The following is a 56932-nucleotide window of genomic DNA, read 5'->3' as shown; positions in this document are numbered from 1 at the left end:
AGCTGTCCGGCGGACAGAAGCAGCGGGTCGGGATCGCCCGGGCGCTGGCGGCGCGGCCGCGCTATCTACTCTGTGACGAAGCCACCAGCGCGCTTGACCCGGAAACCACGGAGTCGGTGCTGTCTCTGCTGGCGGATATCAATCGCCGGCTCGGATTAACCATCATTCTGATTACCCACGAGCTGGCGGTGGTCAAGGCCATCTGCGATCACGCCGCCTTGCTGGAGGCGGGGCGGGTGATGGAAAGCGGTTCGCTGCGATCGCTGCTCTCCGACCCCGATTCGCGGCTGCGCAAGGCTTTGCTGCCGGATTACGCCGCCGAACGGGCCTTTTTACAGCGTCACGGCGTGGAGGATATCCGGTTATGCAAAGTCGCCTGAGCTGGGAGGCGTTTTACGCCCTGATGCTGAACGCCACGCTGGAAACGCTCTATATGGTGGGGCTGGCCGCGTTATTCACGGTGCTGATCGGTTTGCCGCTGGGCGTTGTGCTGTTTATCAGCCGCAGCGCCGGGGTCTTGCCGCTGCCGTGGCTCAACCGCGCGCTGGGCGCCATCATTAACGTCGGGCGTTCGCTGCCGTTCGTAGTGCTGCTGATTGCGCTGATCCCGCTGACGCGCCTGATCGTGGGAACCACGCTAGGCAGCACGGCGGCGGTGGTGCCGATTACCATCGGCGCCTTTCCCTTTTTCGCCCGCGTGGTGGAAACCGCCCTCGATGAGGTCGATCGCGGACGGGTGGAGGCCATTCTTGCCATGGGGGGAAGCGCCTGGCATGTGGTCAGCAAAGTGCTGTTGCCGGAGGCGCTGCCCGCCATTCTGGCCGGCATTACCCTGACGGTGGTGATGCTGATCGGCTTCTCTTCCATGGCCGGGGTGATCGGCGGCGGCGGATTGGGCGATCTGGCTATCCGCTATGGCTACCAGCGCTTTAACGACCAGGTCATGGCGGGGACGGTTATCGTGTTGGTGGCGCTGGTGCAGCTGGTGCAATCTTTTGGCGACCGCATCGTGCGCTCTCTGGCCTATCGCCGCTGATCCGGGCGGTTGTCAGATAACGTCGCCGGGAGTATCTTGTGCCCATCGGGCATTTCCCGGGGGGCGGACGGCATCCCCTAAGGCGCGCGGCCAGGCCGGGGCGCGGCGACCCGCTATCGATGAGGTAAACAGACCGCGCATGATTGATGAAAACCGGCTTATCCAGTCCGTTGAACGAGCAATGACCGTGCTGGAGGCGATCGCGGCCGCCGGGGGCGAGGCGCGGCTGGTCGATCTGACGGCGCGCCTGGGGGTGAACAAAAGCACGCTGCACGGCCTGCTGAATACCCTGTCCGCCATGGGCTATGTGAGCCGCCGCGATACCCGCTACGCGCTGGGGCTGCGCCTGAGGGAGATCGCTCAGCCGCTCGCCGACGCCGACGCCGCGTTGCGCGCCGCTTTTTCCGGCGTGCTGCGCGCGCTGGCGGCGCGCAGCGGCGAGACCTGCTATCTGGCCGTCCCCTGCGGCACGCGCGAATACCTCTATATCGACGCGCTGGAAGGCAGCGGGGCGCTGTGCGTTCCCAGCCCGCGCGGGCGGCGCGAAGGGCTAACCACGTCGGCGATCGGCAAAATCTTTCTGGCCTATGATCCCGAGCTGGCGCGCAGTCTGCGTCGGGCCGGGCTGGTGCCCTCCGCGTTGGAAAAAGAGCTGAAAACGATTCAGACGCAGGGATACGCGCTGGATCTGGAGGAGGCCGAGCCCGGACTGAATTGTTTGGCGCTGCCTTTGCGCCAGCAGGGGCGCGTGGCGGCGGCCGTCGGCGTCGCCGGACCCTCCTGGAAACTTCGCTCGCCCCTGTTGCGCCGCCTTGCGGCTAGCGTAATGTATTAAATGTTCGGCATTATCGAACTTTAACCGCCAGTTGCTGCGATTCTATTCCCATCAGAGCTTCCTTGTCGGCATTATCGAACGCGTTTATTTCTTTATCAGGAGTTTCCGTATGTTTGAGTCTCTTTCCCGACAGGTTATCGAGCGCGCCCGGTCGCTGGCGCGCGCGCAGGGATTTGCCGTTTGCATCAGCGTGGTGGACGATAGCGGCCTGCTGCGCGCGTTTCTGCGTATGGATGACGCCGTTCCCGGCGCAATCGATGTGTCGCTGAAGAAAGCGCGCACCGCGGCGCTGTTTCGTACCGACAGCGGTGAGATCGGCGCCGCCGCACAGCCGGGCGGCGCCATTTATACCTTGGAGTCCACCAACGGCGGACTGATAAGTTTCGGCGGCGGCATCGTTCTGCGCGATGCGCAGGGCAAGGCGGTGGGCGCGGTAGGCGTTGCCGGCGCCACGGTGGAGGACGATCAGGCCATCGCGCTGAAAGCTGCGGGGCGCGTATGAGCCGCATAAACCGGGTACACCCCGGTATCTGGGCGCTCGCCGTTACCGCCTTCGCCATCGGCGTGGCGGAATTTATCGTCGTCGGCGTATTGCCGTCCATCGCCCAGGATTTCGCCGTCCCGCTGTCAACAGCGGGCGGGTTGGTCGGGATATATGCGCTGGCGCTGGCGCTGGGGACCCCCGTTATCGTGCTGGCGCTGGCGCGTTTGCCGCGCAAGCCGGTGATGCTTGGGCTGATAGCTCTGTTTCTCGCCGGCAATGTACTGTCGGCGTTAGCCGCCAGCTACCCGATGCTGCTGGCCGGACGCATTCTGACCGCGGTTGCGCACGGCAGCTTTTTCGCCATCGGGGCGACGGTGGCGGCGCGGCTGGCGCCGACGGGGCAGGCGAGCCGCGCCATCGCGCTGATGTTCGCCGGGCTGACCCTGGCGATGGTGATCGGCGTGCCGCTGGGCAGTTTGCTTGGCAACGGTATGGGCTGGCGATTGCCGTTCTACGCGGTGGCGCTATTGGCCGCCGTCGCCTGGCTGGCGACCCTGTACCGGGTGCCGGCGCTGGCGGCGAAACCCGCCGGCTCCGTCTCCGCGCAGTTGGCGGCGTTGGGCCAGCCGGCGATTCTGCTGATGATGAGCGTTACCATCCTGGGGTTCGGCGCCAGCTTCTCCGCCTTTACCTTTGTGACGCCGATTCTGACCGGGATTACCGGCTTTTCATCTGCCGGCGCCAGCCTGTTGCTGGTGGTATTCGGCGTCGCCACGCTGATCGGCAATCTGGCGGGCGGGCGCTTGGCCTCCACGCTCGGCTGGCAGCGCGCGCTGAGGCGCATGCTGGCGTTACTGCTGTTAACGCTGATCGCGCTGGCGTTTCTGATGCCTTACGCCCTGCCGATGGCGGCGCTGTTATTTGTCTGGGGCGCGCTGGCTTTCGGTTTATCGCCGGGTTTTCAGGCGGGGATGCTGGAGACGGCCGAACGCTATACGCCGCAGGCGGTGGACTTTGCCTCGGCGTTGAACATCTCGGCGTTTAATTTGGGGATTACGCTGGGCGAGACCGTCGGCAGCCTGATGGTCGCCCGCGACGGCATGGCGCTGACGCCCTGGGCGGGCGTGGCGCTGACGGCGCTGGCGCAGCTTCCTCTGGGCTGGTTGGCGTTGAAAAGCCGGAGATGTGCGGCGGATTAGGGCGCGGTGATGACGATGGCGACGCGGCGGTTTTCCGCACGGCCTTGCGCAGTGCTATTGCTGGCGACGGGGTACTTTTCACCCAGCCCGCGCGTCGTCAGATTGTTGCGCGGCAGGTTGATGCTTTGCGCATAGGCATCCGCAACGGTATTGGCGCGTTTCAACGACAGCGACTGATTATACTGGCTTTCGCCATAGTTATCCGTATGGCCATCCATTCTTGCGTGGCGCAGGCCGACGGAAGAGAGCGCAGAGGCGATTTTTTTTATCGCATCGACGCTGCGCGGGCTGAGCGATGACTGGTTATTGTCAAATAAGATCTTTTCTGACAGCCCCAGCGTCCAGCCGTCCGGCGTGCTTTTGAATCCTTGCGACTGCAGTGCGGAAATTTGTTCCGGGGTAAAGGTTTGTCGTGGCGACTGGCATCCGCTAATGCCCAATACCGCGGTTAATATCAGCCCTGCCAGAAAGCCGGTTTTCATAGAATCTCCCGTGTTATTCATGATCAATTATTGCGATGGCGCTGTTTTTCCAGATACATATTTTTATCCGCCTCTTCCATCAAGGATTTCAATGTCGAATAATTATCCGCAATGGCGACGCCGATACTTAACGTCATTCCGATAGTCGTGCCGTCGGATAAATAGATAGGTTCGCTCATTGTCTCCTCGATTTTCCCTATCGTGGCGTCAATAAGATCCCTATCCGCGGTTTTGGAAAAGATAAACAGGGCGAACTCATCGCCGCCCAGGCGCGCCGGCAGCGACGCTTTACCCACGCACTGTAATAAGCGATTGGCGATGGTGACGAGAACGTCGTCGCCTGCGGCATGTCCATAGGTATCGTTAACCTGCTTGAAATCGTTGCAATCGATAAACAGCAGCGCTATCTGAGACTTGCTTTTCTTATCTCTGAGCAAATTTTCCAAGGTACCGCAGAATGCCGCGCGGTTGGCTAATCCGGTCAACGAGTCGCGGCGCGAACGTTTTAGCAGCGAGTCGTTCTCTTTCAACATCTGGTTTTGCCAATGTTCGATCTCCTCAATTAAGCTGTTGAAATCTTTACTTAGGGTATCGATCTCCACTATTTTCCCCGCCGGCGCCCGGCGGGTGAAATTGCGGTTTTCCCTGATATCGTGCACCACATCGGTAATATTTTGCAGGTCGAAAATCAGCCCGTTATGCAGACGGCGGGAGATAAAAATAGCCAGAACCGACGCTAAAATAATGCACAGGGTTAGCGCGATTAAAGAGAAATAAACGAACTGTTTAATCGTCGCGTCCGCGCCGGAGATCTCAATGTCGCCTACCCGTTCCCCGCGATGATAAATAGGCTGAATAACCGAGTGCGGAAATAGCCAGCGGATAATCGCCTTATCCTGATATTCCGTAGAATAGCTATTATCCGCCCGCCATTCGGTCAATTTTCTCCCCTGAACGTCGGTTACCGTCGCCACGCTGAACTGCCCCTGCCGGCCGAGGTTTTCTAATATTTCTTTGGTGGCTAAGCTGTCCTGAAATACCACCGCGGCTTCTACGCTCTGGCTTAACGTGTAAGCCAGAACTTGCAGGCTCTTTTCCGTATATTGCTTGAGCGAAATCAGCGAAGCGGTGGTAATCAGCATCCATGAAAGCGTCATCGTAATAACGATGCTTATCGCGCTGATGCGGGTCAGGGCAGACCTGAAGGTTATTTTCCTTGCCGGATGGGAAGTAAAAATGCCTTTATTATTCATGATCTTCATTCTGTGACCGCGCGAGAATTAACACTTCAGGGCTCACCCTGATACCGGTACGGGACAACGCATCCAAATTAACGGAAAAGCTGACGGTTTTATTGGAAAACGCCAGGCAAAACGCGCTGCCTCTGGTGCATTCCTGATTCTGTTCTGCAATCGTCAAGAGCGGATAATCCGGAAGCTGCTCCGTTATTTTTAGCTGTTCCGCCTCCGACTCTCGTCCGAAATAGACGGCGTCGCATCGTGATGGCGGAATATCGCGGCTATTTTCCAGTATGACGGCATTAAAAATCGGCGTCTTCGGCGTTGAAACCGGCGCGGTTAATGAGGAGAGAAAATAGGCGGATGAAAATATGCACAGCGTGGGGATTTTATTCGGCACCGGCCAGTGTGAATAACTGATAATCCCCGCCACGGTTTGATAAACCTTGTCCGCCGGTACCTGCGACATCTCATGCTCTATACTGGATACCGCCGCCCTGGCGGAAGCGATGGCGATAAGCAGTAAAAAAGGGAGGAATACAGGCCACTTTTTCATCATACCTTAATTCAACCCTGTTAAATGAACGCTTATTGGAATAGGGTGCAATATATTTAATCCCCGCTATTCTAGCCAGCGCTTTTTTTTATGACGGACCTTTCCCCGTCGCTTCCGGAGCGCCGCCGGCGCTATGGGTTAAACGCCGTTGCGCGCGATATTCCGGCTCTACTTTCGCATTTACATCTCCAGACTTCCTGATACAGTCGAAAAAAGCGGGCCGTCGGTCACGGTATAGCTTTTCATCCATAGTTATGCCCCGAAGAATAAGTCGAACTGCGGGACAAAAACGCCAAACGCGTTTTGAACAGCGCCAGGGGCCGCCGGGCCCTTGCGGTTCGAGGGGGGAGATATGCAGGGAGATGTTTGATTTGGATATATTAGCGGTTAAATTAATCGTCACGCCGGCGTTGATGCTTGTCGTCTCTTTGGCGGTGAGAAAATGGGGCAGCTTCGTCGGTGGTTTACTCTCCGGCATGCCGCTGACGTCCGGTCCGGTCGCGCTGTTTCTCGCCATCGAGCAGGGGCCGCAATTTGCGGTTCAAGCCGTGTCAGGCTCGCTGTCGGGGCTGGCGGCGGTGCTGCTGACTTATCTTTTTTACCTGGTCATCGCCCGCTCGCTGGCCGTTCCGGCGGCCTGCGGCGCCGCGCTGGTCTTTTTTGTCGCCATCTCCCTGCTGCTGCTGGTTGCCGCTTCGCCGGCGGTCGCGATTATTATCAGCCTGGCGGCGGTCGCGATGATCATTCGCCTAACCGGGAAGTTGGAGCGGCGCGTCAGCCCATCGCCGGCGCCGTTCTGGGACATTCCCTTGCGCATGCTGACATCAACCGCGATGCTTTTCGCCATTACCGGTTCGGCGCACATTATCGGCCCGCATGTCAGCGGCATTCTTTCGCCGATTCCCGTGATTGCCTGGCCGCTGACGGTCTTTGCCCATGTGCAGGGCGGTCGGGGAGAGATGGCGGCGGTGGTGCGCGGCAATGCGGTAAGCGCGTTGGGCGTTATCGTTTTCTATGTGACGATCGGAGAACTGCTGCTCAAGACGGGAATATTGACGGCGTTTGTCGCGGCCTTAGGGGCTTCCGTACTGGTGACGATGCTGCTGGCCGAAGCCATGCGGCGTTCGGTCAGCACGGCCTCCTAAACGCTATCACCTCAGCTGTTTTTCAATCGGCGATACGCCTTCGGCGCGTCGCCATAACGCGTCCTCGCTAGCGGATAGCGCGATTCATTTCACCAAGAATAATCACCATAAGAAAGTTAAATTTGAATTCGCGCCTCTCATTAGCGTCCAATGTAGACAACGTAACGAGCAGCCCGCGCAGATAGCCCGATTGGGGGCTTGGGGTAGCGAAGATTACGGCAATCTTAGCTTAATAAATGCGTGTTATGAATGGGTTCCGTTAAAGCCCGCTTGCTAATAGTTAGGGACGTACGCTATATGCCGAATACCCGGGAAAATCTTTTACACTACGCCCACCCGCGGCACTGGATGCTGTGGCTCGGATTGGGCGTGCTGTTCTTTCTGGTTCAACTGCCTTATCCCGCGCTGGTTAGATTGGGAGGCTGGCTAGGGCACCAGTCGATGCGCTTTTTAAAAAGGCGTCTGGCGATCGCCACGCGTAATATGGAACTCTGCTTTCCCGACGAGAACGCGCGGCAAATCAAGGCCAGAGTCACCGATAATTTCGCCTCCCTCGGCATAGGGCTGATGGAAACGGGTATGGCGTGGTTTTGGTCCGACAAACGAATAAAAAAGTGGGTTGAAGTCGTCGGGCTGGAAAATTTGCAGCAGGCGGAAAACAAGCGGCAAGGGGTGATCGTGATCGGCGTACATTTTATGACGCTGGAGCTCCATTTCCGCATGCTGGGGCACTGTCAGCCGATGACCGTTATGTATCGGCCTCATAACAGCAAAATCATGGAGCTGGTGCAGAGGAAGGGGCGCTCAAGATCGGGCAACGAACTGGTTAGCCGCAAAAAACTGGTTAGCATGGTGCATAGATTGAAACGCGGCGGCGTCGTCTGGTTCGCTCCCGATCAGGACTATGGTCCCAAAGGCAGCGTATTCGTGCCGTTTTTCGGCGTGGAGCGGGCGGCGACCACCAACGGCACGTTCATTATCTCTAAGTTGGCCAAGCCGGAATTGGTGACCGCCGTCGTTATTCGTAAGCCTGGCTCGCAAGGGTATCAATTGACGATCTCCGCCAAATTGGAAAATTACCCTTATGATGACGATTTGGCCGCCGCCAACTATATAAATCGGGCTATTGAGCAGGAGATCATGAAGGCTCCCGAACAGTATCTTTGGCTGCATCGGCGTTTCAAAACCCGCCCGGCGGGCGAGCGGTCGCTGTATGTTTGATGTGCGGGGAGAATCCTCCCGAAAAAGAGAAATGTGGATAAATAGAATTTTCTTGTCTGAAATATCAGTATTCGTTGCGCTTGTCAGATGTTTTCGATTAGTGAATGCTGTTGGCGCGATGATCCGAAACCTAATGAGAAAAATCAGCAAATTGCGAACTGGGTATGATAGATCGCCAGCGAAAATTCGGTTTCAATACGCAGTGACAACAGAATATCACTCATGATGAGTTGTTTAGCCGGGCGTTTTAAAGGGGATGGTTACGGCTCCGCCTCAGATACACGCCGTAGGTGTTTGAGGCGGTGCGTGCAATTTTAGAATAAAATTACGACTTAAGGAGCGCGTTCAGCATTGCGCCGTTGCGCATCAAAATTGATATTCGCTATATTCTCCGGCTGTTTATTTTGTGCAAGTTTACTATGGTAATACACGAAATACTTTTTCAGCGCGGCGGCATGCAGCGTGCCTGCTTCCCCCAGACGCTGGTTAGCCAGCTCCGCAATAGCGGTCACTTGCGCGGGATCCATCAATGCCGGATCGGCATTAGCCTCCAATATCTTCAGTAGCTCCGGCGCAATGGTGACGGGCTTGGGCATCTGGGCTGCCTTCTGTGCCGCCAGCTCAGCGTTTACGCCATTCCATATCAGCATTTGAACGCCGGTCACTGCGCATAGCAGTGCTACGGAAAGTCCTATGTGTATTAAAGACTTCTTAAGGCTACCCTTCCGGAATATGAGCCAATAAAAAAACGTCAACATTGCAATTATAAAATAGATGGCAAGGACGCTAGCAATGACAGTAATTACGTTATCCACAAAAAGTACCACTCCTTATGCTAAAAAGTCTATTTTAATATCATGTTTACGTTACAACTGTAAAGTTGCATTCTTTTATCCTCGGAAGTCACCCAATACCCGGGAGCGCTGTATTCATAACTGGGATTTAATGCTCTTGGGTGGAATCTTTGGTTGCAATAAAAGCGCCCTGCTTGAGGTCTTTTTCTGCGATTCATCCCTGACTCTATAAACCAAAGAACAGCCTGTGAGGCGTTTTCTCAAGGATTCAGCAAATTGGAGTATATATAGGCTGCGCTGCAGACAATTCCACTCTTTCAGTTTTGGGCGTCGTTGAATCAATCGAACTTTCAGCGACAAACAGAATCAGATCACTCTCTTCCCAGACAGTACATGGCGAACCGTGGCAAAGCAGAAGTTTAAAATTATCAACTGGAAAACCTATAACCACGCGCTTCGTCAACGGGGTTCGCTAATCGTCTGGATCGGCGATGACGCCACCGCCGCATGGTACGACACCGCTGAACCCGCCCTGCGTTACGCCGATACGGCGATCGTCACCGCCCTGATGCTTAAAAGCGTCTTCAACCTTACGCTGCGGGCGTTACAGGGATTTATCGATTCGGTTTTCCATCTGATGAATGAAAGTGGATTACCACCGGAGTCGCTGGCGGAAATGGCAATGTCGCGGATGAAGATGATGTTCGGAGAACGGTTGTCGCTGCGTGATTCGATAGCGGATAATAAGACGCAGCGCTTAATGAAAAATATCGGATGAATTAAAGACGATGTCGGTAGCAATTCGACGTTATAAACGCGTGCGTAAATATTTATCGCGCGGATTATTAATTTGGTTAATACCCGGCATTAAAAATAATGGATTGACGCATTGGGGGAAGAAAGCGATAAAAATTAATCGATATATATTTTTATCGGCGAATATTCGTTGCCGAATATAACAACGTACTGGCTGAGGAAGCGAAAATGTTGCAAGTGAATGGCGAGCGTCTGTGGAATAGTCTGATGGATATGGCGAAAGTCGGCGCGACGCCCGCGGGAGGAAATACGCGTCTGGCATTAACGCAGGAGGATAAACAGGGGCGCGAACTCTTTATGCAGTGGTGCCGGGACGCCGGGATGCGCACTTATTTTGATGCCATTGGCAATTTGTTCGCCCGCCGCGAAGGTAAAAATCCGCAGGCCGATCCGATAGTCATCGGCAGCCACCTCGATACGCAACCGAAGGGCGGCCGATTTGACGGCATCTACGGCGTATTGGCTGGGCTGGAGGCGATCCGCACCCTGAACGATAAGCATATTATCACCGAGCAACCTCTGGAAATCGCCGTCTGGACCAATGAAGAGGGGGCGCGATTCACGCCGGCGATGCTGGGTTCCGCCGTATTTACCGGGATGCTGGAACTGGACGAGGCGCTCGCCATCGCCGATCGCGACGGCGTCAGCGTCCGCCGCTCGCTCGCCGACGTCGGCCATGCCGGGAGCGCGCCTTTGGCCCGGGCCTTCGACGCCTACTATGAGGCGCACATAGAACAGGGTCCGGTGCTGGAGGATGAGGGCGTCACGATCGGCGTCGTGACCGGCGGGCAGGGGATCTGCTGGCTGAACGTCGATGTCGTCGGCGTTTCCGCCCATGCCGGTACGACGCCGATGAAATCCCGGCTCGATCCGTTATTCGGCGTGGGCGAAATGCTGGCCTCCCTGGAGCGTTCGCTGGGCGGCGCATTTCCTGACGGGCTGTTTACCATCGGCCAGATGGCCATTCCGGGATCGTCGCGCAATACCATTCCCAGCCGGGTAGCGTTTACCGTGGATTTACGCCACCCCGAAGATAAGAGTCTGGCGGCGATGGAAAGCCACGTGCGCCGGCAGCTAAGCGATATCGCCGCGGCGCGCGGATTAACGCTGCAAATCGAGCGGCATTGGCTGAGTCCCGCCACGCATTTTGACGAAGAGTGCGTCGCTAACGTGCGCGGCGCGGCGCAGGCGCTGGGCCACTCCTGGCGGGATATCATCAGCGGCGCGGGGCATGACGCCATCAACGTGGCGAAACATTGTCCGACGGCAATGGTCTTTATCCCTTGCGCCGGCGGCATCAGCCACAATGAGAGCGAAGCGATATCGCCGCAGGACGCCGCCAAAGGCGGCGACGTGCTGCTGAACGCGCTGCTGTTGCGTGCGGCGCGGGCTAAGGCGCTATCCGCTTAATACCGCTGCGTAACGCTTGCTGGCGGAACGGCGCCGTTACGGCCCCGCCGCCGGCCCTCTGCGCAGAGACGGCGCGTGGCTTCGCTGCGTCGCCGCGTTATTCGGCCTGATGGCCTCACCCCTTCGGGGCCAGCGCAAGCGCCGTTCAACATCGTCCCTTATCGCCGCTCACCGGACTTTGTCGGCAAACTCAAACGCTTTGGCGTTTTTGTCCTGCAATGCGAATTATTTAGGGTATATGTAATATTTCCCATCGTATTTTCCCGACGCGCATTAATACGCTATTTCGAATGGCGTATTATTTTTATCGGCAATTGATTATTCTTCCTTGTTATTTTTATTTGATGGTATTACTGCGTTTTATATTGTTTTGTGACTTATTGGTGCAAGGGCTGCACTCTATTGGTGTTTTTATTAAATAATTGCACCGTAATGGTGTAAAATAATATAAATCAAGATTATATGCCGCATTAAATATATAAAATTGACGCTGCGTTGTTATTGTATGAAGAATAAGGGGTGGAAGAGATTTATTTATATTGGCTGTGATGTTTTTCAGCGGAAATATTAAATTATCCGTTTTGTCGCACCGGAAGATTGTCAGTATTTTCATCGCCGCCCATAGGTTAACGATGAAATAAGCAGTTTGCGTTCGTCACACGGGAGCGCGTCGGCGTTTTTATTTGTGGCGTATGAAAAAGATCATTTAACACTTTGGAGCAAATGATGAAGAACCCCTCTCAACCTTCCCGTAATGGCGGCCAAATCTTACTGGAGCAGCTGCGCGAGCAAGGCGCCAGACGGATATTCCTGGTGCCGGGCGAGAGTTTTCTTCCCTGCATTGACGCGTTCAACGAGCATACCGACCAAATTCAGTCGGTGGTATGCCGCCAGGAAGGCGGCGCGGCCTATATGGCGGAAGCCTACGGCAAAATGACCGGCGAGCCGGGCATCTGTATGGTGACGCGCGGGCCGGGCGCGACCAACGCCTCGATCGGGGTGCATACCGCCTATCAGGACTCCACGCCGATGATTCTGTTTGTGGGACAGGTGGGGAACGATTTCATCGAACGCGAAGCGTTTCAGGAGATCGACTACCGCCGCATGTTCGGCCAGATGGCGAAATGGGTGGCGCAAATCGATCGCACCGATCGCATCCCGGAGTTCGTGGCGCGCGCCTACGCGGTGGCCACCAGCGGCCGGCCCGGCCCCGTGGTGCTGGCGCTGCCGGAAGATGTTCTGTGGGGCGAATCGGATGTCTCCGTCGTCGCGGCCCGTCCGCGTCTGGATGCCTATCCCGGCGCGGAACAGATGGCCGAGCTGGAAACGCGCCTGAAGCAGGCGCAGCGTCCTTTCCTGCTGGTGGGCGGCAGCGGCTGGAGCGAGCAGGCCCAGCGGCAGCTACGGCAGTTCGCCCGCCGTTTTGATTTACCGGTCGGCGTCGCCTGGCGCCGCCTGGAGTGCTACGATCAGCGCGACGAGCAGTTCGTCGGCCATGTCGGTTTCGCCATGCATGACGCGCTGCGCCGGCAATTGCGGGACAGCGATCTGATCATCGCCGTCGGCACGCGTATCGGCGAAGCCACCAGCGAAGGCTATAGCTGGATCGCCGCGCCAATCCCGCAGCAAACGCTGATTCATATCTATCCCGATCCCGAAGAATTGGGACACGTTTACCGCCCCACGCTGGCGATCAATGCCAGCGTTAACGCCTTTGCCGCCGCGTTGCAAGCACTGTCGCCGGAGAGCGAACCGGTTTGGCGGCCGCTGCGCGCCCAGGCCCGCGACGCCTACCTGGCGACCCTCAGGCCGCTGTCCTCTCCCGGCGCGCTGAGCCTCGATCGGGTGGCGCAAATTGTCGGCGAGGTATTGGACGGCCGCGGCTGCATCACCGTCGGCGCCGGCAACTATGCGCTCTATCCGCACCGTTACGTTCCCTTCTCCGGACTGGGCAGTTCCCTGGCGCCGACGGTGGGAGCGATGGGCTACGGGCTGCCGGCCGCCATCTCCTACAAGCTGGAGCACCGCGACCGCCCGGCGGTCTGTTTCGCCGGCGACGGCTGTTTTCAGATGAACATGCAGGAGCTGGGCGTCGCGCTGCAATACCAGGTCGGCGTGGTGGTTCTGGTATTCAACAACGGCATGTGGGGCACTATTCGGGCGCATCAGGAGCACCACTTCCCCGAGCGGGAAATCGCGCTGCGTTTTAGCAACCCGGAGTTTGCCCGTCTGGCGGATGCCTATGAAGGGTGGGGCGTGGTGGTGGACGATACCGGCAAGTTCGAGGCGGCGTTCCGTCAGGCGCTGCGTTTTGCCGAAGAAAAACGGCGTCCGGCTATCGTGGAGCTGCGCTACGACGGCGACGGCATCGCGCCCGGCGTGCTGCTCAGCGAGATTCGGCGGCAGGCGAAAGTAAAACAGGAGGAAGAGGTATGAGCGACTATTCTCTGGCGTACTGGCGACAGGCCGCGGCGCAGCTGAAATTCGAGGGTCGGGCCTGGATCGGCGCCGGCTATAGCGATGCGGAAAGCGGCGCGGTTTTGCCCAGCTTCAACCCGGCGACGGGCGATAAGCTGGCGGATATCGCCGACTGCGGCGCAGCGGACGTCGAACGCGCGGTGCGCCATGCCCGTCAGGCGTTCGACAGCGGCGTGTGGTCGCGCCGCGCGCCCGCCGAGCGCCGTAAAACGCTGGAGCGGCTGGCGCAGCTGATGGAGGAGCACAGCGAAACGCTGGCCCTGCTGGAAACCCTGGATATGGGGAAACCCATCGGCGACAGCATGGCGTTTGATATTCCCGAATCCATTCGCTGCCTGCGCTTTTATGCCGGCGCGATCGAAACCGCCACCGACGAAGTGCTGCCCACGCCGCAAGATGTTTTGGCCACGGTGGTGCGGGAACCGGTCGGCGTGGTGGCGGCGGTGGTGCCCTGGAACTTCCCGCTGATGATCGGCTGCTGGAAACTGGCGCCGGCGCTGGCTGTCGGCAACAGCGTGATCGTCAAACCGGCGGAGCAGTCCAGCCTCAGCATGTTGAAACTGGCCGAACTGGCCCGGCAGGCCGGGATCCCCGACGGGGTATTCCAGGTGGTCACCGGCCGCGGGGCGGTCGCCGGACGCGCGCTCGGCCTGCATAACGAGGTGGATTGCCTGGCCTTCACCGGCTCCACCGCCACGGGCAGACATTTTATGCGCTACGCGGCCGACTCCAATCTCAAGCGCGTCTGGCTGGAGTGCGGCGGCAAGTCGCCGCACCTGGTGTTCGCCGGCTGTCGGCGGCTGGAACAGGCGGCGGCGACGGCGGCGGCGGCGATCTTCATCAATCAGGGCGAGGTGTGCATCGCCGGTTCGCGGCTGTACGTGGAAGACGCCATTTATGAGCGTTTCATCGAGCTGCTGCTGCGGGAAGCGCAGAACTATCTGCCGGGCGATCCGCTGGATCCGCAAACGCGGGTGGGGGCGATGGTCGATAGCGCCCAGCATCAGCGGGTGATTGACGGCATTGACGCCGCGCTGCAGGCCGGCGCGCGCCTTCTGACGCCGATGCCGGCGCAGGCCGGCGGGCTGTATCTGAATCCGACCATTCTGGCCTGCGACAACGGCAACGTCGCCATGCGCCGCGAAATTTTCGGCCCGGTGCTGGGCGTGTGCCGGTTCAGCGGCGAAGAAGAGGCTCTGGCGCTGGCCAACGACACCGACTACGGTTTAGGCGCCGGGATCTGGACCGACGATCTCAGCCAGGCGCACCGCGTTTCCCGCCGCCTGAACAGCGGTATGGTCTGGGTTAATTGCTATGCCGACGGCGCGATAACCATGCCGTTCGGCGGCCGTAAGCAGTCGGGATTCGGCCGGGACAAGTCCGTTCACGCGCTGGATAAATATACCGACCCGAAATCAACCTGGATCCAACTTGCCCGCTGAGCCGCTACCGACGAAGGAGAACAGCAATGCCGTTACATCATGATGAGTTGAGCACGCTGATTGAGCAGCTATTGCAGGTGGAAACGGCCACGCTGGGCCACCTGCTCGAACAGGGCTTTATGCGCCCTGAGCTGCAGTGCGCGCTGCCGGACAGCGTGCGCCGCTGCGGTCCGGCGCTGACCGCGTCGCTGCCGGAGGATGACGGCTACAGCCTGCCGCTGGCGCTGGCGGCCGCGCGTCCGGGGGACATATTGGTGATTGAGCGCGTCAATGACGATCGCCATGCCTGCTGGGGCGCGGTAATGACGGCCGCCGCGCGGCAGGCCGGGATCGCCGCGGTGATCCTGGACGGCTACGTCACCGATCTGTCCGCTATCCGCGCCGATAATTTTCCCATCTGGTGCAAAGGGCGATCGCCGCTGACCACCAAACGGGGAAAGCACGGCGGCACGGTTAACCAGCCGGTGGTCTGCGGCGGAACGCCGGTCTGTCCCGGCGATATCGTTCTGGCCGATGAAAACGGCGTTGTCGCATTGCCCGCGGCGAAAATGGCGCAGTACGTGGAAGAAGCGCTCCGCATTCAGCGCCAGGAGCCGCTGATTGTCGAGAAGCTACGGCAGGGATTGAGTCTGGCCGAGATTTACCGTTATCAACACTGACATTTTACTAACTCTTTATGGGGATCGCTGATATGACGCTGAAAAAATCGCTGCTGGCTTCACTGCTTGGTACCACGCTGGCTTTCGCCGCGCTGCACAGCGCGCCTGTTCTGGCCGGAAAGGCCGACGATACGCTGAACGTGGCGTTTTCCGATGAGCCTGAACCGCTGGACTCTTACAAAATCGCCGGACGGCAAGGGTTGATCATCGCTCGTCACATTTATGACGGCCTGTTGTATAAGGATTTGAGCAGCGGGGAGATCAAACCGGCGCTGGCGCAGTCCTGGAAATTCACCGACGACAAAACCATAGAATTCGCGCTGCGTAAAGGGGTTAAATTTCATAACGGCGCGGACTTTAACGCCGATGACGTCATCACTACGCTGAATACCGTCATCAAGCCGGCCTATGGCACCCGCTTCCAAATTTCGGTGGATTGGATCGCCAGCGTGGAAAAGGTGGATGACTATACCGTGCGTATCCATATGGCCAAGCCGTTCGCCGGCGCGGTAGAAATGCTGGCCGACGCGCTGCCGATCTATCCGCACGCCTACTTCGCCGAGAAGGGGTCGGCGGGCATGGCGGAGCATCCGGTTGGCACCGGGCCGTATAAGCTGGTCGAGCAGACGCCGGGGGTGCGCTATGTCCTGGAGCGTTTCGACCAGCACTATGCCGGGAGTCCGAAAGGGAAGCCGGCGATTAAACGCATCGTGATCCGCACCATTCCGGAGATGAACACGCAATACGCCGAATTGATGTCCGGCAAGCTGGACTGGATCTGGCGCGTTCCCCCCGATCAGGCCAAAAGGCTGGCGGGACGGGTGAATATGATCAATGCGCCGATCATGCGCATCGCCTATGTCAGCCTGGCCACCGGGAACGCGACGGACACGCCGATCGCCAATCCGCTGGTGCGTAAGGCCATGCTGTATGCGGTAAACCGCCAGCAGATCGCCAAGGTTTTCGGCGGGGCGTCCTCTCAGGTGCTGAATTCCGCCTGTAACCCGTTGCAGTTCGGCTGTGAGCAGGATGTCGCCGCCTACGGCTACGATCCGCAAAAAGCGAAAGCGCTGCTGAAAGAAGCTGGCTATCCGAACGGTTTTGATCTGGAAATGGTGTTTTCCGCCATTCCGCGGCCGGTGGCTGAAGCGGTCTCCTCCGATCTCGCCAAGGTGGGCGTTCGCGTCAGATTGAATGAAAACCAGTTCGCGGCGGCGGTACAGAAGTGGCGCGCCGGCACGCTGCCCGCGCTGATGTCCAACTGGGGCAGCTACGGTATCGGCGACGTGGCCTTTATTCTGTCCAACTACTTCGGCGGCGGCGATGACGATATGGTCAAAGACGCCCAGCTGGCGGCCTGGCTAAAGGTGGCGGACGCTTCGCCGGATAATGAAGTGCGCAAGCAAAACTATAGCCTGGCGCTGAAGAAGATCGCCGATCAGGCCTATTGGATACCGCTGTATAACTACAATATCAACTACGGCCTGTCGAAAGATTTGAACTTCACGCCCCAGCCGGATGAGTTCGCCCGCTGGTGGTTATCAAGCTGGAAATGAGCCTTGTCGCCCGCCGCGGCGGGCATGCTTTAATTTTTATACTGTAATGAGCGTACCGACATGCTGATATTCGCATTAAAAAGATTGACGGTCGCCGCGCTGGTCGCGCTGGCGGTTTCGGCAATCAGTTTTGCGCTGGCTTACCTGGCCGGAGATCCGGCCATCGCCATCGCCGGCTCCGGCGCCAGCGCCCAGGATGCCGAACTGGTGCGCCACCTTTACGGTTTCGATCGCCCGTTGCCGGAACAGTACCTGCGTTGGATAGCCGGGGTGCTGCAAGGCAATTTGGGGAACAGTTACTACTTCAATATGCCGGTCGGTCAGATTATCGGCGAACGTATTCCGGTCACGCTGATGCTCGGCGTCAGCGCGTTTCTGCTGGCGCTGGTTGTCGCCATTCCTTTGGGCGTTCTGGGGGCGCTGAAACCGGGCGGCGTTATCGACCGGCTGGCGCTGCTGGTGGCGGTGACGGGGCAGGCCATTCCCAGCTTCTGGCTCGGTTTGATTCTGATCGTGGTCTTCGGCGTCTGGCTGGGCGTGGTGCCCATTTCCGGCGCCGACAGCTGGCAAGGGTATCTGCTGCCGGTGATTGTGCTGAGCTACTACGCGACGCCCGCGCTGATGCGGCTGATGCGGGCCAGCATGATCGACGTGCTGCAGGCCGATTATATCCGCACGGCGCGCTCCAAAGGGATCGGCATGCCGGCCGTCATCATACATCACGCCATGCGCAACGCGATTCTGGCGCTGGTTTCCGTGGCGGCGGTGCAGCTCGGCATCCTGCTGTCCGGCTCTATCGTTATTGAAAGCGTGTTTGCCCTCAACGGCCTGGGGCGCCTGGCCTGGGAGTCGCTGCTGCGCAGCGATCTGCCGGTGGTGCAGGGCATCATTCTGATCCTATCGCTGATTTACGTCGTGCTGACTACGCTGGCCGACCTGATTAATGCCTGGCTCGATCCGCGGATTAGGGAGTCCTGATAATGTCATCGTTAGATTCTTCGCCGGCGCTGCCGGAAAACAAGCCGGTCCGTCGCAGCCTGAAACGCTTTCGCAAAACCGGGGTGCTGCTGGGCGGCGGCATTCTGCTGCTGATGATCGCCATCGCGCTGCTGGCGCCGTGGCTGGCGCCATACGACCCCATCGCCCAGGATCTCGACCATCGGCTGATCGCGCCGTTCTGGCAAGCGGCCGAGAGCACCGGCCACTGGCTCGGCACCGACCAGCTCGGGCGAGATTATTTGTCGCGTTTGATTTACGGCACCCGCATCTCGCTGGGCATCGGCATCGGCGTGGTGATCGTCGCCGGGATTATCGGCACTTCGCTGGGCGTGCTGGCGGGCTATTTCGGCGGCCGCGTCGATATGCTGATCAGCTTTTTGATCACCACGCGTCTGTCGCTGCCCATCGTGCTGGTCGCCCTGGCGGCGGTGGCGTTGAAAGGGGCGTCCATCATGACGCTGGTGACGATACTGGGCCTGCTGGTGTGGGATCAGTTCGCCATCGTCACCCGCGCCCGAACCCAGTCGCTGCGTAACGAGGCGTTTGTGCGTTCGGCGCGCGCCGTCGGCGCCTCGCACCTGTTTATCATGCTGCGGGAGATCCTGCCGAATCTGCGCAATACCATTATTGTTATCGCCACGCTGGAGGTCGCCAACGTGATTCTACTGGAGTCGGCGCTCTCCTTTCTCGGACTGGGCGTCAGGCCGCCGACGCCCTCCTGGGGCCTGATGATCGCCGAAGGGCGCGATAACATTCTATTTGAATCATGGCTGATTGCCTTGCCGGGCGGCGCGCTCTGCCTGCTGGTGCTGGCGGTCAACCTGTTTGGCGACGGCCTGCGCGACGTCATCGGGGCGGAGGTGAAACGATGAGTAATGAGCCGATACTGACAGTACGCGATCTGCAGATCGCGATTCCTACCGCGCAGGGGACGTTCCATGTGGTGCGCGGCGTGGACTTCGACCTGCGCGCCGGGGAGACGCTGTGCCTGGTGGGCGAATCCGGCTGCGGCAAATCGATTACCGCGCTGTCGCTGCTCGGCCTGCAAACCAGTAAAGCGAAAATCAGCGCGCGGCAGATGCTGTTTCGGGGACAATCGCTGGATAAGCTGTCGCAGCGGCAGATGAATAAGCTGCGCGGGCGTGATATCTCGATCATTTTTCAGGATCCCATGACCACCCTGAATCCGACGCTCTCCATCGAAAGACAGATGATCGAAGGCGTGATGCGGCATGAGTCGATTAGCCGCGAACAGGCGCACCAGCGGGCGATACAGCTGCTGGAGCAGGTGGGCGTTCCCCAGCCGGCGGAGCGTATTCGCCAGTACCCGCACCAGTTCTCGGGCGGCCAGCGCCAGCGCATCATTATTGCCATGGCGCTGATGGGAAAACCGTCGCTGTTGATCGCCGATGAACCGACCACGGCGCTGGACGTTACCATCCAGGCGCAGATTTTGACGCTGATTCGCGAGCTGGCGCAAAAGCTAAACTTCGCCCTCTTGCTGATTACCCACGATTTCGGCGTGGTGGCGGCGATGGCGGATAAAGTCAGCGTGATGTACGCCGGGCGCATCGTCGAATCCGCGCCCGTCGGCGAGTTGCTGGAACATGCGCAGCACCCCTATACCCGCGGGCTGATCGCCAGTATTCCCATTCCGGGAAAAACGCCGCCCGGCTCCGATCTGCCGGTTATCGACGGCCGGGTGCCGGAGCTGTTGGGCGAAATGGAAGGGTGCGCGTTCCGCTGGCGCTGTGCCTGGCGCCAGCCTGTCTGTCAGCAGGCGTTGCCGCTGCGGCAAAACGGAACGGAGCACCGCTATGAGTGCGTGCGCACCTGGGAGGAACAGTGATGAATCGTGATACGGAAAAGGTGCCGCTGCTCGCGGTGAACGGGGTCAGCCACTCTTTCCGGCTTGGCGGCGGTCTGATGAAGCCCGCCAAACGGATACAGGCGCTGAGCGACGTATCGCTGACGCTGCGGGCGGGCGAAACGCTCGGGCTGGTGGGCGAGTCCGGCTGTGGTAAAAGCACGCTGGCGAATATTATTCTGGGGCTGAACCGGCCGGAAAGCGGCGAGGTGCTGCTCTCCGGCCAGCCTATCCGCGGCATGGAGCGCTTAGCGCGCGCCAGCCTGCTGCAGCCGGTATTTCAGGATCCCTACTCCTCGCTGAACCCCTCCTATACCATTTATGAAACGGTGTTGCAGCCGCTGAAAATTCACTGGCGCGGCGGCGAGTGGCGGCGCGAGGTGCTGGAGATGCTGGATCGAGTGGGGTTTCCCCGCCGGCTGGCGCACGCCTATCCGGGCGAGCTGTCCGGCGGGCAGCGGCAGCGGGTGGCGATCGCCCGGGCGCTGATTCTCAATCCGGCGGCGCTGATTTGCGACGAGCCGACCAGCGCGCTGGACGTTTCGGTTCAGGCGCAGATCATCAACCTGCTGCTGGCGCTAAAGCGCGAGTTTAATCTGGCGATGGTGTTTATCAGCCACAATCTGGCGGTGGTGGAGCATCTGTCGGATCGGGTTTGCGTGATGTATCAGGGAAAGGTGGTGGAGCAGGGGGACTGCGCCTCGACGTTCGCCAATCCCCGCCATGACTACACCCGGAAGCTGCTGGCGGCCACGCTGCTGCCGCAGAGCAATACCCGCCTGGCGGCGTCGGTCGAGCGTCAGTAGCCCGCCAGATGCAGCGCCTCCCGCAGGCGCTGGAAGAAGGCTTCTTCGGCCTGATTGTATTTAGGCTCCTGATTCCACATCAGATGGAGCGTGATGCGCGCGATGCCGTCATAGGGGGGCAGCTTCCACAGATGCCCCGCCTCCGCCTCCATTTTCACCACGTGTTCGGGCAGCGCGCCGATCCCCAGACCGGCGCGGATCATCCGTCTGACCTCGTCGAGGCTGGCGCTGGTGCCGATAATCCGTCCCTCCAGCGTCTGCTGCGCCCGAAACAGCGCCAGCGGCGCCAGTACGCCGTCCAGCTGTTCGCTGGCGAAAGAAACGAAGTCTTCATTATACAGGTCGCTAATCTTTAGATGCTGGTGTCCGAACAGCGGGTGACGTTTTCCGCAGTAGAGAAAGTATTTTTGATGCAGTAACGGCGTATCGCAGAGCCCCGGCACGGTTTTATGTTTCAAACAGATGCCCATCCCCGCCTGGTAATGGCGCAGGGCTTCCTGGACATCGGCGCTTGAACCGGTGGCAATCTCGAAATTGACGCGCGGATGGTTTTGATGAAAGTCGCATATCGCATTATCCAGGATGTCGCTGTTGACCCCGGAAACCAGCGCCAGACGGACGACGCCGGTAAGGTCGTGGGAGGTGTTCTGCACCGCCATCGACAGCCGGGCGATACTGCCGTAAATGGTTAGGGCTTCGCGATAAACCAACTCGCCGGCCGACGTCAGATTGAAGTTGGCGCCGTTGCGGGAGATCAGATTTTCATCCAGCCGATCCTCCAGTCTTTTCAGCGCCAGGCTGACCGCCGGCTGCGTCAGGTGTAACCGGGCCGCCGCGCGGCTGATGCTCCCTTCCTGCACAATCGCCAGGAAAGTACGCAACAGATTCCAGTCAAGCCGGTCGTGAATATGGGACATGAACATTTTCCTCTGACGCTTTGGCGCCGCTATCGATGCGATTTACCCCGCGCTGCCCGCGTGAAAGATAACATAAACCGGGTCGGCCGCCTTTTGGCAAACGCCGCGCTTCACCATGAGATGTTGCCGTGGCCATGGGGCTTGCGCTCCGGCGGCGATGCCGCTGGCCCAGGTTATGCGACGTTCCGCGGGCGTAGCCGGCCAGACGCGATATCCATTCGTGGTTAAGCGGTCCCGACATCGATCGGCGAGACCGCTTAACGTGCTGGCGTTACTTTACTGACCAATCGGCATATATCCTTGAAATTCAGGAATAAACGCTTTGCCGCCGGGGTTTTTCGCCAGATGCAGGTAGCTATCGCCCACTTTTTCCAGCAGCAGGCAATCATCGACATCCTTTAGGTTGTCTTTATGCTGTTTGCCGCACCCTTTAAGCAGTGAATTCAGCGCTTTACTTTTAGCTTCCGCCGCATTTTTAGCGACAAACAGGTCAAACTCATGCAGTTCCGCCAGATTGTCCGGGCGGTAACCGCCGACATTGACGAAAAACAGCCGCTCGCTTCCCGTGTAGGGTTCTGTCGATAACCTAATATCATAACCGTCGGCCCAGTCGATTTTAGCGTAGCCATCGAGGTGAATTTTATCCTTATCGCCAAACCAGGCTTCGCGCAGCAGCGGCCAGGCGTCCCGCGGTTTGTTTACCGCGGCGAACTGAATATCATGCACCTCGATATTGGATTTACCCGCGTTGCCGCCGACATAAAACATATACAAATCCATATTATTACCTATTCGCTTACCCGTTTCTTTATATAAATTATCATATAACGCCAGATGTCATGGACGGCTCTGCCAGATAAATGGGTCATGGGATAGCGCATGGCCGTCCTGTGCCGTATCCGGATGCTTGGACGCGGGTTAACCGGCGTTTACTCTGTTTCGCTGGTAGACGGCCAGGCGCGTGTAAGCCGCATTCAGTAACGGAGTATGCAGCCGGTGACTTGCCGCCAGGCTCACCAGATGGCCGATGATCTGGTCGGCTTCGACCGGAAGCCCCGCCATCATATCCCGGTACATCGACGACGTTTGCCGCGAGTTTTCGTCCGTCAGCGCGCGGATGATGCCGTCGACCGTCTCCCTGCGCTCGACATAGCCCGACGCCTTCATGGTAGCGGCGACTTCGTGAATCAGCGCGGTGGCGAATGCCTTTCCGCCTTCGGCGGCGGCGACCTGGCCGATATTGCCGCGCATTAGACAGGCAATGGCGCCCAGGCTGGATAAGAACAGCCATTTTTCCCACATATCGCGCATGATATCGTCAGAAAGTTTGGCGGCTACGCCGATATTCTGGAACAGGGCGTCAATTTGCTGAATTCGAGGCGTTTTTTTACCGGAGATTTCGCCATAAACGATCTGCTGAATGGCGGAGAGCTGGCGAATGTAGCCGTTTTCGTCCAGCGTGGCATCGACCCGGCACAGGGCGCCGATCGGCGCTTCAGCGCCGAACCGTTCGCGGATGACGCCAAGATGCCGCATTCCGTTCAATATCGGCATAATGGCGGTGCCGGCGCCAATCGCCGGCGCGATATCCTCCAGCGCGGCAGCCAGCGCGTAGCTTTTTACCGTCAACAGTATCAGGTCGAACGTCGGGTTAAGATCTTTCGCCAGTATGACGTTGGGCTGAAATGAAAAATCGCCATGCGGACTAATGAGCTGTAAGCCGGTTTTTCGCACCTCGTCCGCGCGTTTCTCCCGCAGCAGAAATGTTACATCCCGTCCCGCCTGAGCCAATCTGGCGCCAAAAAAACCGCCGGTCGCGCCGGCGCCTACCACTAACACCCGCATCTTGCTGTCCTTTTAATAGCCCATAATGGAGAAGAATACGGCAAATATTAGATTGCTGACAAATCCGTCAATCGGCTCGAGATACGCGGGGCGATCGCCGGGGGGAGGCGTCGTAAGGGGGAGCCTCCCTCGCGTTCCCCTACAAAAGCGCGTGCGTTTTTGAACGCCGCTTGCGGCGGCCGCCGGCAGAAAGGCCTGGCGCGCGCCCTGAGCCAGAGCGTTGCGCAGCGATTCGCCGGCCGGTTCGGAAAGTCCGCTATGGGTTAATGCCACCAGAACGGCCAGACCGATGGCGTTGCCGATATTGAGCGTTGTGGACGCCATACCGGATGCGATGCCCTGTTCGTGATGCGCCACGCCCGAAGCCGCGGCAATCCACATTGCGCTCCAGACGATGCCCTGACCGATACCGGAGATGATGACGCCCGGCGCGATAAGCCCATAAAATGCGCCGGTCAAAAAAACGCCTAGCAGCGATCCCAGCGTTAAACCGCTGGCGCCCGCACCGCCCCATATCGCCAGCGCGCGGTTGCGTGGCGCGCCTTCGGTAAATCAAACGGTTGATCAGTGACAGCGTGGAGGGGAACAGCAGCGCGCCGCCGATCCCTTGCAGCGCGCGCGTAACGCTCTCCTTAACGGCCGATGGAATAAATCGCATAATTCGGACCGATTTATCTGCAAATAGTATATTATCTGTCAAATCCGTTTATATCCCGCGCCCTGGACGGCGCGGGATATAAAGCTTTTTACCCACTTAGAAAGACAGGTCTATGAGCGACAAATATCGTGTATTTATTGACGGCCAGGCGGGCACCACCGGGTTGCAGATACAGCAACGCCTGGTCAACCACCCTCATATCGAACTCCTCAGCATAGCAGAGGAGAAACGTAAAGAGGCTGAAGCCCGCCAGGAGATGATGTCAAACGCCGATATCACTATTTTATGCCTGCCGGATGCCGCCGCGCGCGAGGCGGTGACGCTTGCCGATGCCGTCGGCGCGCGCGTATTGGACGCCAGCTCGGCGCACCGCACCGCGGCGGGCTGGGTTTACGGCATGCCGGAGCTGGCCGACGATCAGCGCGAGAAAATCCGTCAGGCGGGGCATGTCTCCAACCCCGGCTGCTATGCGACGGGCGTGATTACGCTACTGGCGCCGCTGGTCGGCAAGGGGATCATCGACGCCGATACGCCGCTGTCGATTAACGCGATTTCCGGCTATAGCGGCGGCGGCAAAGCGATGATTGAACGCTATCAGCACGATGCCTCCGGCTACGCCGCTTACGGTCTGGGGTTCGATCATAAACACCTGAAAGAAATGCAGAAATGGAGCGGTCTCTCCGCCCGGCCGATATTTCAGCCGGCGGTGGGCGACTACGCCCAGGGGATGCTGGTGTTTATTCCGCTCAACGGGGATGTCGACGGCAACCGCGTCTACCGCGCGCTGCATGAATTTTACGACGGCGAGCAGTTTATCAAGGTGAAAAGCGTTAACGCCGTGCCGAAAGAGAGCGCGCCATACCTGATGCCGGAGGCGCTTAACAACAGCAATATGCTGGAGCTGTTTGTTTTTTATCACCCTGAATATAAACAAACCATACTGGTATCGCGGCTGGACAACTTAGGTAAGGGCGCGTCGGGCGCGGCGGTTCAGAACCTGAACGTGATGCTGGACCTGCCGGAAGATATCTGCGTTAATCTGCCTGCGTGATAATTCCCGCCGAAACGCAGGGTTCGGGAGTGGTTCTCCATTCCCGACCTTGTGCACAAAACCACACCGGATAGTCCCCCTCTGACAGTGCGTCGCCGTCAGGATTTGCGTAACAGGGTTTCGACCAGCGACGTCCAGACTTCGACGCCCGGCTTAATCAGCGCGTCGTTAAAATTATAATAAGCATTGTGCAGCGGTTTTGATGGCGTCGCCCCGTCGGAGCCGAGCCAGAAATAGGCGCCGGGACAGACTTCCAGCATGCAGGCGAAATCCTCGGACGCCATCGATGGGTTGATCTGCCAGTGGACTTTGGATTCGCCTAATACGCCGCTGACGGCCCTGCGAACGTTCAGCGCTTCCTGTTCGTGATTCTGGGTTACCGGGTAGCCCGGGTAGTAAGATATTTCGCCGGTGACGCCGAAAATGCGCGGGAGTTCGTTGACGAATTCGTTAATCAGAGACTTGACCTTGGCGCGCACGTCGCTCTGCAAACATCGCAGGGTGCCGCGCAGCGTCACCTTCTCCGGAATCACGTTAATCGCTTCGCCGCCGGAGATTTGGGTAATGCTGACGACGGCGGAGGATTGAGGGGACAAGCGGCGGGCGGGAATGGTTTGCAAAGAGAGTATCAGCTGCGAGGCGGCGACGATGGGGTCGGCGCCGTTTTCCGGCATCGCGGCGTGACAGCTTTTCCCGGTGAGAACGATTTCGAACGAGTCCAGCGAAGCCATCATCACGCCGCTGCTTAAGGCGACGTGGCCGACCGGCAGTCCGGGCCAGTTATGCAGGGCGTAAATCCCGTCCATCGGGAAACGCTCGAATAGCCCGTCGGCGACCATTTTGTAAGCGCCGCCCAGGTTCTCTTCGGCGGGCTGAAAGACAAAATGCACCGTGCCGCTGAAGTTGCGCGTTTCGCTCAGATACCTGGCGGCGGCAAGCAGAATCGCCGAGTGGCCGTCATGCCCGCAGGCGTGCATGACGCCTTTATTGTGCGACCTATAGCTAATATCGCCAAGCTCGGTGATGGGCAACGCGTCCATATCCGCCCGCAGCCCAATCGTGGGGCCCTGGCCCTGTTCCAGCGTCGCCACGATGCCGGTTCCCCCCAGGCCGCTATGGACCTGAAGACCGAATGAGGCGAGTAATTCCGCCACGCGTTTAGACGTGGCGTGTTCTTTATACCCCAATTCGGGATTGGCATGGAACTCATGACGCCATGCGGTGGCTTCAGCGATTAAATGTTGTGAAATGGGCATCGGGTTTTTCCTCTCCTGCGCCATAGATCAAGCCAAACAGCGGGTTCTCTGCGGTTTTGGTCCAGAGACGCGTGACTTCGCTGTCGGCACGTAGAACGTCCATACCCTCGCCGGTGGGCGATGCGGACGGCACCGGTCCGGTCGCTGAGCGGCATGGCGACGGCTGATTGCTTCATGGGCATGGTGTATTGTGCGACTCCCCGCGTGCAGGCTGGGGCGATGTCACCACCGCAGACATCGGGTGCGAAAATCGTATCGCCGTGCGCTTTCGCCTCATCCGTCCGCGCGGTTTCCCGCACGTTACGGATAGGCGGACAGTGTTTGGATATGTCGATCGGTCCGGCCTCGGTTGTTTTATCTTCCGGATTGGCAACACGAATTTTGGCCGAAGCCGCGGTTAAATCGGAAATGAATTTTTCGTATATCGTATTCCTAACCGGCAGGTACGAACCCGGTATAGGGCGTTGACTCTCGTCGGCAACAGCGGATTTTCCCGCCTCCGGCGGGCCGATCCTGGCCGAAAAGGAGCGCGCCGGTGAGCGCGTTTCGGATGCCGAACGGGATACGATCATGCGTGGATCCATTCCGTCGTTGGGCGAAATAGCGATGCCGCCGGCGGGGACAAGAGGCTAAATACTATTTGCTATCCGTGCGGCAAATTGAATATTTTTAAAATCAGTCTCTTTGGGCACGCTGCAATCGGCGCCTAACAGCAGTCCCGCTTTGCCGTTTTTGGCAATAATCTCTTTCGTTTGCTTTTCAATTTCGCCGAGCAAACCTTGATATAACGCGCCATGAGTCCGGTTATCGAAACCGCCGAGAAGGGCTTTGCCGGGAAATATTCGTTTGCCCTCTTCCAGAGAAATATTTTCGACGCAGGTCGCCCAGTTGACGGCTTTAACAGGGTAGTGGGCGAAATGCCGCAAATCATTTACCCTTCCTTCAAAGCCGCAAATGTGCAGTACATTATAATCGCTTAACTGATTGGCTGAATTTAATACCCGCAATTGGCTGGGCTCAATGTATTTGTGGTAATTTTCTTCACTGAATGTGGGACTTTGCACGCTTTGCACGCACAGATAGATGCCATCGATATGCGCCTCATTGATTAGCTTTTCTACTAATAGAGTAATGTCATCGGCTATTCTACCCAAGGCTAATGAAAATAAGTAGGGATCTTCCTCAACAAGGCGCGGGAACTTATTCCTATCATTATCAACCATGTCGAACTTTAATCTAAAGTAATATGCGGGAGCAAAAATATTATATATGGATGCGATCTCTCCGTGGTAAGAAGAGACGATCGCTTTTATCGCCTCGACTTGTTTTATTATCCACTCATTATCTCCACCGATAGATTTTATTTTTTTAAAATCCTGAACGCTGTTAATCTCCGTATTGAGTACGGATGGATGAAGAAGAAAGGCATCGCTCATTATCTTGGTAAAGTCTGGCCGGTTTTTGTGATAAAACTGCTGCTGCGCAATAATATTTTTTTTTATCACCGCGTCATTTTTATAGCCATAGACCTGTTCATCACTATTCAAGAAATGATGCCAAATGCTGGCTAAGACCGTTTCATTCTTGTTGTCAAGTGAGTCAAAAAAAACCTGCCGTTTATTCGTCGCCATTGCGGTTCGTCCCGTGGTGGAAGAGTCAGTGAAATATTATTAATATAATATTCGTCATTCTCTTATGATATCAATAGGTTAATATATGACCTTATATTATTTTGTCGGATATATATATTCTCTAATATTATATGATAATAATGATCGCCATGTTAGTATCAAAATGAAGGTTGCATTTGTATCATTTTTAATGACCGGGATATAGCCGCTATACTGCAAGTTGCATGCGCGCCGGCTCTGCTGTCCGGCCCATCCATGAGAACGTCGGTCGGGGGCGCCCTTTTGCAGCTTGAATTTATTTGCGCATAGAGCATCGAAGAAACGTTTTGTTCACACCATAACAAAGATATTGTTACCTATAAATCAAGACGTCATAAGTAACATAGGAAATATTAATGATCAGGCTAGAAAATATTCATAAGCGTTTTGACGATGAAGAGGTTTTGAAAGGGGCGTCAATTGAGATCGAAAAGGGTCAGGTAGTCTGCCTTATTGGCCCGAGCGGTTCAGGAAAAACAACATTATTAAGATGTATTAATTTTTTGGAAAAGGCTGATAAAGGGCGCATCACCATCGACACGGTTTCCGTGGACTGCGAAAAAGCGAGTAAAAAAGACATTCAAAATATTCGTGCAAAAACCGCGATGGTATTCCAGTCGTACAACCTGTTTAATAACAAAACCGCATTGGAAAATGTTATGGAAGGGTTGGTTTACGCCAAAGGAATGGCTAAAAATGAAGCAAAGTCGATCGCTGAAAATTTGCTCCGTAAGGTTGGTTTGGCGCACAAGCAGGATACCTACCCCAGTAAACTTTCCGGAGGACAAAAACAGCGTGTCGGTATTGCCAGAGCGTTGGCGATGAATCCTGAAGTTTTGCTTCTGGATGAGCCGACGTCGGCTTTGGATCCGGAGATCGTGGGGGAAATATTAAAGCTGATTAAGGAAATCGCCCAGGAAGGGCAGACGATGATTATCGTTACCCATGAGATGAGTTTCGCCAATGAGGTCGCCTCAAACGTCATTTTTATGGAAAAGGGCTTAATCGTTGAAGAGAACGTTCCGCGTGAAATATTCAGCAACCCGAAAGAGGCGCGAACGAAAGAATTTTTGGAACGTATCAACTTCACGATATAAATCAGTCCTGAACGGGTTAAAAAGAGATTGTCATAATGGAAAGTAGATTTATTAATATATCTGAAATTATTGATATTTTCCCCAAACTGTTAGAGAACCTGCCGGTAACCTTGTATATCTCGATAACGTCGCTTGTCTTTGGCCTGTTGCTCGGCCTGTTGTTGACCGTAATGCAGGGGAGCAAGAGGCTAGTAATAAGGTCGGCGGCGCTGATTTATATCGATGTTATGCGCAGCACGCCGCTGCTGCTGTTAATCTTTTTGGTTTTTTTTGGTTCAAAAGTTCTTCTGTCGCAGCTGGGAGCCAGCCACCGGTTATTCAGCGATAGCTTTCTTGCGATCCTGGCGATTACGTTGGGCATGAGCGCCTATTTTTCGGAAATGATGCGTTCGGCCTATAGCGCTGTGGATAAGGGGCAGCTTGAGGCGATAAACAGCCTGGCCATTCCTGTTTGGGGCGGTTTTTTCCGCATTATTTTGCCCCAGGCCACCATTATCGCCATCCCTAACCTGGGTAATTTAATGATTAATATTGTTAAACTTACCTCGTTAGTCAGTTTGATCGGTATTGTCGATGTCTTTGGGCGCGCTAAAAAAATCTCGAATAGTAATTATGGAGTAAACCAGCTGGAGGCTTTTATTTCAGTAATTATTATTTATTGGATAATCAATGTGTTAATTGATGTTATCATGAAGTTCTTAGAAAAGAAATATCGGTATCTATTAGATTAGAAGGTATATATTGTGTTCAACTTAGATTTCTTTATTGTTAACTTTCCAGCTGTTTTACAAGCTGTTCCGTTAACATTAGGTATTGCTTTGGCATCAATTATATTATCTACGCTGCTGGGATTTATCTTCGCGGTTATAAAAATAAAACGCATACCGGTGCTGTATCCCATCGTGGCTGTTTTTATGTCGTTCAGCCGTTCTGTGCCTAATTTGGCCGTTCTTTATTTTCTCTATTTTGCGTTCCCCTATTTCGTCGGCGCATTAAAAGGCGATTATTCCATTGCCCTGGGAGCCAACAAACTCAACCCTACTCTGGTGGCGATAATCACCTTCACCATTACGTTTAGCGTTTATTTCGCTGAAGTTTTTCGTTCGGCATATAACTCTGTCGATAAGGGGCAGCTTGAGGCGGCATGGTCGATTGGCCTGCCGAGACGCACCTACTTGCCGCGGATTATTTTCCCCCAGGCGACGACCCAGGCTTTGCCTAACTATACCAGCGTGGTGATTGATTTAATCAAAGATACCTCTTTGGTTTATACCATCTCCGTTATGGATATTATGGGAAAGGCGACTTTTGTGGCGGCCAGAGGATTTCACTATATTGATGCTTATCTAATCGCGTTTGTTATCTATTTGATTATCTGTTTTACCATTTCAAAATCATTACGTTGTTTGGAAGTTAGACTGAGTTGTTACAAGTAATCGGTTGTAAAATTCAGGGTGCTAATTTATCACAGGAGTTGATTAATAATATGAGTAAAAAATATTTATATGCAGTCGTCGCCGCGCTAGCCTTGGGCATCGCGGGATGCGATAACGCGTCGAATTCCGACCAGGGCGCCGCAGGCAACGGCGCTGCGCCGGCAGGCGGCCAGGTGAAAGAGGTCGAAGTGGTCATTAATGAAAATTCTTTTCCTTTTTCTTTCGTTGACGATGCCGGTAAGTTTTCCGGTTACGATGGCGAACTGCTGGGCATTATTGATGAAAAATTGCCGCAATACTCATTTCACTTTAACGCGGTATCCCGCGATGCGATGTTAGTCGGATTATCTACGGGAACCTATAACTTGGCGGCGAATCACTTCTATATTAATAAGGAACGCGCCGAAAAATACGACTATTCAAAAGAGCCGACGGGTTTAAGCGATTTGCGCTTGATCGTAAGAAAAGACGATAACGCAATAAACTCCCTGGCGGATTTTGCCAAGTCGGGAAAACGTCTGGTTCCTATCCATGTCAGCGACGCGCGTTATCAGGTTATTTCCGACTACAATGCGGCGAATCCCGATAATCAGATTGTGTTAAAGGCAACGGGCGAGGAAACGGCGGCCGATATTTTCAAATCGGTGGCTTCCGGCGAGTATGATGCCGCTATTTATCCCATCGGCGCATTTCTGGCCGTGACTAAAAAAATCGATTTAAATCTGAAAGTGTCCAACTCCGTGGGGATTTTCCCGAACGTATTCCTGTATAGCAAAACGCCGCAGTCGGCTGAATTATTAAAAGCAATTGATAAAGTATTAGTCGATCTGAAAAATGACGGGACATTGGCGAAATTGTCCGTGAAGTGGCTTGGCGAAGATGTTTATGCTTTAGATGGCGCTAAAGATATAACGGTTCCAAGCAAATTTTAGGTCGTGATGAAATAGGAATGCATGGTTTTAAATATGAAATCATGCATCCTGGTTTCAAGGCTCGACTATTTTTTTGATTAAGATTTCCATCTGGGGATAATAAATAAAGAGGTTGTGATGATGAGTGGTAAATTACTGAATGAAATAAAGAAAAATAATACGCCATCAATAAATGATGAGGTAACGTTGGCCTTAAGAGGCGTAACGGAAAAAAGAGCGTCTACCATTGCCAATATGATTGATGAAGCGAAAAGTAAAGGTCTGGATGACGGCTTCGCCCGCGCCGCTATTTATAACTATGGCGCCGCCAATGGCCGGGATATGGCGCAGTCGATGAAAAATCCTAATGATATCGTTGAGTTTTCAAAAACATTCACCTCCGGTTTAGAGCCTAATGTTTATGAGATGGAGTTAATCAAGGCGACAGAAGAAGAGTTTCAGGTTCACTTTCATTACTGTCCGTATGTTAATAAGTGGCTGCAGCAAAATAGAAGCACGGATGAACTGGCGAACTTATGCGATATCTGCATGGAGGGAGACAGCGCGCTGGCGACGGCATTTGCCAATTTGGAGTTTGAATTGGGAAACACCATTGCGAAAGGCGGCCAGGTATGTGAAATTCATTATAGAAGGTCGTCTGTTTCCTGATATCGCCTGGCGGGCGATGATTGCGACGTGGGATAGACCCGCGAAAATCTTATCGCCGGCGTTCCCCTTTGATAAGCGCGCCGTCTTTGGCGGTATATCGAAGGACGTTCCGGCGATAAGATGAGAATGGATATTCGATGCTGTTTAAAGCCGACCGACGTCAGCTATTGGAGTGGGTTATTGTTTGCGCTGTCGGAATCTGTTCCTGTTGTTCAGGTTTTTTATTATTTTAACTAATGTTTTCTGGAATAATTATTTTTTTCATCGAAATAACAAAATAGTCATCTTTTTTAAATATTTTCCCGCCTCTGTCCGCACTCATCATAGCAAGTTTGAAAAAATCATCGCTTCCGATATCAAACGCTAATTTTATCTTTCTGGCAATTCCGGCTTGAATCAGCTCTTCAGCTTCGGAATATGTGGATGCCTGCACTAACGACATAATGACTCCTTCAACGAGGTGTTGGTAATAATCCTTATATTTCAAATATGCTCCATTTTGGTTTCATTAAAATGAAGGTTTATTTACGTTTTAATGAAATGACGAGGGCGTCCGTAAACCTGTTTTTATGGTCTGACATGCGCTTGACACAGAAACGCGCTATGGTTGCGCCGTTATGTGCCTATCTCGACAGACGCATTGTTCTTTGGGCCAGCGCTTGTTCCTTGCACCCGCAGGAGGATGTATGAGCTATGTCAATAATATCATCATAGTACATGGATTCTTGTCGACGCCGCGACATCATTGGTTTCAATGGCTACGCCAACAGTGCGAAGACGCCGATATCAAGGTTTTTATTCCTAAAATGCCGATGCCGCGCGCGCCTAAGCCTGATAAATGGCTGGCGCAGTTGCGCCATACGATTGATATGCCCAATGAAAAAACCTGGTTTATCGGACACAGTTTAGGCTGCGTCACCGTTTTGCGCTATTTGTCCTCTTTGCATCAGCGGTTAAAGGTCGGGGGCGTTATTCTGGTGTCTGGATTTGCGGAACGGATCGAAACGCATCCCGAACTTAACGATTTCACCGCGGCGCAAATTGACTTCGACCTATTGCGTAAAACGATAAAACATCGGATCACCATCCTGTCTTCGGACGATACCGTTGTTGCACCGCATCACACGATAAAACTGCGCGAGCAGCTGGATGCCGAACTCTATAGCTTTACCGGATGCGGACACTTCCTCGACTGCGATGGTTTCCATCAATTCCCGGCATTGAATAATATACTGCGCGATTATTTGCAGTGATCGCGCGGTCCTCCGCTGATAAGGCGGGTGGCAACCCCCAGCTAGGGGGTCGCCGCCGGCGTTATCTCATTGATAGCCATCTTTTCCCTTGATATCAGACGGTTGCCGGCGTCGTGCCGCGCCAGGGACGGTTGCGCGCTGCGCGCATTCATGCGTTTTAGCAATGATTTATCAGATTAGGGGTTATCAAACTCATAGGTTGGCTGTCATGAAAAGTCTCTATCATCGCCGTTATTCCTGGGGAGAAGCCATCCCCGCTGGGTTTATGAGATAACGCTGCTGGAGATTCTGGATATGTCGAAAAAAATTCTTGCGCTGGTTGTTGCGGCGAGCGTGCTGGCTGGCGGTGCGGTTGCCAATCCCGTCAAGGCGGAAAAAAAGCGTTTCGAATTTTGGTACGGTTTGACCGGGAATCTGGGCGAGAGGGTCAAGGACGCCTGCGCCCGCTTCAATGCCTCGCAGGACAAGTTCGAAGCCGTCTGCACGGGGCAGGGCGGCTACGCCGAAGCGGTGCAGAATACGGTTGCGGCTTATCGCGGGAACTCGCATCCGGCGGTGGTGCAGGTGTTCGATGGCGCCACGCTCGATCTGATGCTGTCCGGCGCCTACATCCCGGTGACCCGCCTGATGGCTGAACATGGCTACGATGTGGATTGGGCGGACTATTTTCCCGGCATCTCGAACTACTTCTCCACGGCGTCCGGCGAGCTACTGGCTTTTCCTTTCAACTCCTCGACCGCGGTGCTTTATCTGAACCGGGATGCGCTGCGCCGTGCCGGAGTAGAGCGCGCGCCGCAGACCTGGGAAGAGGTTGAGTCGGCCGCCGTCAAGCTCAAGGCCGCCGGCTTCGACTGTCCGTTCTCGTTCGATTACGACAGCTGGCCGACGATCGAACAGTTTTCCGCCATCCACAACCAGCCGTTCGCCACCCGCGCCAACGGTTACGACGGCCTGGACGCCGAACTGCTGATTAATCGCACCAAGGTGGTCGACCACCTGTCGTTTTTTAAACGCATGGCGGACGCCGGGCTATTTGTGACGAAAACGCCGCAGCAGGGCGTGGGCGTGGTGCCCTCATTCGCTTCCGGCCAGTGCCAGATGATGCAAACCTCCATCGCTTTTTACGATACCATCAAAGCGACGCTGGATCCGAAGGTGCAATGGGACGTCGCCATGCTGCCGGTATGGAAAGGGACGCCGCGCCGGAATTCCATCGTCGGCGGCACCTCCCTGTGGGTGATGAAGAATCGCCCGGCGCAGGAGTACGACGGGGTCGCGGCCTTCTTCGATTTTCTGGCCAAGCCTGAAAATGTGGAGTGGTGGTCCGGCGTTACCGGCTACATTCCGGTTACGCGCAGCGCGTTTACCGCCATGAAGGCGACAGGATTCTATCAGCGTCCGGAAAACCGCGGCAAAGAGATGGCCATCGAGAGCCTGTCCTGGTCTCCCGTATCTGAAAATACGCGCGGTATCCGTTTGGGGGGCTTTTCGCTGATCCGCCGCGAAATGTCTGACGCTATGGAGGCGATCTTTACGAACCGGATGTCGGTGCAGGCGGCGTTGGATCGCGCCGTGGCGCGCGGTAATGTCATCCTGCGGCGTTTTGAGAAAACCTATGCCAATCGGCGTGTTGAATCGGGCACGGACGCCGGTAAGCCATGAAAAAACAGTCATACCCGAATCGCTGGCTCCCCCTGTGGCTGGCGCTACCGCAGCTGGCGCTGGTGCTGTGGTTTATCTACTGGCCGGCCAGCTCGCTCATCGATTGGTCGTTCACGCTGGAGCCGCCGTTTGGCGGCGGCGGACGTATTTTCGTCGGCTGGGACAATTTCCGGGAAATATTCGCCGACCCGGAATATGCCCGCGCGCTGCGCCAAAGCCTTCTTTTTTCGCTGACCGCGCCGCTTTTGTCGCTGGCGGCGGCGACGGCGCTGGCGATATGCGTCGACCGCGGGCTGCGCGGCGCGCATACATGCAGCGTACTCTATATTCTGCCTTACGCCGTGGCGGCGCCCGCCGCGGGCCTGGCTTTCAGCTTTATTTTCAGCCCCGAGGCCGGCCTGCTCGCCGGCCTGAATGCCTGGCGGCCGGGAACCTGGGATCCGACGCGCGACAGCACGCACGCCATGGCGCTGCTGGTAGCCTGCTTTTCCTGGAAATGGGTGGGGTATAACTTCTTGTTTCTGCTGGCCGGTCTGCGGGCTATTCCCCGATATCTGCTGGAAGCCGCCGCTCTTGACGGCGCCGGGCCGTTCAAGCGCGCGCTGGATATTCAGTTGCCGCTGCTGACGCCGTCGCTGTTTTTCCTGTTCGTGCTGAACCTCAATGAGAGCCTGGTGGGGCCGGATACGTTCGGCATCATCGATATGACCACCCAGGGCGGACCGGCGAAAGCCACCGATCTGCTGATCTACCGACTGGTTAATGAAGCGTTCGAGGGGCTGAATTATTCCGGCTCAGCCGCGCAAAGTCTGCTGCTGGTGGCGATCACCGTCGCGCTCGCCATGCTGCAGTTCCGCGTTATCGAACGCCGCGTGCACTATAAATAACGGGGAACATCCTATGTACGAGAATGCCCGAAACGTCAATCTGATCGCGTACGGGGTTATGCTGCTGGGCGCGTTGGCGATTGCCGGCCCGCTGTGGATAGTGATTTCCGCCGCCACCCAGTCGCTCAGCCAGGTCAATGCGCTACCCTTCAGCCTACTGCCGGGAAGCGCGCTGGCGGATAATCTGGCCGCAGCCTGGACGCGCGCCCGATTGGGGCCGGCGCTGCTCAATAGCCTGCTGGTCGCGGTTATCGTAACCCTATGCAAGATTGTCATCGCCGCGCTGAGCGCCTTTGCCATCGTTTACTTCCGCGGCAGGCTGCGCCACCTGTTTTTTATTCTGGTTTTTATGTCGCTTATGTTGCCGCTGGAGATCCGCGTGGCGCCGACCTACGGCGTGGCGTCCGATCTGCTGGCGCCGATCAGGGCGCTGTGGCAACTGCTGTTCGGTACGGAAATTTCCGTGCGGGTGAATCTGCTGAATAGCTATTCGGGATTGATGCTGCCGCTGATCGCTTCCGCCACGGGCACCTTTCTGTTCCGGCAGTGTTTTATGACCATTCCCGACGAAGTGCTGGAAGCGTCCCGGATAGATGGGGCCTCTCCCATGCGTTTCTTCTTCGATATCCTAATGCCGATGTCGCGCGGCAATATCATCTCGTTGGGAACGATCCTGTTTATCTACTCCTGGAACCAATATCTATGGCCGCGGCTGGCCGTTTCGGATCCCGCTTATCAAACCGCGACGGTGGCCATCCGCGCTCTGGCGCCGGGCGGCGACGGTTTGCCTGAATGGCACATCGCCATGGCGGGGACGCTGATTTCCATGCTGCCTCCGGTGCTGGTCTGCCTTGTTCTGCATCGCTACCTGGTGCGGGGGCTGTCGAATAGTTCTCAATAATCGTGGAGAATATGATGTCCGAATTAGCAATATCGCGCCGTCGTCAGAGCTCCGGCTCTCCTATCGCCGCCATCGGCTTTACCAGCTATATGGGAACCGGCGATCTGAAACAGCTCGACGCCTCTCTGGCGGAAATCGAGGCGCTTGGCGCCGAGGCGGCCGAAATATCGCTTTTTGGCGAAGAAGTGGTTTGCGGCGGCCGAGCGGTGAGAAGCCGTTTGGCCAAGCTGCGTGATATTACGCGCCGCCGCGCGCTGCGCTACAGCGTCCACGGCTTGGTCAGCGGCAACCTGATGGATGCCCGCGATCTGGCGCGTCAGAAGGCCGTCGTCAGAGCCATGCTGGAGGTCTGCGATGCTATCGGCGCAACGATGCTGGTACAGCATAGCGGGCATTTGCGCGGCGCCGATCCGGCGCAACGCGAGCAGGCGGCGCGCCGGGAACGCGACGCGCTGGCTGAGCTTGGCGATGTCGCGCAGCGTTACGGCGTGAGGATCGGGCTGGAAAATATTTTCGTGACCGGAGAGGACGAATACTGTCAGTCGCCCGCGGCCGTGGCGCGGACGATTCGCCAAATCGGACATGCGCACGTCTGCGGCGTTCTCGACTTCAGCCACGCTTATATCGAATGCACCCGGCGCGGTCTGGACTGGCGGCGTGAAATACAGACGCTGTCGGCGGTGGCGGGGCATTTACACGTACACGATAGTTTCGGCATTCCTCAGGACGATCGCCGTTTCTATCGGCCGGCGGAAGCGACGGCGCTGGGCATTGGCGATCTGCATCTGCCCCTGGGATGGGGAGACATTCCCTGGCCGGCGCTATTCGCCGATATGGCCGTCGCGCCGGACGCCATGATGATTCTGGAAATCCAGGGCGACCGCTTCGCCGATGAGCAGTCGGCGTCGCTGGCGCTGGCGCGGAGTTTGGCGATGAGCTGCCGTTGTCTGGAGATTAGCCCATAGCCTGTTCGCGGGCTACGTTCAGGAAGGCTTTCACCAGGGTATTGTCGTCGCGCCCGCTACGCCATATCAGCGTCGCATTGGTGCGGGGCGTCGGGCCGGATAAGGGAATATGGCGAATATTCGGATGCGGCACGATCTCGTCTTCGGAAACATAGCCGATGCCCAGGCCGTTGGCGACGGCGATGCGAATCGCCTCCCGGCTGCCGATTTCCAATATACTGTTTACGCCCGTCTTTTCGGCATATAACACGTTTTCGAATATCTGACGCGTGGTGGAGCCCGGCTCGCGATGGATAATGGACTCGGCGGCGAGATCCTGTACGCTCAGACGCTCGGCCCGCGCCAGCCGATGGTCGGCCGGCACGCTCAGCACTATCGGGCAGCTGCGGTAAGGAAAGGCGTCCATTTCCGGCATGGCGCGGCCCGGCGCCATCGCCAGTATGCCGATATCGGCGTCGAATTGGCGTACCGCCTCCTCGACATGATTGGAGCCGCCGAAACGCACGTTGATTCTTACTTTCGGATAGCGGCTGTGGAATTCGGGCAGTATGGTCATCAGGTGGTATGGCCCCACTGCGGCGATGCGCAGAACTCCCGCCTCCAGCGCGGCCACATCGTTGAACAGCAGCAGACAGTCCAGCTCGGCGTCCATCATCCGTTTGGATATTTCCATCACCCTCAAACCGAGGGGCGTTAGCCTGACCGACCGCCCAATCCGCTCGAACAGCGGCTCCCCGCAGCGTTTTTCCAGATCGCGTATCTGTTTGGAAATAGACGGCTGGGTAATGTTGAGGAGCCTGGCGCCCTCGGAGAAGCTGTTGCTGTGGGCGGCGGCAAGGAACGCGCGTAGCTGTGCGTAGATCATGGGCGGTGCTCCTGTTGTCCGAATCCTCAAGGATAGGCGCGCATTCTTTCAATTTGATGAATAACGGCGGGCAGATCGGCCACGCTATCAATCACATAATGGGCGCCGGCGGCGCGCAGCCTCGCTTCAGCCAGCGCTTTGCGCGCGACCAGTTCGCCGGGCGCAAGCTGCGTGAGCTCCTCGGGCGCGCATCCCACTTCATTGCCGGAAAGCGTGATGCCGACGCACCACATGCCGGCGTTGCGTCCCTCCTCGATTCCGGGGACGGTGTCGTCCACTTTGACGCAGGCGCGCACATCCTGAACGCCCAGCGCCAGTACGTTGGCCAGCGCCATGCCGGCGCCGGGACGCGCGCCGGAGGGCAGATCATCGCCGGCGACGGCATGGTCGGCCTGGACGCCGCGTTTCGCGGCCAGTGGCAGCAGCACGTCCAGCACGGCGCGCGGATAGCCGGAACAGGAACCGATCTTGATATTATGCCGGCGCAACCAGTCGAGCGTCGCCGCCGCGCCGGGAATCGGCGCCGAATAGGCGCCGACCTTGGCGATTTGCAACGGCATAAAACGGGTGTACACCGCGTCGATATCGGCTTCGCTCGGCTCACGGGAGAAACGGGCGAGCCATTGGCGACGGACCTCGGGCATCAAAAGCAGTTGCCGGATATGTTCCCGTTTGGACAGCCCCATCGGTTCGCGCGCCTGTTTCAGGGTGACGTCAATGCCGAATGAGGAAAATGCATCGACGAAAATTTGCGTCGGCGCCAGCGAGCCGAAGTCGACCAGCGTGCCCGCCCAGTCGAAAATGACGGCGTTGACCGGGGTGTTGTGCGTGGATTGGTTATGAGTCATAAGCGTATCGGTTCAGTCAGTTATTGGAGTGGCGTTGATAAAGTTACGGCCGCGCGGGCCGCGCAGCGCGTCGCGGAGCATCGTCGGCCATGCTGCGGCGGTAATGCCGTAGTCGTTCGGGTTGGTGCTGACGCCCAGCGATGCCAGATAACGTTCAAGGATGTCGATGGCCTGCGCGGCGTCGTCGGCATGGAAGATCGCCAGCAGGCGCGCGTCTGTCTCCGCGTCGCGGCCCAGCGCCAGCTTCATGATATGCGGCAGGCTGAACGAGCAGGCGATGCCGTGCGGCACGTTATGGTTAAGCGTAATGTCGTAAGACAGAGAGTGGGCCAGCGCCGTCTTGGTATTGGAGAAAGCCAGGCCGGCCTCCAGGGCGGCGCCGGCCATCGCAGCGCGCAGCGCGGGGTTCTCAAGGTCTTGCAGCAGCGCGGGGAGGGTACGGATAATGGCGCGCGCGGCTTGGACGGCGAGACAGCCTGAAACCGGGTTGCGGTTAATGTTCCAGATTGACTCCATGGCGTGGGACAACGCATCCAGACCGCCGATCAGGGTTGTCTCCCTGGGCAGCGAACGCATTAGCTCGGGGTCGATGATGGCGGCTTCCGGCCAGGTCCAGGGCTGATGCAGAGAGTATTTCCGGCCGCGCGCGCGATCCCAGATCGTGGCCCAGGGGGTGACTTCGCTGCCGGTGCCTGACGTGGTGGGAATCGCGATGAGGCGTCGGCGGCGCCCTGTAGGGGCCGGCGCGCCCTGAGCCAAATGCGCGCGCCATTCGGCGAAGGTGCCGGAAGGGGTGCCGCCCAGCATGGATTTGGCGCTATCGATACAGCTGCCGCCGCCTAACGCGATAATGCAATCCGCGTCGGGGTAGTCGCGCCACAAACGATCATACAGCGCCGCGATGGCGGTGATATCCGGGTTGGGCTGAATATCGGAGAGGGTCGCCAGAAGGTTTGAGCCGAGCAGTTCGCCCAGGCGCTGGCTCAGCCCCAACGCCGGCGCCTCCGCAAACGTGAGCAGTACGGCCTGGCGGTTGCCGACCAGCGCGGGCAAGCGCGCCAGCGTGCCGGGGCCGACGTGAATAGCCACCGGATTGTGGTAACGCCACGAGCGCGGCGAAACGGGGAAAGCGATGTTCATTGAATGTGTTCCTTGCCCGCATCGGGGCGGTGAAATAAGGATTGCACGCGTACGCCAACTGCGACAGTTGACACCAGCAGCAAGCCTATCGATGCGAGATGACAGCAAATATATTGATTTGATAAGCAATTCCACGGCATTCCATACCTTGAAGGAATGGGTTGGCGGCGTAATGCTTTGTATCAGCGGTTTTTGGGCGCGTTCTTTTCGGCCATGCCGGCCGGTGAAAGAATCAGAGAATGCTGAAGGGCGGGATTTAAGCGCTTAACGGCGTCTTATATCATCAGGTCAGGCGCGCCTGACCTGCCGTTGTGCGCGGATGTCGCTCTTTACCGATGGGTTCGATTAAGCGTCCAGCTGATCCCAACGGGTGATCAGATGGCTGGCGATGCCGTAGTCAATGGCTTGTTCAGGCGACATCCAATAATTGCGATCGGTATCTTCCACCACTTTCGCCAGCGGTTGTCCTGTCGCCTCGCTAATCAGCTTATTGATGCGGGTGCGGATGCGTAATAGCTCATTGGCTTCGATCTGAATATCCGTGACGCGGCCCTGAACGCCGCCTAACGGCTGATGTATCATAAAACGCGTATTGGGCAGGGTATAACGATCCTGTTTATCCGCGGCCAGATAAATGGTGATACCCGCGCTGGCGACCCAGCCGGTGCCGATGACCAGCACTCTGGGTTTAACAAATTTAATCATGTCATGGATAGTGTCGCCCGCCTCGACATGACCCCCCTGGCTATTGATAAATAACTTGATCGGTTCATCGCCCATCTCCTGCAAAATAAGCAGTTGCGCGATAACCTTATTCAGCCAGCTTCTGATTTATCTCGCCTGAAATAATAACGGAGCGTGATTTAAGTAATTCATGCGTCGCAGAGGAGGCGCTTTTATCCTGTTGGGCGTCATCTTGTTCTTTTTGCGGTTCTTTCGGCATTGCCAATACTCCATTGCGTGGTGTTTCCAAGATTAACGGGAGTTTAGCATAGCGAGAAAGAGCGGCGCGTGTTATTCAACCGGCTATCCCCACTTGCTTCAGGACGGTTTCCGGCATGATACAGTCGTATCTCCGGCGGAAGGCGCGCCATTGCCGCCGCTTATCCAGTCGCGCAGCGTATCGGCAATCTGGTCCGTCAGTCGGACGACGGCCTGTCGCTGCGCCGCGAACATGCCGGCGTCTCCCCGCTCGGCGGGCTGCGTCAGCCGGCTGCGGCAAATCCATCGCGTGCGGCCTTCGCCATCCCGGGCGCTCAGGCTCCAGTCCGACTCCAGCCTGACGAATTGACCGGGCCAGGTATCGAAGCGCCGTACCTGCAGCCATACTCTGATCGCCTGTTTTTCGTCCGCTCGGGCCAGGCCTGATATATCCTGCGCGCCCAGCCGTTCCGCCAGTCCGGCGGACAGCGCCGAACGGAACTCATCGCCCAGCGGGCTGAGCCAGCGTTCGTTGTCCAGCGCCAGCGCGTCGCCTTCGCCCAGGCGTACGATGAGCTGGGCCCGGTCGATTTGCGCCGGAATGCCGACCGGCAGAACCTCGATGGCAAATGGCGCCGGCCGTACGCTATTTTGCGTCGCCGCGGGCGGCGAAACCAAGGTATGGTAACGCACCCTCGGCGAGGCGCAGCCCGCCAGCGAAGCTATCAGGGTAAATAAACACAGTCGCGACATTAAGATCATTTTTGCGAGCCTTTAGGGGATGAATTTATCCGTTCCGCGTCGATGAGGGATGAGTCCTCCGGGCGGCCCCGCAGCAGCGATTCCGGATGACGTTCGAGCCAATCGGCCAGGTTGCGCAGGGCGCTCAGCGTGCGCGAGGCCTCCTGCAAGGTCTGGGTGAAACCGATCGACAGCGGCGAATCCTCGGCCAGCAGATCCTGAGCGCTGCGGGTTGTCAGCCGCATTTGCCTGATGAGCAGGTTTGCTTCCGGCAGTGTTCGCCCATTGAGTTGCACGAGGGTTTTATCCAGCCCGGCCAGCGTAGCGTTAAGGTTTTGTCCGATGGACTCCAGCGGCATTTTATCGATTTTGCCGATGATGCTCGCCATCTGTTCCTGCAAACGGTCAAATCCGCCGCTGACCGTCGGCAGAACCAGCGGGCGAGCCTGCATATCGAACGGAACTTTGACGGCATTGGGCACGAAATCGAGAGAAATATAGAGCTGTCCGGTGAGTAGGTTACTGGACGATACCTGCGCGCGCAGTCCGTGCGCCACCAGATCGCGGGTAAATAAGGCGGTCGCCTGCTCAAGCCCCTCAGCCGGCTTGGGCAGTTTATTCAGCACGTTGCCGAGCCGGCTGGGATAGACTTCGATACCGACTACCGACGGAAAACGATAGCCGGTGGCGTTGTAATCAAGATCGACTGCGGTTACTCGACCGATTTTTATACTGGAAAACTCCACCGGCGCGCCGACAGACAGACCGTGCAGCGAGCGTTCAAAACGTAGCGTAAATTTAATCGGCGGGCCGTCCGACGGCGCCATGGCGGACTCCAGATCTTTCGCCAGCACATACTCTTTCGGGAACGGGGCGGGGAGCGCGTCGCTCTGTTTATCCGACTCCGGCGTGGCGAAGGCAATGCCGCCGGCCATAATGGCCGCGACCGTCTGCGTGCGCAGGCGGAAACCGTTGGCGCCCACGGAGAGATCCAGTCCGCTAACGTTCCAGAAACGCGAATTCGGGGTAACGAAACGATCGTAGGGCGCTTCGATAAAAACCTGGAGGTTGACGTGCTCTCCGTCGTCATTCAATTGGTACGACGCGATCCGTCCGACCTGGACGCGGCGGTAATAGACCGGCGAGCCGATATCCAGCGATCCCAAATCGTCGGTCTGTATGATAAAACGGGAGCCGGCCACGCCATTGATGATGGCCGGCGGCGATTCAAGCGCGACAAAATCCCGGCTCGACTGGGGTGAATTCCCTTTGTCAGCGCCGATATAAGCGCCTGAAAGCAGGGTGTCGATCCCCGTCACGCCGCCGATGCCGACGCGCGGCCGCACCACCCAGAAACGGGTGTCCGCGCGGGCCAGATCCTCCGCGCTTTTATCGAGCTGAACGCGCACCATAACCCGCGAACTGTCGGCGTTCAGTTTGATGGCCTTCACGATCCCCACCGTCACATCCTTATATTTGACGGCGGTTTTCCCCGCCTCCAGGCCGGCTGCCGTTTGGAAGGAGAGCGTGAGTTCCGGTCCGGAAGCGAGCCAGCTATTTATCAGCATGGCGGCGCCAATCAGCAGCGCGATGCCCGGAACCAGCCAGATGGGCGAAAGGCGCCAGCGTCGACGGGCGACGGACGGCTCGTCGAATTGTTCGTGTTCAGGGGTCATTGGTCATCACCTTCCCAGGTAAGCCGCGGGTCATAGCTCATGGCGGACAGCATGGTTAATATCACCACTAGGCCGAAAAACAGAATGCCGCTGCGCGGTTGCGCTTCGCTGAGCGCCTGAAATTGGACCAGCGCCGAAACGCAGGCCACCACCACCACATCAAGCATCGACCAGTAGCCAATAAATTCGGTAAAGCGGTAGAGCGTGGTTCGTTCCGCCATGGCCCAGGCGCTTCGCCGCTGCGCCGCGATCAGCAGCAATCCCAGCGCGAGAAACTTCATACAGGGGATAACCACGCTGGCGGTGAAAATAAGCAGGGCGATGCCGTACGAGCCGCTGCGCCAGAAGTCGATAACGCCGCTCATAATGGTGCTGGCGCCGCCCTGGCCGAAAAAGCCGGTATACATCACGGGCAGCGTGTTTGCGGGGATATAAAAAATCACGGCGGCAATCAGCAGCGCCCATGCGCGCTGGAGCGCGTCGGGGCGCCGGCGATGCAGACGCGCCCGACAGCGCGGGCAGCGGGGCGTCGCGCCGTCGGCGCGCCCCGGCTCGCAGACCAGATCGCATATCGGGCATGCGCGCAGCCGGCCGCGGCGGGCATCATCAGGACTATCCATGACGACGGTTTTCTCCTCCGCGGGCAAAGGCGCAAGCGCCCATAGGGCGCGGATATCGTGGTGGTTTAATATGGTCAGAAGCAGCATGAGCGCCGCCATCGCCCAGCATCCCGCTCCGGGAATAATATGCACCAGGTCGGAAAGTTTGATTGCTGAAACCAGAAAGCCCAGCATCCCGACTTCAAGCATATTCCAGGGACGGAGCCATATAAGCCACTTCATGACGTAGGTAAAACCGGGCGCGCGCAAACCCCGAAGCGCATAGATAAGCAGCCAGCCAAAGAGCGTAATCTGCAGCAATGGGATGATGATCAGCAGGAAAAGCATGCAAATCGCCATCGGCAGGGTGCTTCCCCGAGCCAGCGCGAAAGATGCCTGCCAGAGCGTGGCGCTATTTTGCGTAGCGTGCAGGCTGGCGGTTATGATCGGGTAAAAATTGGCGATGAAAAAGGCGATCAGGGCGGTCAGCGTCAGCGCCAGCATACGTTCGATATTGAGCCGCTCGGCGTGATACAACACCGTTCGGCAACGTTCGCAACGCGCGCTTTCTCCAACGGCGAGTTTCCGGTATCGATACACGCTATCGCAGTAGGGACAGATCGTCAGATGAGGGTATACTTTCATAGTGTCGCCATGATCGGCTCTTCCGCATTTTTTCAATTCCCACCCTAGCGGCGTTATTCGCTGAATCTTGAACCGCCGAGCGGGCCGTCTTACAATTAGCGTATAAAACGGTACGGTTTAGTTTTGATCCAGGGCGGTTTAGTGTCAAGCAAAGCTTGAGTTTGCTGACAAATCCGTCCGTCAGATAGAGATAGCGGGGCGAGTAATATCTGATTTTGTCAATGGTCTGAAGCAAAGTTTTCTTGCTGTTTTCGCGCGTTGAGTTATTCATTGCGAGAGGACGTGGCCTGATTTGCCGCAGAGAACATGCGCGGATGGCGGCAAGAGGGAACGGCGCTTGACAAGATAATTTAAATAAATTAAAACTAAACTGTACGGTTAAGTTGTGCGAATTCTTTTACGTGTGGAGGATGATATGAAAGGCATGATGTTACTGGGTGGATTGGTCTCCGTTTTGTTACTGACCGGGTGTGTTTCCTTGTTCTGATGAAAGAAAGGGCGCGCGTTTCAGCAGCGACGATTCCCAGAGGATTTTTATGATGAAAAAGCTATTTTTACTGTCCAGCGGCGTGAGCCTGATGTTTTTGCTAACCGGTTGCCTTTCCATCGGCAGTCATATCTAAACATCAGTGTAATAAGCCGGCTGATTATCCCGCGTTATTTTCACCTCACCATTTCCCGTCGATAAAAGCCGGCGGCGTAGGATGACGCTTCCGGCTCATGGACGCTAGCCGGAATGCGTGCAGCGTCCGGCTACGGCCGCGATCTTCTCTTGAGGCAGGTTTGAATCACCGACTTGGGTAAGCTCATCGGGATTAATGAGAGACATCCTGTCTCTCACCGGAGGCCGGTCGTTGGCTGGTCAAATTCGTTCCTGACGAATTTGTCCTCCACCTGCCGCGTTATTCAGCCTGGTGGCCCACCAGCGCAGGCGCTGTTTAAAACCGCGTTTGAGTTTTGTCCCGCAACTCGAATTATCCAGGGTATATATTCTTATCTCATTCGGCTCCTTTCCGCACGCCGCAGAATTGTCGGAAATAAGGCGCGAAATTATGTAACTCTCGGGAGGCGGTGACCGGGGAAATTTATGGCGCTTCAAATAGCGGCGGTATTAAATATAATCTAAGATTTTTAATATCAATTAAACATTATTAATTGATGGATTCTATCTCAATTTTTGTTAGTTTATAAATGTGATGTGTATCACATTTATAAGCATGGAGTATTAATATTCCATTTTTCGGATTTTCCCTATGTTGCAAACAAGATGTATCTTTATAAGAGGGAGGGTCGAGAGCGGGTTGTCTTTAGGGATATTCCTAAAATAGCGCCGTTTTTTTATTTTATAGGCTGAAAAATACTGTTCATAGCGATATTTCAAATACGGATTTTTTTAGGAAAATGCTGATAAAGTGTTATCATTCTAATTGTTTCTAATGGTTATTATTTGGAATTGTTTATGTTGTTTATAATTTAATTTTGGTGTTAATTATTATCTTGTTTATATTATTTTAGGTAAGCGTTATTTATTTATATTTTTGATTTATAATGATTTTATTTGTTTTTGGTAACTGTCCATCCTGCGCGCCAAGGCTGTTTTTGTGTGATTTTGATTCTTATTTTTACATTTTGTAACCTTATTTGCATTAATGGTCATAACGCTGTTTGAAATGGTTATAATTTTTATGATTATGTTTTCATCAGCCGCTCATTTTTCTTTTTAATTGGCGCATGGTAATTTGTGGCGACTTAAATTACTGTTCTTTTACCCCCGGCATTCACTAACCCGTATGGCGTTATAGGTATTTATATGGCAAATAGCTTCCAGGATGAAATTCCATCTGCACGCGTAAATATTAAGCTCAACCTCCACACCGGCGGTGCCGAAAATAAAGTCGAACTGCCTCTCAAATTGTTGGCCATGGGCGATTACAGCAATGGGCAAGACGATCGTCCGCTGGCTGAACGCGAGAAAATCTCCATCAATAAAAATAACTTTAACAATGTGCTTGCGGAATATGCGCCCAAAGTAAAATTGGCAGTTAAAAATACTTTGGCTGGCGATAATAGCGAAGATGATGTGGAACTGACCTTCCGCGATATGAAAGATTTTGAACCAGAGCAGGTCGCTCGCCAGATCCCGCAGCTGCGCGCCTTGCTTTCCATGCGTAATCTGTTGCGCGATCTCAAGTCCAATCTTCTGGATAACGGCACATTCCGACGCGAGCTTGAAAACATTCTTAAGGATGAAGCCTTAAGCGATGAACTGCGCGCCGAATTGGCTGCACTGGCGCCTAAAGAGGTCTGATACGCCGAGTTACGGCGCTGTTTTGTTTCAGCAGAATGTGTAGGAAAGGAATTTGAAAAATGGCTCAACAAAAGAATCAGGCCGCACCGGCGGCAAACACGGTTACTGAAGAAACGTCTGCCGGCGGCGTTTATCAGAGATTGTTTGAAAAAATCAACCTCAACCCGATTGAACGCCTTAGTGATATAGAATCTTTTCAGGATAGCGATGCGCTGGCGGACACCACGACGGATGAACGCGTCACCGCCGCGGTCAGCGTGTTTCTGAATCTGTTAAAAGAATCCGCCGTTAAGGTGGATCGCCTGGATAAAACGCTGCTTGATAACCATATCAGCGCGTTGGATGAGCAAATCAGCCGCCAGCTCGACGAGGTTATGCACCACGACGAGTTTCAGAAAGTGGAGTCCGCGTGGCGCGGGCTGAAGTTCCTGGTCGATCGCACCGATTTTCGGCAAAACGTTAAAATCGAAGTGCTGGACGCCAGCAAAGAAGATTTGCGCGAAGACTTCGAAGACGCGCCGGAAATCGTGCAAAGCGGTTTCTATCATCACACCTACATCCAGGAATACGACACCCCCGGCGGCGAGCCGATTGGTTCCACCATCGCCAACTATGAATTCGACCGCAGCCCGCAGGATATCGCCCTGCTGCGTAATATCTCGCGCGTGGCCGCTTCTGCGCATATGCCGTTTATCGCCTCCGTCGGGCCGGCGTTTTTCGGTAAGGAAAGCATGGAGGAAGTGGCGGGGATTAAGGATATCGCCAGCTATTTCGATCGCGCCGAATACATTAAATGGAAAGCGTTCCGCGAAACCGACGACGCGCGTTATATCGGTCTGACGCTGCCGCGCGTGCTGGGCCGCCTGCCTTATGGCCCGGATACCGTCCCGGTGCGCAGTTTCAACTATGTTGAAGAGGTAAAAGGTCCGGACCACGGCAGCTACCTGTGGAGCAACGCCTCTTTCGCTTTCGCCGCCAATATGGTGCGCAGCTTTATCAACAACGGCTGGTGCGTACAGATTCGCGGCCCGCAGGCGGGCGGCGCGGTGACCGATCTGCCGATTCATCTTTACGATCTGGGCGTCGGCAATCAGGTGAAAATTCCTTCCGAAGTGATGATCCCGGAAACGCGCGAGTTCGAATTCGCCGGTTTAGGCTTCATCCCGCTCTCCTACTACAAAAACCGCGATTACGCCTGCTTCTTCTCCGCCAACTCGGCTCAGAAACCGGCGCTGTACGACACGCAGGAAGCGACGGCCAATAGTCGGATTAACTCGCGCCTGCCGTACATTTTCCTGCTGTCGCGGATTGCGCATTATCTGAAGCTACTGCAGCGCGAAAATATCGGCACCACCAAAGATCGCCGGATGCTGGAGCTGGAGCTCAATAACTGGATCAACACCCTGGTCACCGAAATGACCGATCCGTCGGACGATTTGCAGGCGTCGCACCCGCTGCGCGAAGCCCGCGTGACGGTTGAGGATATCGAAGACAACCCGGGCTTCTTCCGCGTCAAGCTGTACGCCGTGCCTCACTTCCAGGTGGAAGGCATGGACGTCAACCTGTCGCTGGTGTCCCAGATGCCGAAAGCAAAAGTATAAAAGATAAAAAAGTAAGCATTTTTATTCGAGGTCATCATGAAAGTCTTTCGACCGCTTTGGGTTGAAGGGGCATTTTTGGCTCCGCAGCAATTTCAGCAACAGGCAAGATGGGAAGCGCTGACCAATGAGTGCATCGCCCGGTTGGGGCTGGTGAATCCCTGGGGGGTATTGGCGGCGCAGTTTGACGAGGACGCGTTGCGTCTTAATCGGCTAAAGGCGCAGCGGCTGACGGTCCGTATGCCGGACGGTACGCTGGTGGACTCTTCCCGGGCGGATAATCTGCCCGCCGCCTGTGATTTGCAACGCGTCATCCCCGCGGATGTCAATACGGTCGAGGTGTTGCTCGGCCTGCCGCTGGAGCACGCCAACGGCGGCAACTGCCGTATGAACGACGAGGCGATGGAGCGTCCTCTGCGTTATCAGCAGGAATGGGCGGTGGTGCAGGATATGTTCGGCAGCGAAACCGAATCTATCGCGGTGGAGCGCTACGCCCTGTCGCTGCGCTTCAATACCGATAATAACGATGAGCTGATGGTATGCCCCATCGCGCGTATTCAACGGGACGGGCAAGGGGGCTGGACGCTGGATAAACAGTTCATCCCTCCGCTGCTGGCGTTCAGCGCCAGCCCGGCGCTGTGCGATCAGCTCAGTTTGCGGTTGACGCAGCTGCGCGCCAAGCGTACCCGCTTAATGGGGATGCGCCGCGAGAGCAATCAGCGTATGGCCGACTTCGCCGTGGCCGATGTTTCGCTGTTCTGGCTGCTTAACGCCCTGAATACCTATGAGCCGGTACTGGCCGATTTTCTGGAGTCCCCCGCGCTGCATCCCGAGCTTATCTACCGCGAGCTGGTGCGTCTGGCCGGGGCTCTGATGACCTTTTCGCTGGAGCATGACGTGGCGGCGATACCGCGTTACCAGCACGATAAACTCACCGAGGTCTTTCCGCCGTTATTCAGCCTGATCGGCAATTTGCTGGAAGCCAGTCTGCCGTCGCGGGTTATCGCCATTGAATTTGAAACCGTGCGTGAAAATCAGTGGCTGGCGCGTCTCAACGATAGCCGTCTCAAGGAAGACGCCGATTTCTACCTGTCGGTGCGTTCGTCGCTGCCGGCGCATGAACTGCAAACCCGTTTCCCGATGCTGTGTAAAGTCGGGGCGCCGGATGATGTCAATAACATTATCAACGTCGCCCTGAACGGTATTCCGCTGATACCGCTCAGCCATGTGCCGGCGGCCATTCCGCTGCGGCTGGAAAATCAGTATTTCGCTTTCGACCTGAACCACCCGGCGGCTAAGGCGATGCTGGAATCCGGCCTCTGCGCTTTTTATGTACCGGGTATTCTCACCGATATTCAGCTTGAACTTTTTGCGGTACTGCGATCATGAAAACAGAATTCTCGATAGACGTATTGCTGCGCGATACCTGGCTGATGGTGGTCGCGTTGCGCAACGGCGCCGTAGCCGAGCAGGGAGAGGCGCTGTATCAGAAAGGCGTCGAACTGGTGGAACTGGCCCGGCAGCGCCTGACGGAAGCCGGCTACGGCCAGGAGACGGTAGACCAGGTGAGCTACGCCCAGTGCGCGCTGCTGGATGAAACCGTGCTCAATCGCCCGCAGTTGGACAATGGCTACGACATTTGGATGCGCACGCCGCTCCAGGCGCGCTTTTTCAATACGCTTCAGGCCGGCGAGGTGCTCTATGAGCGCATCCGCCAGAGTCTGCAGCAGCCCGGCGCCGATCCGCTGGTGCTGACCTGCCTGCATCGCGTGCTGATGATGGGCTTCGAAGGGCGCTACCGCAACCAGCCGCAGCAGGAGCGGCAGGCGTTACTCGACGCGCTGGCGCAGAAGGTCGGTCCGTTTACGGTGCAAGAGGGGGAAGAGCCATTACTGGTCAACGCCCGGCGCGAGGGGCGTGGGTTACGCTGTTTCCGCTCTCTCTGGTTCTGGTGCGGGATCGCCGTGCTGGCGGTCGCCGGCGTGTGGTTTGGACTGCACTATCAGTTACAACAATTACTTAGCGCATGGTTGTCGGCTAATCAGGGCTAAGGAGTCGTCCGTTGAGTATGGCATTAAAGCGGGCTTTGTGGGGTATGGGCTGTGTGCTGGCCCTTATCCTCTGTTTGTTCTGGTTCCCCGCCGGAACGGCTTTTAAGGTCATCAGCGCGTTGGCGATTGCGCTGGTGGCGGGCGTGGCCTGGTTCCGTACCGGCCGCGCGGTGCGCGCGCTGCGCGAGCATCACAATATGGATGCGCTGCTGGCGGCGCTGCCGGGCGAGAACTACCGGCTGCCGATCGTTCTTACCGCGGGGGAGGGCATCGAATGGCTTTTCGCCGGAGCGCCGCTGCGTGATACCACTCAAGGCTGCTATATCCGCGTGCCGGCGCTGGCGGAATTAGGGCCGCTGGCGGAGCTGCTGGTCTCGGTCCGTCCGGAGTGGGCAAGCCAGCTGCATGCCATGCTGGCGCTGTTTCCCGAACAGCATGACGATCTGCCGGTTATGGGCGGGCAAATTCGCGAGTTCCGTTTTCAGGTCTCGCGCCTTAAACAAATTTGCGGCCGACGGCCCAAGGTTATGCTGATCGGTTATCTGAACGGGCATCATGCGCCGTGGTTTAACTGTAATGCCGGCAGCCGCCAGGCGCGGATCTGGACCGGAATCCAGTCTTCGCATGAGTTGGGCGACTGGCTGCGCAGCGGCACGCCCGCCGAGCAGGATCGCAAGCTGCGTCAGGCGGTACGGTTCGAAGCCTGGATTCGCTGGATGAAGCAATATGTTATTGCGGAGTGCGCAACCGACAGTCAGCCCTGCGCGCCGTTGCGGCCGTTGGCGACCGGCCTGTCGTTTGTCGCCCGTCCGCCGGCGGCGGATAATTTATGGCAGCGCTGGGTCATGGAAAAAACCACGCTGGTTCCGGTCACCATCGGCGAAAGCCGCGACGACGAAGCCAAGCGTTTTCCCGACCCGTTGCTTAGCCTGCTGCCGGAGAGGCGCGGCTATCCGCCAAAGGTGCGCGCTCTTGGCTACGCCATAGCGATGGCGGCGGTTTTTCTGGTGACGGCGATCTCCTGTTCCGCCTGGAACAATCAGCAGCTGCTGCGCGAGGTGACCAGCGATCTGACGCGTTATCACGCTATTGATATGAATAATTACCAGCCCAAGGCCGAAGCGTTGAAACAGTTAAAGCAGGACGCATCGCTGCTGGAGGATTACCAGCGCAACGGCGTACCGGGGCGTCTGGGGTTTTGGCTCTATCCGGGGGAACGGCTGTATCCGCCGCTGATGGCCGCCATTCGCGGCTATCAACCGCCGCCGCCGCCGAAAGAGGAGCCGCCCGCCGAGCCGATTCGGCTTGACAGCATGTCGCTGTTCGAAGTGGGAAAAGCGGAATTGAAAGAGGGGTCGACCAAGGTATTGGTAGACACGCTGTTCGCCATTAAAGGAAAGCCGGGCTGGATTGTGCTCATTACCGGTCACACCGATGCCACCGGCGATGCGAACGCCAATATGAAACTGTCACTGGCCCGAGCGGAAGCGGTCCGTGACTGGATGATTAAAACCAGCGACATCTCCGCCACCTGCTTTGCGGTGCGGGGATATGGTGCAACGCAACCGGTCGCTACGAACTCAACCGATGCGGGTCGGGCTAAGAACCGCAGGGTTGAAATCAGTCTGGTACCTGACGCAGAGGCCTGCCAGCCGATCGCCAGGGATCCGGACTAATCAATCGCGTCGCCGCCTGTGGCGACATTTCATAGCAAATAAGGAGTAATACAATGGCTATTCCAGCTTATCTTTGGTTAAAGGACGACGGCGGTGCGGACATCAAAGGTTCTGTTAATGTACAAAACCGTGAAGGCAGCATCGAAGTCGTTGCGTTGGACCACTCCCTGCACATCCCTACGGATAACAACACGGGTAAACTAACCGGCACCCGCGTGCACGCTCCGCTAGTCTTTACCAAAGAAGTGGATTCTTCAACCCCTTATCTGTACAAGGCGGTGACTTCCGGGCAAACCCTGAAGTCCGCCGAGTTCAAATGGTACAAAATCGACGATGCCGGACAGGAAAAAGAGTACTTCAACACCACGCTTGAGAACGTCAAAGTGGTGAAGGTCGCTCCGCTGATGTACGACATCAAAGATCCCGCCAAAGAGAAGCATAACCACCTGGAAGTGGTGGAACTGCGCTACGAAAAAATCATCTGGACCTACAAAGACGGCAACATCATTCATTCCGACTCCTGGAATGAACGCGCCCAGGCCTGATGATAAGCCTGTTTATTACGCCAGGCGATAGCCCGGCGTAATAAACGGCGAGGCGCGGGAACACGCTGTTCCCGCGCCTCTGACGTACCGTTCAGCGGTTTTGCCGCTGGCTTTTTTATGCTTTACCCCGCGAAGGGTTAACACAATATAGAGCATGGCCAAACGGACTATTACAGGCCGTGCGGTAGCTATGGTTTAGAGCCTATCCCATTAGGACTATTTCACTGGCCATTTTGGCCCTGGGCAGAGCCCGAAACCCTCACGTACTCCGTGTACGCTCCGGTTTACTCGCTACGCTCGCCCTTCGGGCCGGCCCCTGGTCCGTTCAACATGCACGGCATGTTGTCTGCGCGCTGTTCGTGTCCAGACTGACCGCGCCAATTACGCCTACTGGGACAGGCTCTTATGGTTAACAACCCCCTTTGGCCTGATGGCTTTGCAACGAGACGGGACTCTTATGGATATCGCTTCTACTTCTTTACTGCGTCGACTCAACCCTTATTGTGCCGTGGCTCTGGATGCGGCGGCGGCACTGTGCCAGACCCGGGCGCATCGCGAAATTACGCTGGAACACTGGCTGTTGAAGCTGCTGGAAAACGGCGAAGGCGACATTACCGTGATTGCGCGGCGCTACGAATGGGATCTGGATCAGCTGTGGCAGGCGCTTCTTGGGCATCTGGACACGCTGCCGCACAGCGTTACCCGCCGTCCCAGCCTCTCCGCGCCTCTACTCGGTTTGCTGCAGGCGGCGTGGCTTATTGCGTCGTTGGAAGAGAATGACAGCACTATCCGTTCAGTACATCTTTTGCAAGCCCTGCTCAACCAGCCGAACTGGCTGCGCGCCAGCCACGCCTGGCCCCTGCTGAGCCTGACCTCGGCGCAGCTTGAACGGCTGCGCCCGCTGCTGGATGAACAGTCTGATGAAAGCCCCGAACGGCAACGGCAGTCCGCCGAAGCGGAGGCGGTGGCCGACAATCAGCCCGGCGCGCTAAGCCAACCCGCAAGCGCGGATGCCGCGGCGGCGGTAAATAAACCCCAGACGGCGGGCCAAAGCGCGCTCGATAAATTTACTATTGATATTACCGCCAATGCGCGGGCGGGAAAGATCGATCCGGTATTTGGCCGCGACAGTGAAATTCGCCAGATGATTGATATCCTGTCGCGCCGTCGTAAAAACAACCCTATTTTGGTGGGCGAACCGGGCGTCGGTAAAACCGCGTTGGTGGAAGGGCTGGCGCTGCGCATTGCCGAGGGCGATGTTCCCGATAGTTTGAAAACCGTGCATGTGCGCACGCTCGATCTCGGCATGCTGCAAGCGGGCGCCGGCGTGAAGGGCGAATTTGAACAGCGCCTGAAAAACGTCATTGAGGGCGTTCAGCAGTCCGCGGAGCCGGTGCTGCTGTTTATTGATGAAGCGCACACCATTATCGGCGCCGGCAATCAGGCCGGCGGCGCCGATGCCGCCAATCTGCTGAAACCGGCGCTGGCGCGCGGCGAACTGCGCACCATCGCCGCCACCACCTGGTCTGAATACAAACAATATTTCGAGCGCGACGCCGCGCTGGAACGCCGCTTTCAGATGGTTAAGGTCGATGAGCCCGACGACGCGCGCGCCAGTCTGATGCTGCGCGGACTGAAGTCCAGGTACGCCAAACATCACGGGGTGCATATTCAGGACGATGCGGTACAGGCGGCGGTCGCGCTGTCGCGCCGCTACCTTACCGGGCGTCAGCTGCCGGATAAAGCGGTGGATCTGCTGGATACCGCCAGCGCCCGGGTGCGCATGGGATTGGATACGCGTCCTGAAGCAGTGATCCGCCTGCAGGCCGAATTAACCGCGCTGGATATGGAGCGGCAGGCCATCGAGCAGGATATTAGCGCGCTGCCGCATACCGACGGCACGCGTCTTATCGCCATCGCCGAGCGCCGCGCCGCGCTTGACGCCGAGCTACAAGCGCTGGAGCAGCGTTTTATGGCGGAAAAGGCGATCGCCGATCGTATTCTGGCCGCCCGTCAGCACCCGCAGGAAGACGAGTCGCTGACCGATCTTCTGGCGGAGCTGGAGACCCTGCAAGACGGCGCGCCGCTGCTGTCGCTGGATGTGGATGTGCGCAGCGTGGCGACGGTGATCGCCGACTGGACCGGCGTACCGCTCGGCAGTTTGCTGAAGGATGAACAAACCAACCTGCTGGCGCTGGAACAACAGCTGGGCGAACGCGTCATCGGTCAGGATGCGGCGCTGAACGCCATCGCCCAGCGTCTGCGGGCGGCGAAGACCGGGCTGACGCCGGAGAACGGTCCGCTGGGCGTATTCCTGCTGGTCGGGCCGAGCGGCGTCGGCAAAACCGAAACCGCGCTGGCGCTGGCCGACACGCTGTTCGGCGGCGAACAGGCGCTGATCACCATTAACCTCTCCGAATATCAGGAAGCGCACACCGTTTCGCAACTGAAAGGATCCCCTCCGGGCTATGTCGGCTATGGACAGGGCGGCATACTGACCGAAGCGGTGCGTAAGCGCCCTTACAGCGTGGTACTGCTGGACGAAGTGGAAAAAGCGCATCGCGACGTGCTGAATCTGTTCTATCAGGTCTTTGACCGCGGCATGATGCGCGACGGCGAAGGGCGGGAAATCGATTTTCGCAATACCGTTATTATCATGACCTCCAACCTCGGCAGCGACGCGCTGATGGCGCTGCACGCCCAGCAGCCCGACGCCACGGACGCCCAGCAGCAGGAACTGCTGCGCCCGGTGCTGCGCGACCACTTCCAGCCCGCGCTGCTGGCGCGCTTCCAGAGCGTCGTCTTCCGGCCGCTTGACGCCGTGGCGCTGCGCCGTATCGTCGCCATCAAGTTGGAGCAGGTGGCGCGTCGCCTGCGCCGCCACTATGACCTCGATTGCCGGATTGACGAAAGCCTGTACGACGCGCTGGTATCCGCCTGTCTGCTGCCCGATAGCGGCGCGCGCAACATCGACAGCCTGCTCAATCAGCAGATTTTGCCGGTACTGTCGCAGACGTTGCTGTCGCATTTGGCCCATCAGCAGAAGCCGTCTCGTGTGGCGCTGGGTTTTGACGAAGACGAGGGCATCACCCTCGCGTTTACCGCTACCGAAGAGGTA

At 56.8% G+C, this 56932-nt stretch carries 52 protein-coding genes and 2 pseudogenes (1 of these 54 cut by a window edge); 35 read left to right on the top strand and 19 right to left on the bottom strand.

The annotated features are described in order from the left end of the window. The 5 genes from VSX58_RS13010 to VSX58_RS12990 all read left to right on the top strand — a co-directional run. Window positions 1–380 carry the 3' end of a methionine ABC transporter ATP-binding protein gene (locus VSX58_RS13010; protein ID WP_327618463.1) on the top strand. The gene continues 412 nt to the left of window position 1, outside the view, so 380 of the gene's 792 nt are visible here — the last part of the coding sequence; its start codon lies beyond the left edge, outside the window; it ends in the stop codon at window positions 378–380. Further along, complete coding sequence (locus VSX58_RS13005) at window positions 365–1036, top strand: methionine ABC transporter permease (RefSeq protein ID WP_327618462.1); 672 nt, start codon at window positions 365–367, stop codon at window positions 1034–1036. Before VSX58_RS13010 ends, VSX58_RS13005 begins: the two co-directional genes overlap by 16 nt. A gap of 139 nt (window positions 1037–1175) precedes the next feature. After that, the gene (locus tag VSX58_RS13000) at window positions 1176–1871 is read left to right on the top strand and encodes an IclR family transcriptional regulator (RefSeq protein ID WP_327618461.1); all 696 of its coding nucleotides are present in this window, start codon (window positions 1176–1178) and stop codon (window positions 1869–1871) included. 109 nt (window positions 1872–1980) lie between these two features. Next, window positions 1981–2373 carry a GlcG/HbpS family heme-binding protein gene (locus tag VSX58_RS12995; protein ID WP_327618460.1) on the top strand — a complete coding sequence of 131 codons (393 nt, stop codon included), beginning with the start codon at window positions 1981–1983 and terminating at the stop codon, window positions 2371–2373. Further along, window positions 2370–3554: an MFS transporter gene (locus tag VSX58_RS12990; RefSeq protein WP_327618459.1), complete on the top strand. Its 1185-nt coding sequence runs from the start codon at window positions 2370–2372 to the stop codon at window positions 3552–3554. Before VSX58_RS12995 ends, VSX58_RS12990 begins: the two co-directional genes overlap by 4 nt. Here VSX58_RS12990 and VSX58_RS12985 read toward each other — a convergent pair. Genes VSX58_RS12985 through VSX58_RS12975 form a run of 3 tightly spaced genes read right to left on the bottom strand, consistent with a single transcriptional unit; the run spans window position 3551 to window position 5833 of the window. Beyond that, the gene (locus tag VSX58_RS12985) at window positions 3551–4036 is read right to left on the bottom strand and encodes an OmpA family protein (RefSeq protein ID WP_327618458.1); all 486 of its coding nucleotides are present in this window, start codon (window positions 4034–4036) and stop codon (window positions 3551–3553) included. The genes VSX58_RS12990 and VSX58_RS12985 overlap by 4 nt on opposite strands. A 23-nt stretch (window positions 4037–4059) precedes the next feature. Next, entirely contained in the window at window positions 4060–5289 is a 1230-nt protein-coding gene (locus VSX58_RS12980) for a diguanylate cyclase domain-containing protein (protein ID WP_327618457.1), read from the bottom strand. Next, window positions 5282–5833, bottom strand: a complete 552-nt coding sequence (locus VSX58_RS12975) for a YfiR family protein (protein ID WP_327612872.1) — start codon at window positions 5831–5833, stop codon at window positions 5282–5284. The genes VSX58_RS12980 and VSX58_RS12975 overlap by 8 nt, the downstream gene beginning before the upstream one ends. Window positions 5834–6192: 359 nt before the next feature. Between VSX58_RS12975 and VSX58_RS12970 the strand changes: the two genes are divergently transcribed. Further along, complete coding sequence (locus VSX58_RS12970) at window positions 6193–6975, top strand: hypothetical protein (protein ID WP_327618456.1); 783 nt, start codon at window positions 6193–6195, stop codon at window positions 6973–6975. A 297-nt stretch (window positions 6976–7272) separates the two neighbouring features. Beyond that, on the top strand, window positions 7273–8196 hold the full coding sequence (gene lpxL / locus VSX58_RS12965) for an LpxL/LpxP family Kdo(2)-lipid IV(A) lauroyl/palmitoleoyl acyltransferase (RefSeq protein WP_327618455.1): 924 nt from the start codon (window positions 7273–7275) through the stop codon (window positions 8194–8196). 332 nt (window positions 8197–8528) lie between these two features. Here the strand turns inward: lpxL and VSX58_RS12960 are convergent, their stop codons facing one another. Further along, window positions 8529–9011: a hypothetical protein gene (locus tag VSX58_RS12960; protein ID WP_327618454.1), complete on the bottom strand. Its 483-nt coding sequence runs from the start codon at window positions 9009–9011 to the stop codon at window positions 8529–8531. A gap of 382 nt (window positions 9012–9393) precedes the next feature. Between VSX58_RS12960 and VSX58_RS12955 the strand changes: the two are divergent. The 10 genes and pseudogenes from VSX58_RS12955 to VSX58_RS12910 all read left to right on the top strand — a co-directional run. Next, window positions 9394–9633: pseudogene (locus tag VSX58_RS12955) on the top strand (transposase); the annotation flags it as partial. Between the two features lie 341 nt (window positions 9634–9974). Then, the gene (locus tag VSX58_RS12950; RefSeq protein ID WP_327618453.1) at window positions 9975–11216 is read left to right on the top strand and encodes a Zn-dependent hydrolase; all 1242 of its coding nucleotides are present in this window, start codon (window positions 9975–9977) and stop codon (window positions 11214–11216) included. Window positions 11217–11939: 723 nt separating this feature from the next. After that, window positions 11940–13652, top strand: a complete 1713-nt coding sequence (locus VSX58_RS12945) for a thiamine pyrophosphate-binding protein (protein ID WP_327618452.1) — start codon at window positions 11940–11942, stop codon at window positions 13650–13652. Beyond that, on the top strand, window positions 13649–15136 hold the full coding sequence (locus tag VSX58_RS12940) for an aldehyde dehydrogenase (RefSeq protein ID WP_327618451.1): 1488 nt from the start codon (window positions 13649–13651) through the stop codon (window positions 15134–15136). Before VSX58_RS12945 ends, VSX58_RS12940 begins: the two co-directional genes overlap by 4 nt. Window positions 15137–15162: 26 nt before the next feature. Further along, window positions 15163–15795, top strand: coding sequence for an RraA family protein (locus VSX58_RS12935; RefSeq protein WP_327618450.1), 633 nt, complete (start codon window positions 15163–15165; stop codon window positions 15793–15795). Window positions 15796–15827: 32 nt separating this feature from the next. Next, window positions 15828–17351 carry an ABC transporter substrate-binding protein gene (locus VSX58_RS12930; RefSeq protein WP_327618449.1) on the top strand — a complete coding sequence of 508 codons (1524 nt, stop codon included), beginning with the start codon at window positions 15828–15830 and terminating at the stop codon, window positions 17349–17351. A 60-nt stretch (window positions 17352–17411) separates the two neighbouring features. After that, on the top strand, window positions 17412–18329 hold the full coding sequence (locus tag VSX58_RS12925) for an ABC transporter permease (protein WP_327618448.1): 918 nt from the start codon (window positions 17412–17414) through the stop codon (window positions 18327–18329). A 2-nt stretch (window positions 18330–18331) separates the two neighbouring features. Continuing rightward, window positions 18332–19222, top strand: coding sequence for an ABC transporter permease (locus VSX58_RS12920; protein WP_327618447.1), 891 nt, complete (start codon window positions 18332–18334; stop codon window positions 19220–19222). Then, the gene (locus tag VSX58_RS12915) at window positions 19219–20199 is read left to right on the top strand and encodes an ABC transporter ATP-binding protein (RefSeq protein WP_327618446.1); all 981 of its coding nucleotides are present in this window, start codon (window positions 19219–19221) and stop codon (window positions 20197–20199) included. The genes VSX58_RS12920 and VSX58_RS12915 overlap by 4 nt, the downstream gene beginning before the upstream one ends. Next, a complete protein-coding gene (locus VSX58_RS12910; protein ID WP_327618445.1) occupies window positions 20199–21023 on the top strand; it encodes an ABC transporter ATP-binding protein in 825 nt (274 codons plus the stop codon). The genes VSX58_RS12915 and VSX58_RS12910 overlap by 1 nt, the downstream gene beginning before the upstream one ends. Here the strand turns inward: VSX58_RS12910 and VSX58_RS12905 are convergent. The 4 genes from VSX58_RS12905 to VSX58_RS12890 all read right to left on the bottom strand — a co-directional run bounded on the left by VSX58_RS12905 (window position 21017) and on the right by VSX58_RS12890 (window position 24244). Beyond that, window positions 21017–21940, bottom strand: coding sequence for a LysR family transcriptional regulator (locus VSX58_RS12905; RefSeq protein ID WP_327618444.1), 924 nt, complete (start codon window positions 21938–21940; stop codon window positions 21017–21019). The two genes, VSX58_RS12910 and VSX58_RS12905, sit on opposite strands and share 7 nt — an antisense overlap. A 276-nt stretch (window positions 21941–22216) precedes the next feature. Beyond that, window positions 22217–22720: a DUF1543 domain-containing protein gene (locus VSX58_RS12900; protein WP_327618443.1), complete on the bottom strand. Its 504-nt coding sequence runs from the start codon at window positions 22718–22720 to the stop codon at window positions 22217–22219. 138 nt (window positions 22721–22858) lie between these two features. Next, window positions 22859–23785 (bottom strand): ketopantoate reductase family protein, encoded by a 927-nt coding sequence (locus tag VSX58_RS12895; protein ID WP_327618442.1) that lies wholly within the window; start codon window positions 23783–23785, stop codon window positions 22859–22861. A gap of 12 nt (window positions 23786–23797) precedes the next feature. After that, window positions 23798–24244 (bottom strand): MFS transporter, encoded by a 447-nt coding sequence (locus VSX58_RS12890; RefSeq protein WP_327618441.1) that lies wholly within the window; start codon window positions 24242–24244, stop codon window positions 23798–23800. A gap of 311 nt (window positions 24245–24555) precedes the next feature. On the opposite strand from VSX58_RS12890, the gene argC reads away from it, so the two are divergent. Further along, window positions 24556–25494 (top strand): N-acetyl-gamma-glutamyl-phosphate reductase, encoded by a 939-nt coding sequence (gene argC, locus VSX58_RS12885; protein WP_327618440.1) that lies wholly within the window; start codon window positions 24556–24558, stop codon window positions 25492–25494. 98 nt (window positions 25495–25592) lie between these two features. Here the strand turns inward: argC and VSX58_RS12880 are convergent, their stop codons facing one another. From VSX58_RS12880 to VSX58_RS12875, 3 genes are read right to left on the bottom strand one after another with little or no spacing between them, the layout of a single operon-like run. Then, window positions 25593–26750 (bottom strand): M20 aminoacylase family protein, encoded by a 1158-nt coding sequence (locus VSX58_RS12880; protein WP_327618439.1) that lies wholly within the window; start codon window positions 26748–26750, stop codon window positions 25593–25595. After that, complete coding sequence (locus VSX58_RS22525; RefSeq protein WP_349825809.1) at window positions 26729–27322, bottom strand: aldehyde dehydrogenase family protein; 594 nt, start codon at window positions 27320–27322, stop codon at window positions 26729–26731. The genes VSX58_RS12880 and VSX58_RS22525 overlap by 22 nt, the downstream gene beginning before the upstream one ends. Window positions 27323–27379: 57 nt before the next feature. Then, window positions 27380–28381 (bottom strand): uroporphyrinogen decarboxylase/cobalamine-independent methonine synthase family protein, encoded by a 1002-nt coding sequence (locus VSX58_RS12875; protein WP_327618438.1) that lies wholly within the window; start codon window positions 28379–28381, stop codon window positions 27380–27382. 395 nt (window positions 28382–28776) lie between these two features. Between VSX58_RS12875 and VSX58_RS12870 the strand changes: the two genes are divergently transcribed. The 5 genes from VSX58_RS12870 (at window position 28777) to VSX58_RS12850 (ending at window position 32533) form a co-directional block, all read left to right on the top strand. After that, window positions 28777–29517, top strand: coding sequence for an amino acid ABC transporter ATP-binding protein (locus tag VSX58_RS12870; RefSeq protein ID WP_327618437.1), 741 nt, complete (start codon window positions 28777–28779; stop codon window positions 29515–29517). A gap of 35 nt (window positions 29518–29552) precedes the next feature. After that, on the top strand, window positions 29553–30248 hold the full coding sequence (locus VSX58_RS12865) for an ABC transporter permease subunit (protein WP_327618436.1): 696 nt from the start codon (window positions 29553–29555) through the stop codon (window positions 30246–30248). Window positions 30249–30260: 12 nt separating this feature from the next. Then, the gene (locus VSX58_RS12860; protein WP_327618435.1) at window positions 30261–30953 is read left to right on the top strand and encodes an amino acid ABC transporter permease; all 693 of its coding nucleotides are present in this window, start codon (window positions 30261–30263) and stop codon (window positions 30951–30953) included. Window positions 30954–31003: 50 nt separating this feature from the next. Next, complete coding sequence (locus VSX58_RS12855) at window positions 31004–31885, top strand: transporter substrate-binding domain-containing protein (RefSeq protein WP_407654874.1); 882 nt, start codon at window positions 31004–31006, stop codon at window positions 31883–31885. 117 nt (window positions 31886–32002) lie between these two features. Continuing rightward, window positions 32003–32533 carry an L-2-amino-thiazoline-4-carboxylic acid hydrolase gene (locus tag VSX58_RS12850; protein WP_327618433.1) on the top strand — a complete coding sequence of 177 codons (531 nt, stop codon included), beginning with the start codon at window positions 32003–32005 and terminating at the stop codon, window positions 32531–32533. Between the two features lie 229 nt (window positions 32534–32762). On the opposite strand, the gene VSX58_RS12845 is transcribed toward VSX58_RS12850, so the two are convergent. Next, window positions 32763–32975, bottom strand: coding sequence for a hypothetical protein (locus VSX58_RS12845; protein ID WP_327618432.1), 213 nt, complete (start codon window positions 32973–32975; stop codon window positions 32763–32765). 244 nt (window positions 32976–33219) lie between these two features. On the opposite strand from VSX58_RS12845, the gene VSX58_RS12840 reads away from it, so the two are divergent. The 5 genes from VSX58_RS12840 to VSX58_RS12820 all read left to right on the top strand — a co-directional run bounded on the left by VSX58_RS12840 (window position 33220) and on the right by VSX58_RS12820 (window position 38201). Further along, window positions 33220–33786, top strand: coding sequence for an RBBP9/YdeN family alpha/beta hydrolase (locus VSX58_RS12840; protein ID WP_327618431.1), 567 nt, complete (start codon window positions 33220–33222; stop codon window positions 33784–33786). Between the two features lie 294 nt (window positions 33787–34080). Continuing rightward, on the top strand, window positions 34081–35448 hold the full coding sequence (locus tag VSX58_RS12835) for an extracellular solute-binding protein (protein ID WP_327618430.1): 1368 nt from the start codon (window positions 34081–34083) through the stop codon (window positions 35446–35448). After that, complete coding sequence (locus tag VSX58_RS12830; protein WP_327618429.1) at window positions 35445–36335, top strand: carbohydrate ABC transporter permease; 891 nt, start codon at window positions 35445–35447, stop codon at window positions 36333–36335. Before VSX58_RS12835 ends, VSX58_RS12830 begins: the two co-directional genes overlap by 4 nt. A 13-nt stretch (window positions 36336–36348) precedes the next feature. Next, a complete protein-coding gene (locus tag VSX58_RS12825; RefSeq protein ID WP_327618428.1) occupies window positions 36349–37236 on the top strand; it encodes an ABC transporter permease subunit in 888 nt (295 codons plus the stop codon). Between the two features lie 11 nt (window positions 37237–37247). Next, window positions 37248–38201, top strand: coding sequence for a sugar phosphate isomerase/epimerase family protein (locus VSX58_RS12820; protein ID WP_327618427.1), 954 nt, complete (start codon window positions 37248–37250; stop codon window positions 38199–38201). Here the strand turns inward: VSX58_RS12820 and VSX58_RS12815 are convergent. The 7 genes and pseudogenes from VSX58_RS12815 to VSX58_RS12785 form a co-directional block, all read right to left on the bottom strand. Then, the gene (locus VSX58_RS12815; RefSeq protein WP_327618426.1) at window positions 38191–39066 is read right to left on the bottom strand and encodes a LysR substrate-binding domain-containing protein; all 876 of its coding nucleotides are present in this window, start codon (window positions 39064–39066) and stop codon (window positions 38191–38193) included. The two genes, VSX58_RS12820 and VSX58_RS12815, sit on opposite strands and share 11 nt — an antisense overlap. A 26-nt stretch (window positions 39067–39092) precedes the next feature. Beyond that, window positions 39093–39914 carry a phosphonoacetaldehyde hydrolase gene (gene phnX / locus VSX58_RS12810; RefSeq protein WP_327618425.1) on the bottom strand — a complete coding sequence of 274 codons (822 nt, stop codon included), beginning with the start codon at window positions 39912–39914 and terminating at the stop codon, window positions 39093–39095. Between the two features lie 12 nt (window positions 39915–39926). Continuing rightward, window positions 39927–41054, bottom strand: a complete 1128-nt coding sequence (psrA, locus tag VSX58_RS12805; protein ID WP_327618424.1) for an iron-containing alcohol dehydrogenase PsrA — start codon at window positions 41052–41054, stop codon at window positions 39927–39929. Window positions 41055–41399: 345 nt separating this feature from the next. Beyond that, window positions 41400–41997: pseudogene (locus tag VSX58_RS12800) on the bottom strand (ATP-dependent Clp protease proteolytic subunit). Between the two features lie 98 nt (window positions 41998–42095). After that, complete coding sequence (locus VSX58_RS12795) at window positions 42096–42728, bottom strand: PqiC family protein (protein WP_327618423.1); 633 nt, start codon at window positions 42726–42728, stop codon at window positions 42096–42098. Between the two features lie 5 nt (window positions 42729–42733). Further along, window positions 42734–44392: a PqiB family protein gene (locus VSX58_RS12790; RefSeq protein WP_327618422.1), complete on the bottom strand. Its 1659-nt coding sequence runs from the start codon at window positions 44390–44392 to the stop codon at window positions 42734–42736. Then, window positions 44389–45636, bottom strand: coding sequence for a paraquat-inducible protein A (locus tag VSX58_RS12785; RefSeq protein ID WP_327618421.1), 1248 nt, complete (start codon window positions 45634–45636; stop codon window positions 44389–44391). The genes VSX58_RS12790 and VSX58_RS12785 overlap by 4 nt, the downstream gene beginning before the upstream one ends. 1810 nt (window positions 45637–47446) lie before the next feature. Here VSX58_RS12785 and tssB point away from each other — a divergent pair. The 7 genes from tssB to tssH all read left to right on the top strand — a co-directional run. Continuing rightward, complete coding sequence (gene tssB, locus VSX58_RS12780; RefSeq protein ID WP_327612841.1) at window positions 47447–47944, top strand: type VI secretion system contractile sheath small subunit; 498 nt, start codon at window positions 47447–47449, stop codon at window positions 47942–47944. Window positions 47945–48003: 59 nt separating this feature from the next. Then, window positions 48004–49545 (top strand): type VI secretion system contractile sheath large subunit, encoded by a 1542-nt coding sequence (gene tssC / locus VSX58_RS12775; RefSeq protein ID WP_327618420.1) that lies wholly within the window; start codon window positions 48004–48006, stop codon window positions 49543–49545. A 36-nt stretch (window positions 49546–49581) separates the two neighbouring features. Further along, window positions 49582–50931, top strand: a complete 1350-nt coding sequence (gene tssK, locus VSX58_RS12770) for a type VI secretion system baseplate subunit TssK (RefSeq protein WP_327618419.1) — start codon at window positions 49582–49584, stop codon at window positions 50929–50931. Next, window positions 50928–51593: a type VI secretion system protein TssL, short form gene (tssL, locus tag VSX58_RS12765; RefSeq protein WP_327618418.1), complete on the top strand. Its 666-nt coding sequence runs from the start codon at window positions 50928–50930 to the stop codon at window positions 51591–51593. The genes tssK and tssL overlap by 4 nt, the downstream gene beginning before the upstream one ends. A gap of 17 nt (window positions 51594–51610) precedes the next feature. After that, window positions 51611–53269: an OmpA family protein gene (locus VSX58_RS12760; RefSeq protein WP_327618600.1), complete on the top strand. Its 1659-nt coding sequence runs from the start codon at window positions 51611–51613 to the stop codon at window positions 53267–53269. 53 nt (window positions 53270–53322) lie between these two features. Then, window positions 53323–53814 carry an Hcp family type VI secretion system effector gene (locus tag VSX58_RS12755; RefSeq protein WP_048638242.1) on the top strand — a complete coding sequence of 164 codons (492 nt, stop codon included), beginning with the start codon at window positions 53323–53325 and terminating at the stop codon, window positions 53812–53814. A 457-nt stretch (window positions 53815–54271) separates the two neighbouring features. Further along, window positions 54272–56932, top strand: a 2661-nt coding sequence (tssH, locus tag VSX58_RS12750; protein WP_327618417.1) for a type VI secretion system ATPase TssH, incomplete at its 3' end; no start/stop codon positions are given.

This window comes from Brenneria populi, from assembly GCF_036016195.1.
Classification (GTDB): domain Bacteria; phylum Pseudomonadota; class Gammaproteobacteria; order Enterobacterales; family Enterobacteriaceae; genus Brenneria; species Brenneria populi.
This window is presented reverse-complemented; position numbering and strand designations above follow the sequence as displayed.

What these genes read in the sequence shown, in the direction of transcription:
- VSX58_RS13005 (WP_327618462.1), top strand. Translation starts at nt 365, where the DNA reads ATGCAAAGTCGCCTGAGCTGGGAGGCGTTTTACGCCCTGATGCTGAAC.
- VSX58_RS13000 (WP_327618461.1), top strand. Translation starts at nt 1,176, where the DNA reads ATGATTGATGAAAACCGGCTTATCCAGTCCGTTGAACGAGCAATGACC.
- VSX58_RS12995 (WP_327618460.1), top strand. Translation starts at nt 1,981, where the DNA reads ATGTTTGAGTCTCTTTCCCGACAGGTTATCGAGCGCGCCCGGTCGCTG.
- VSX58_RS12990 (WP_327618459.1), top strand. Translation starts at nt 2,370, where the DNA reads ATGAGCCGCATAAACCGGGTACACCCCGGTATCTGGGCGCTCGCCGTT.
- VSX58_RS12985 (WP_327618458.1), bottom strand. Translation starts at nt 4,036, where the DNA reads ATGAAAACCGGCTTTCTGGCAGGGCTGATATTAACCGCGGTATTGGGC.
- VSX58_RS12980 (WP_327618457.1), bottom strand. Translation starts at nt 5,289, where the DNA reads ATGAATAATAAAGGCATTTTTACTTCCCATCCGGCAAGGAAAATAACC.
- VSX58_RS12975 (WP_327612872.1), bottom strand. Translation starts at nt 5,833, where the DNA reads ATGATGAAAAAGTGGCCTGTATTCCTCCCTTTTTTACTGCTTATCGCC.
- VSX58_RS12970 (WP_327618456.1), top strand. Translation starts at nt 6,193, where the DNA reads ATGTTTGATTTGGATATATTAGCGGTTAAATTAATCGTCACGCCGGCG.
- lpxL (WP_327618455.1), top strand. Translation starts at nt 7,273, where the DNA reads ATGCCGAATACCCGGGAAAATCTTTTACACTACGCCCACCCGCGGCAC.
- VSX58_RS12950 (WP_327618453.1), top strand. Translation starts at nt 9,975, where the DNA reads ATGTTGCAAGTGAATGGCGAGCGTCTGTGGAATAGTCTGATGGATATG.
- VSX58_RS12945 (WP_327618452.1), top strand. Translation starts at nt 11,940, where the DNA reads ATGATGAAGAACCCCTCTCAACCTTCCCGTAATGGCGGCCAAATCTTA.
- VSX58_RS12940 (WP_327618451.1), top strand. Translation starts at nt 13,649, where the DNA reads ATGAGCGACTATTCTCTGGCGTACTGGCGACAGGCCGCGGCGCAGCTG.
- VSX58_RS12935 (WP_327618450.1), top strand. Translation starts at nt 15,163, where the DNA reads ATGCCGTTACATCATGATGAGTTGAGCACGCTGATTGAGCAGCTATTG.
- VSX58_RS12930 (WP_327618449.1), top strand. Translation starts at nt 15,828, where the DNA reads ATGACGCTGAAAAAATCGCTGCTGGCTTCACTGCTTGGTACCACGCTG.
- VSX58_RS12925 (WP_327618448.1), top strand. Translation starts at nt 17,412, where the DNA reads ATGCTGATATTCGCATTAAAAAGATTGACGGTCGCCGCGCTGGTCGCG.
- VSX58_RS12920 (WP_327618447.1), top strand. Translation starts at nt 18,332, where the DNA reads ATGTCATCGTTAGATTCTTCGCCGGCGCTGCCGGAAAACAAGCCGGTC.
- VSX58_RS12915 (WP_327618446.1), top strand. Translation starts at nt 19,219, where the DNA reads ATGAGTAATGAGCCGATACTGACAGTACGCGATCTGCAGATCGCGATT.
- VSX58_RS12910 (WP_327618445.1), top strand. Translation starts at nt 20,199, where the DNA reads ATGAATCGTGATACGGAAAAGGTGCCGCTGCTCGCGGTGAACGGGGTC.
- VSX58_RS12905 (WP_327618444.1), bottom strand. Translation starts at nt 21,940, where the DNA reads ATGTCCCATATTCACGACCGGCTTGACTGGAATCTGTTGCGTACTTTC.
- VSX58_RS12900 (WP_327618443.1), bottom strand. Translation starts at nt 22,720, where the DNA reads ATGGATTTGTATATGTTTTATGTCGGCGGCAACGCGGGTAAATCCAAT.
- VSX58_RS12895 (WP_327618442.1), bottom strand. Translation starts at nt 23,785, where the DNA reads ATGCGGGTGTTAGTGGTAGGCGCCGGCGCGACCGGCGGTTTTTTTGGC.
- argC (WP_327618440.1), top strand. Translation starts at nt 24,556, where the DNA reads ATGAGCGACAAATATCGTGTATTTATTGACGGCCAGGCGGGCACCACC.
- VSX58_RS12880 (WP_327618439.1), bottom strand. Translation starts at nt 26,750, where the DNA reads ATGCCCATTTCACAACATTTAATCGCTGAAGCCACCGCATGGCGTCAT.
- VSX58_RS22525 (WP_349825809.1), bottom strand. Translation starts at nt 27,322, where the DNA reads ATGATCGTATCCCGTTCGGCATCCGAAACGCGCTCACCGGCGCGCTCC.
- VSX58_RS12875 (WP_327618438.1), bottom strand. Translation starts at nt 28,381, where the DNA reads ATGGCGACGAATAAACGGCAGGTTTTTTTTGACTCACTTGACAACAAG.
- VSX58_RS12870 (WP_327618437.1), top strand. Translation starts at nt 28,777, where the DNA reads ATGATCAGGCTAGAAAATATTCATAAGCGTTTTGACGATGAAGAGGTT.
- VSX58_RS12865 (WP_327618436.1), top strand. Translation starts at nt 29,553, where the DNA reads ATGGAAAGTAGATTTATTAATATATCTGAAATTATTGATATTTTCCCC.
- VSX58_RS12855 (WP_407654874.1), top strand. Translation starts at nt 31,004, where the DNA reads ATGAGTAAAAAATATTTATATGCAGTCGTCGCCGCGCTAGCCTTGGGC.
- VSX58_RS12850 (WP_327618433.1), top strand. Translation starts at nt 32,003, where the DNA reads ATGATGAGTGGTAAATTACTGAATGAAATAAAGAAAAATAATACGCCA.
- VSX58_RS12845 (WP_327618432.1), bottom strand. Translation starts at nt 32,975, where the DNA reads ATGTCGTTAGTGCAGGCATCCACATATTCCGAAGCTGAAGAGCTGATT.
- VSX58_RS12840 (WP_327618431.1), top strand. Translation starts at nt 33,220, where the DNA reads ATGAGCTATGTCAATAATATCATCATAGTACATGGATTCTTGTCGACG.
- VSX58_RS12835 (WP_327618430.1), top strand. Translation starts at nt 34,081, where the DNA reads ATGTCGAAAAAAATTCTTGCGCTGGTTGTTGCGGCGAGCGTGCTGGCT.
- VSX58_RS12830 (WP_327618429.1), top strand. Translation starts at nt 35,445, where the DNA reads ATGAAAAAACAGTCATACCCGAATCGCTGGCTCCCCCTGTGGCTGGCG.
- VSX58_RS12825 (WP_327618428.1), top strand. Translation starts at nt 36,349, where the DNA reads ATGTACGAGAATGCCCGAAACGTCAATCTGATCGCGTACGGGGTTATG.
- VSX58_RS12820 (WP_327618427.1), top strand. Translation starts at nt 37,248, where the DNA reads ATGATGTCCGAATTAGCAATATCGCGCCGTCGTCAGAGCTCCGGCTCT.
- VSX58_RS12815 (WP_327618426.1), bottom strand. Translation starts at nt 39,066, where the DNA reads ATGATCTACGCACAGCTACGCGCGTTCCTTGCCGCCGCCCACAGCAAC.
- phnX (WP_327618425.1), bottom strand. Translation starts at nt 39,914, where the DNA reads ATGACTCATAACCAATCCACGCACAACACCCCGGTCAACGCCGTCATT.
- psrA (WP_327618424.1), bottom strand. Translation starts at nt 41,054, where the DNA reads ATGAACATCGCTTTCCCCGTTTCGCCGCGCTCGTGGCGTTACCACAAT.
- VSX58_RS12795 (WP_327618423.1), bottom strand. Translation starts at nt 42,728, where the DNA reads ATGTCGCGACTGTGTTTATTTACCCTGATAGCTTCGCTGGCGGGCTGC.
- VSX58_RS12790 (WP_327618422.1), bottom strand. Translation starts at nt 44,392, where the DNA reads ATGACCCCTGAACACGAACAATTCGACGAGCCGTCCGTCGCCCGTCGA.
- VSX58_RS12785 (WP_327618421.1), bottom strand. Translation starts at nt 45,636, where the DNA reads ATGAAAGTATACCCTCATCTGACGATCTGTCCCTACTGCGATAGCGTG.
- tssB (WP_327612841.1), top strand. Translation starts at nt 47,447, where the DNA reads ATGGCAAATAGCTTCCAGGATGAAATTCCATCTGCACGCGTAAATATT.
- tssC (WP_327618420.1), top strand. Translation starts at nt 48,004, where the DNA reads ATGGCTCAACAAAAGAATCAGGCCGCACCGGCGGCAAACACGGTTACT.
- tssK (WP_327618419.1), top strand. Translation starts at nt 49,582, where the DNA reads ATGAAAGTCTTTCGACCGCTTTGGGTTGAAGGGGCATTTTTGGCTCCG.
- tssL (WP_327618418.1), top strand. Translation starts at nt 50,928, where the DNA reads ATGAAAACAGAATTCTCGATAGACGTATTGCTGCGCGATACCTGGCTG.
- VSX58_RS12760 (WP_327618600.1), top strand. Translation starts at nt 51,611, where the DNA reads ATGGCATTAAAGCGGGCTTTGTGGGGTATGGGCTGTGTGCTGGCCCTT.
- VSX58_RS12755 (WP_048638242.1), top strand. Translation starts at nt 53,323, where the DNA reads ATGGCTATTCCAGCTTATCTTTGGTTAAAGGACGACGGCGGTGCGGAC.